The organism is Methylobacterium sp. FW102-HT35C08 (assembly GCF_058790235.1).
This window is the reverse complement of the sequence record NZ_JBYTCL010000002.1, coordinates 3,180,836-3,237,347: the sequence shown is the minus strand read 5'-3', so window position 1 is coordinate 3,237,347 and position 56,512 is coordinate 3,180,836. Positions and strand designations below refer to the sequence as shown.

Genomic DNA, 56,512 nt, shown 5'->3' with positions numbered 1-56,512 from the left:
TCGCGGAGCTGACCCGGATCTACGAGATCCTGGAATCGCATTACCGCGACATGCAGGACATGGAGTTCACCATTGAGAAGGGGAAGCTCTGGATGCTCCAGACCCGCAACGGCAAGCGCACGGCGAAGGCCGCCCTGCGCATCGCCGTGGATCTGGCGGGCGAGGGCCTGATCTCCCGTGACGAGGCGATCGGCCGGGTCGAGCCCGGCGCCCTCGACCAGCTCCTGCACCCCACCATCGACCCGAAGGCGGACCGCAAGGTCATCGCCTCGGGCCTGCCGGCCTCGCCCGGCGCGGCGACCGGCGAGATCGTCTTCAACTCGGAAGACGCGGAGGCGCACCGCAAGGCCGAGCGCAAGTGCATCCTGGTGCGCATCGAGACCTCGCCCGAGGACATCCACGGCATGCACGCCGCCGAGGGCATCCTCACCACCCGCGGCGGCATGACCAGCCACGCGGCCGTCGTCGCCCGCGGCATGGGCAAGCCCTGCGTCTCGGGCGTCGGATCGATCCGGATCGACTACAAGGCGCAGACGCTGACGGTCGGCGGCATCACGCTGAAGGCCGGCGACAAGATCACCATCGACGGGTCGACCGGGCAGGTGATTCAGGGCGAGGTGAAGATGCTGGAGCCCGAACTCTCGGGCGACTTCGCCACGCTGATGGAATGGGCCGACGCGATCCGGACCATGAAGGTGCGGGCGAACGCCGATACGCCGACTGATGCCCGGACCGCGCGCAATTTCGGCGCCGAGGGGATCGGTCTCTGCCGCACCGAGCACATGTTCTTCGAGGGTGACCGCATCATCGCGGTGCGCGAGATGATCCTGGCGGACGATGCCGAGGGCCGCCGCGCGGCGCTCGCCAAGATCTTGCCCTATCAACGCCAGGACTTCCTGGAGCTGTTCACGATCATGTCCGGCCTGCCGGTCACGATCCGCCTGCTCGATCCGCCGCTGCACGAGTTCCTGCCGCACACCGACGCCGAAGTCGCCGAGGTCGTGAAGGCGACCGGCGTCTCGGAGGAGAAGATCCGGCACCGAACGCGGGAGCTGTCCGAGCACAACCCGATGCTGGGCTTCCGCGGCTGCCGTCTGGCGATCGCCTTCCCGGAGATCGCCGAGATGCAGGCTCGGGCGATCTTCGAGGCCGCCGTCCAGGCTGCCGCCGACACCGGCAGCCCGGTCACGCCCGAGGTGATGGTGCCGCTGGTCTTCACCCGCGCCGAGTTCGACATCGTGAAGGCGCGCATCGACGCCATGGCGAAGGCGGTCGCCGAGGAGAAAGGTGCCACACTCGACTATCAGGTCGGCACCATGATCGAGCTGCCGCGGGCTGCCCTTAAGGCCGGCGAGATCGCCGAGACGGCCGAGTTCTTTTCCTTCGGCACCAACGACCTGACGCAGACGGCGCTGGGCATCTCCCGCGACGACGCGGCGACCTTCCTCGGTCCCTACACTCAGAAGGGCATCCTGCCGGCCGACCCGTTCATCACCATCGACCAGGAGGGTGTGGGCGAGTTGGTGCGCATCGGCGTCGAGCGCGGCCGCAAGACCCGCCCGGACATCAAGCTCGGCATCTGCGGCGAGCACGGCGGCGATCCGGCCTCGGTGGGATTTTGCCAGGAAGTCGGGCTCGATTACGTCTCCTGCTCGCCCTACCGCGTGCCGATCGCCCGGCTCGCGGCCGCCCAGGCCGCTCTCGGCAAGGTCTCGGGCAAGGAAGGCTGAATGTTAGCCGAGGGCGCCTGCGGGCGCCCTCATCGGGCTCGTCAACCAACCGGTCAAATACCGGTTGAAAATGTTTTCGTCAGTACGAACCCGCTCCAGAACGGCACGTTGACTGCTTGAGCCGACGGGTTGTGCGTGTTCGTAGTCGATCCGCCCCGGGGCCTGCGTCACCCGTCGGAATCATCGGCCATGATCCATCCTGATTCCAGCCCGATGTGCGTCGGCGAGACCCACGCTGTCGTAGCGGCCCCAAGCGCCGCCGTGCGTGCCTACCTGGCCTTGGTCGCGGGCCTGGGCGGCCTGACGACGGCCGTGATGCTGATGATGTCGGTTGCGGCCAACAGCGGCGGCGAGGCCGAACGGATCGCCGGAACCCAGGATGACGGCTACGCGGCGACGCTCGTGGCGGCCCTGGCGGTCAATCTCTCGAAGCCGCTGCGCTGAGTTCGTCCAGACACGGCGCCCACCGGTCTTTCCAGCAGACTGACTCGATCGGGATCGAACCGTCAGCCGCGTGCACGCGATGCTTGAACGAGCGATCGAGTCCGGATCTGCCGGACGGTAGACCGAATTTAGCGCGACCCTGAAACGGCGCGGGCCGCTGAGCCGGTGAACCGGGCCGCCGTCAGGTCATCGCCGGGGCTACGCGCGCTGAACCGCGTCGCGACGCGATCCGGCGCTGCCGCGACCACGGCGTCAGGTGCCGTATCGCGGACACGGGTGGCCGCGACGCGGACCGGCGCGTTACGGCTCGCCGGCGACGCCACGGCACCGGCTGACACTGCGTCGAACAGGGCACGCAACTGAATCTTGGCGTCGGCGTCTGGGGCAACCAGGGCGCTGGATTTGGCGGGCGTCGCGGCCGCGGCCCGGCTTTCGACCGGGGCCGGGAGGTTGGCCATACCGCCGTTCAGTGCGGCGAACTGGACCGGCCGCGGCGGCGGGAGCGGCATCGTGATGGCCGCCACGACGGCGGCAATATCCGAGGGCCGGCGCGGCGGCAGCGGCGCCACCACCGACAGCACCGCCTCCTCGGCTGCGGCGGCTGGCTGAGCCCCGGTCAGCAGCGACTTGGCGTCGGCAGGCTTGCCGTCAGGCGCCTTGGCCTGCTCGCGCGCCACCAGCGAGCTGCGCAGGGAATCGTCGGTAGCGGGCGCCGCGTAGGCGAGGGCGGTCCGCGTGCCGACCGGGTCCTGCGGGTCGGCGCTCGCCACGGCGACAACGGGTGCCAGGCGGGCCTTCGCCGCGACGGCGGGCGGCGGCGCCGGCACCGGGTCCGGAGCGGAGCGGCCGCCACCGAACAGGCTCGCGAGGAAGCCGAACAGGCCTGGCCCGTCTTCTTCCTCGCCGCTCGCCATCTGGGTGGTGAGGCCCGCCACGGTGCCGCCTCGGGCAAGGATCTCGGCCTTCGCCTCCTCGTAGCGCGGGAAGGGTCGGTTGTCGCTCGGCAGCAGCACGGTCTTGCCGTCGGGGAAGAGGCGGGCGAGCTGATCGTGCGTCATGCGCGGCCACATGCGCACGGAGCCGACATCGAGGTGCACGAACGGGGTACCGGCATGCGGGTACCAGCCGACGCCACCGCGCTGCATCTGGAGACCGACCTCGCGGATGCGATCGATCGAGACGTCCGGCAGGAAGAAGTCCATGGCCTTGCCGAGCATGTGCTGGCTGTACTCGGCCACCATCTTGGAGCGGCGGCGCAACATCGCGTTGGTGCCGGGCGAACGGTAGGCGGAGACGACGTGGATCGGCTGGCTGGCGCCGACCTGCCGGTAGGCCTCCCAGACCGTGTCGAACAGGCGCGGATCCATCTTGGTGGGCTCGTTGACGCGCCAGTCGCGCAGGAGCCAGTTCAGCTGCTCGAGGGCGGCGCGGTCGTAGCGGCCGTCGCGCTTGAACGTGATGGTCGCGCTCTCCTGCGTGTGCGTGTGATAAATCGTGAGCGCGCGCGTGTCGCCGTTCGCCACCGCGTCCTCGGTCTCGGCGGTGCCGGCGACCAGGCTCAGCGCGACGCCCGTCAGGGCCAGGGCGAAGGTGCGGAGAGGGCGCGGGAGACTCGGCACGATAGTCCTGATCCTCTGCCGGCGCTTGTGCCCGGCGGGTGTCAGGCCGGGTTCCCGGCTGAAACGGCTAAGGCTCGACCGTGGCGAAATCGTGCCCGGCTGTGCGGCCGCGCACGCGAAAGTTGCGGACTGCCAAAGACCTTCGGCTACCACCAGCTCCGCGGGGCCGGCTGCTGCGGGGCCGGCGTCCATAGTCCGGGCTCGCCGAATTCCGGAGCGCTGTCGGCCCGCACGGCGCGGCGCGACGCACGGCGGGGCACGGTCACCTCTTCGTAGCGATTGTCCGGCCACTCGTCGGCGACGTGACGGTGCGTCACCCGGCGCTGAACGGTGCGCGCCGGTGCAGGCGTCGGCGTACGCTCGGCCTTGCGCCGCGGCGCCTCGTCCGGCAGCCGGGCCATCGCCGGATTCCCGCCGCCGGGCAGCCCGAGGGCTGCACGCATTGGCGCGTCGTATCCGTAGAGGTCGGGCAGCGTGCGGTAGGTGCCGCCATCGTCGACATAGGCGGTGAAGTAGGCGAGGTGCACCGGCAGCTTCTCCGGCAGCCGGAGCGTGCGCTCGCCCTTGCCGATCAGCTTCTTCAGCCGCTCCTCGGACCAGTCCGGCAGGACCACGTCCGCGAGGCGGAACGGATCGTCCACGCGCACGCAACCGTGGCTGAAGTCGCGCTTGGACGCCGAGAACAGCGAGCGGTTCGGCGTATCATGCAGATAGACCGCATGCTGATTCGGGAACATGAACTTGATGAAGCCGAGCGCGTTGCGCTCGCCCGGCGGCTGGCGCAGCGAGATGTGGCCGCCATGGCGGACGACTTCGTAGCCGCCCCAGGTCTTGCCGCCGTAGCCGGCGAGCTTCGGCGCCATCGTCTTCAGGATGGACGGCGGCACGTACCAGGACGGGTTGACGACGGCGTATTCCATCAGTCCCGAGAACAGGGGCGTGCGCGACTCCGGCTTGCCGACGATGACGCGCGCCTCGTCGCGCAGGGTGCCGCCGCGATAGGCGCGCAGGCGGTATTCGGGAATGTTGACCAGGATGTAGTCGGACCCAAGATCGCCCGGCAGCCAGCGCCAGCGTTCCATGTTGACGATCAGCTCGGCCTCGCTGCCCGTCGGGCGCGCCGACCGGCCGGCATCGGCCAGAGCCAGCACGGTCTGGACGTTCAGGACGCCGTTACCGGGCAGCCCACGGCCGCGCTGGAACTTGGCGACTGCGTCGGCGACGACGGAATCGTAATCCTCCGGCTCGCCGGGGCCGCGGTCGAACGTGCCGGCGGGCCGGGTCTCAAGCCCGAAATGCGCGCGCAGAAGCGGAACGCGCTGATCGTGCATCCCGACGCGCAGGGCCGGGCCGGACGGCAGCCGCAGCGGCTTCACCGCCGCGGGCGCCGGCCCGCGCAGAGAAGCGAGCCGCGTCTTCAGGGCCAGAAAGCCCGGGGTGGCCGGGTTGTAGCTTTGAAGCGTATCGCCGGTCTTCGCGCCGGCATCGGCCAGCTTTGCCAGCACCTCGTTCCCGGCGGGCAGATCGAGCTTCGGAGTAATCAGCCGCGAGATCGACGCGAGATTGATCCGGCCGCCACGCGCGTCCCGGGCGTAGAGGACGGCCGCAGCGGACAAGTGCAGCTCGGCATCCGCCATGGCCTTCTCGTCCGGCTTCTCTGCCAGGTTGGGGACCGTATAGGCATGCGCGTCGAGCCCGTCCTCGCCGGCGGCCGCGAGCCGCGCCGCGACCGCCTTCGCCGCCTCGGTCCAGGCGCCATCGGCGATCCAGAGCGGCTTGTAGGCGCGGGCCTCGTAGAACGACCGGATTGCGTCGCGATCCTTGCCCGTGAGGCGCAGGAGCAGCGGCGCGTTGTCTCCGAAGCGGGCCAGCATTGCGGCACCGAGGGGATCAGCGGGCGCGACCGGCGCCGCGACCGTCGGGGCCGGCGCGGGCTCGGCGGCGGGCGCGTCCGGCTTGTAATCGGGAAGCGCCGTCGTGACAGGATCCGACGGCGCGGATTGCGCGGGCGACGACGACGGCGGCGTATCAGCGAGCGCCTTGTCGAGCGCGGCCGTTTCGGCACCGAAGGCGCCGGCCGAAGCCAGCGTGCCGGTCAAGAGGGCGGCCAGCGCCATGAGGCTGGAGCGCGGGACGCGCATCGTGATCTCCCGGGGTGCGGCGGCAGAGCCGCACGCTCAGATTGTGATTATCCGCGCAAGCGTGGCATTGGGCAACCGCAGTCTTCGTGAATAGAAGTTTGGTCCTGCGGCTGCCGTCGCGACTTCTAGTCTGCTCAGCTTTTGATCTGACTTATTATCGACCGAAAGCGGTCAGCAGCGTCCAGCTCTCGGAGCGGAAGGACCGCCCAGTACGGGTGGTGCGCTAGCGCACGTACCGCCCGCTCAAGCGGCGTCCTCGGTCTTTTCCCCGTCCTCAAGGCCGAGGTCCTTCAGCTTGCGATAGAGCGTCGACCGGCCGATGCCGAGGCGGCGCGACACCTCCGACATCCGCTGACGGTAAAATTGCAGGGCGTAGCGAATGATCTCCGCCTCGAGCACGTCCATCGGCTTCATCTCGCCGGTCTCCTCGGCGACGAGGGACATGGCGTGCGGATCGCGAACCTCGACGCGCACGATCTCGCGGACCGGCTCAGGAACGTAGGCCGGCATCTGCGCCTGAGTGGGGGCCGCCGGAATGCGCACGTCGAAGCCCTCGACCTGCGCGGCGATCTGCGGGAACTCGGCGACCGTCAACTCGTCCCCGTCGGCAAGCACGACGGCGCGGAACAGGGCGTTCTCCAGCTGTCGGACGTTGCCGGGCCAGGGATAGCGGGTGAGCAGTGCCATGGCCTCCGGGCTGATCGCCCGGACCCGCTTCCCCTCCTCGGCGGCGAAACGCGCGCAGAACGAGCGGACGAGATCGGGGATGTCTTCGCGGCGCGCCCGCAGCGGCGGCAGGGTCATCGGGAAGACGTTTAGGCGGTAATACAGGTCCTCGCGAAACTTCCCCTGCTTCACGAGGTCGAGCAGCGAACGGTTCGTGGCCGAGACGAGGCGGATGTCGACCCGCACCGAGCGCTTACCGCCGACCGGGTCGACCTCGCCCTCCTGCAGAGCGCGCAGCAATTTCACCTGGGCATCGAGCGGAAGCTCGCCGATCTCGTCGAGGAAGAGGGTGCCGCCCGAGGCCTCGACGAACTTGCCGGCATGCTTCTCGGTGGCGCCCGTGAACGCACCCTTCTCGTGGCCGAAGAGGGTCGATTCCACGAGGTTCTCGGGGATGGCCCCGCAATTAACGGTCACGAACGGTTTGCCGCGCCGGTCGCCGGACCCCTGGATCGCCCGCGCGAGCACTTCCTTGCCGACGCCGGACTCACCTTCGATGAGCACCGGGATGTTGGATTTGGCGGCCCGCTCGGCGAGGCGGATGACCCGCTCCATGTCGGGGCTCTTGGAGGTCAGGTCCTTGAAGGTCAGCGCGCCGGAGGCGCGGCGGCGCATGCGGCGCACCTCCTCCTCCAGGGTGTCGACCCGCAGGGCGTTCTTGATCGAGACCTGCAGCCGCTCGGCGCCGGCCGGCTTGACGACGAAGTCGACGGCGCCGGCCCGCATGGCGGTGACCACCGTATCGATCGAGCCGTTGGACGTCTGAACGATGACCGGCGTGGCGAGTCCGTTCTTGCGCATCTCCGCCAGCACGCCGAGGCCGTCGAGCTCCGGCATGACCAAGTCGAGGAGCACCACGTCCGCGCCCTCGGATTTCAGCAGCGTGAGGGCTTCCGCGCCCGTCTCGGCGACCCGCGCCTCGAAGCCGAACCGGCGCACCGCCGCCTCGGCGAGACGCCGCTGGACCGGATCGTCGTCCACGATGAGCACGGTTGTGGACATGGCGGCTCCTGAACGGCGCGCGGATCGAATGACGCGGCACAGGACTTGTCCCGGCCGCAGGCTCCGATTCGGCGACTGTTTCGTTTCGAGCCGTAAGGTGACGGAGAGACGTAAAGTGGCGCTTAACGACGTTTCCATCGGATCGTCAGGCGCCGTACCGGGCCACGCAAACCGGCCGCGTTGAACGCGTGGCGGCACACTCGATATCAAGGTACGGGGCCGAGCCCCTTTTCAGAGGAACGCGCGACATGATGCCGAGCCACACCGCATTGCCGGTGAACGTCCGACTGCCGGAAGGCGTGAGCGCCGCGCGCGCCGCCGCGAAGGCTGCCGACCTCGGCCATCTCCCAGAATGGGATCTTTCGGATCTCTATGCCGGCCTCGACGATCCAGAATTCGCCGCCGACATGAGCCGTGCCGAGGAGGAGTGCCGGCGCTTCTCCGAGTCCTATGCCGGACGCATCGCGGAGATCGCCTCCGGCGCCGACGCGTCCGCGCGCCTCGCCGAGGCGGTCCGCGCCTACGAGGGGATCGAGGATCTTCTCGGCAAGCTGATGTCCTTCGCCGGGCTGGTCTACTCCAGCGACACCACCGACGAGGCGCGGGCGAAGTTCTACGGCGACACGCGCGAGCGGCTGACGAACGCCTCGTCCGACCTGCTCTTCTTCGCCCTGGAGCTGAACCGGGTCGACGATTCGGCGGTGAATGCCGCGATGGCCGACGGTCCGCTCGCCCGCTACGCGCCCTGGATCGAGGATCTCCGCCGGGAGAAGCCGCACCAGCTCGACGACCGGACCGAGAAGCTGTTCCTCGAGAAATCGGTCACGTCGAACGCAGCCTGGGACCGGCTGTTCAACGAGACGATCGCCTCCCTGCGCTTCACCGTGCAGGGCGAGGAGATGCCGCTGGAGCCCACGCTCAACAAGCTCCAGGATTCCGACGGTGCCGTCCGCAAGGAGGCCGCCGGCGCGGTCAGCGACGTGCTGCGTGGCCATCTGCGCGTCTTCACGCTGATCACCAACACGCTGGCAAAGGACAAGGAGATCTCCGACCGCTGGCGCGGCTTCAAGGACGTCGCCGACGCGCGTCACCTCGCCAACCGGGTCGAGCCCGAGGTGGTGGAGGCCTTGGTCGATGCCGTGCGCGCTGCCTATCCGCGCCTGTCGCACCGCTATTACAAGTTGAAGGCCAAGTGGTTCGGGCAGGAGACGCTGCCCTATTGGGACCGCAACGCGCCGCTGCCGAAGGTGGAGCAGCGCACGATTCCGTGGTCCGAGGCGCGCGACACGGTGTTGTCGGCCTACGACGCGTTCTCGCCGAAGATGGCGGGCATCGCCCGGCGCTTCTTCGACGAGAGCTGGATCGACGCGCCGACTCGGCCCGGCAAGGCGCCGGGGGCCTTCGCGCACCCGACGGTGCCGTCCGTCCATCCGTACGTGCTCGTGAATTATCAGGGTAAGCCACGGGACGTGATGACCCTGGCCCACGAACTCGGCCACGGTGTCCATCAGGTGCTGGCCGGTCCGAACGGCGCCCTGATGGCGCCGACGCCCCTGACGCTGGCTGAGACCGCCAGCGTGTTCGGCGAGATGCTGACGTTCCGCAAGCTGCTCGGGGCCACCACCGACACGACCCAGCGCCGGGCGATGCTCGCCGCCAAGGTCGAGGACATGATCAACACGGTGGTGCGCCAGATCGCGTTCTACTCGTTCGAGCGGAAGGTCCATCTGGCCCGCGCCAAGGGTGAGCTGACCACCGATCAGATCAACGCCCTGTGGCTGTCGGTGCAGGCCGAGTCGCTGGGACCGGCGATCACTCTGGATGCTGGCTACGAGCCGTACTGGGCCTACATCCCGCACTTCATCCACTCGCCGTTCTACGTGTACGCCTACGCGTTCGGCGACTGCCTCGTGAACTCGCTCTACGGAGTCTATGCGCAGGCCGAGGAGGGCTTCGTCGAGCGTTACTTCGCGCTGCTCTCGGCGGGCGGCTCGAAGCCCTACGGCGAGCTCCTGGCGCCCTTCGGCCTGGACGCGAAGGATCCAGGGTTCTGGCAAATCGGCCTCGGAATGATCGAGGGGATGATCGCGGAGCTGGAAGGGATGGAAGGGCAAGGCTGACAACCGATCCGCCGGCCTCGCGCACGGGGCCGGTCATCGCGGGTCCCCGCGGCGCAGGGACCCACGCCCCTGGCGTCCGAGCGCCCGCGGCATATCTCCCGGTCAGCCGCAGACAAGCAGATCGAGAGATGGCCGAGACCGATCGCGAAGCCAACCGCTTCTCCGCCCGCGCCGGGCGCTACGCCAGCGTCGGCGCCAATGTCGGGGGCGTCGCCGCGCGGATGGCGATGTCCCGGTTGTTCGGCAAGGAGGGCACCACCAACGCCGCGGCCCTGGCCCAGGCGCTCGGCGGCCTCAAGGGGCCGATCATGAAGGTGGCTCAGTTGCTGGCCACCGTGCCGGACCTGCTGCCGCCCGAATACGCCGCCGAATTGCAGAAGCTCCAGGCCGACGCGCCGCCCATGGGCGCTGCCTTCGTCCGCCGCCGCATGCAATCCGAGCTCGGCGCCGGCTGGCAGGCGCGGTTCGGCAGCTTCGACCTGAAGCCGGCGGCCGCGGCCTCGCTCGGCCAAGTCCATCGCGCCACCACCAAGGATGGCGAGCGACTCGCCTGCAAGCTGCAGTACCCGGATATGCAATCGGCCGTGGAGGCCGACCTCAAGCAGCTGGAACTCGCCTTCGCGCTGCATCGGCGCATGAATTCGTGGCTGGACACGCGCGAGATCGCCAAGGAGATCGGGGCGCGTGTCCGTGAGGAGCTCGACTACGAGCGCGAGGCCAAGCATGCCGCCCTCTACGGCGCGGTCCTCAAGGACATCGCGGCGGTGCGCGTGCCGAAGGTCTATCCGGACCTGTCGACCAGGCGCCTCCTGACGCTCGGCTGGCTCGACGGGGACAAGATCCTCGGCTTCGCGGAGGAACCGGTCGAGATCCGCAACCGCATCGCGCAGGCGATGTTCAAGGCGTGGTGGCACCCGTTCAGCCGCGCCGCGGTGATCCACGGCGATCCGCATCTCGGGAACTACACGGTCTTCTCGGAGGGCAGTGAGGCCGCCGGAATCAATCTGCTGGATTACGGCTGTGTGCGTATCTTCCATCCCCGCTTTGTTGGCGGCGTCGTGGATCTCTACCGCGGCCTGCTGACCGGCGACGAGGCGCGAATCGTCCACGCCTACGAAGTCTGGGGCTTCAAGAACCTCGACCGGGAGAAGATCGAGATCCTGAACATCTGGGCGCGTTTCATCTACGGCCCCCTTCTGGAAGACCGGACCCGGACCGTCGCGGACGGCGTGAAGCCCGGCGAGTACGGCCGGCGTCAGGCCTTCGAGGTGCATCAGGCCCTGAAGGAGCGCGGCCCGGTGACCGTTCCGCAGGAATTTGTGTTCATGGATCGCGCAGCGGTGGGCCTCGGCGCGGTGTTTCTTCACCTACGGTCGGAGCTTAACTACCACCGGTTGTTCGAGGCCGAGATCGAGCACTTCTCGCTGGACACGCTGGCTGAGCGCCAGGGTCAGGCACTGGCCAACGCGGGGCTTCCGAACCCGGCCTGACACCCGGCGTAGACCCGCCGAGAGAGCGATCAACTTGCGTGCGTCCGATTGCGGCAGGTAAACGCTTGAGCTACATCCCACCGTGACCGCAAGAAGTCGCGTCTTAGGGAAACGAGCGCACGATGGCTGAGAGTGAGACGGTGGCCGGGCACACCTACAGCCCGGCGATGGACGCGCGGACGCACGAGCAGACCTATCGCGGCTTCGTCCGCTTCGTCGAGATCGGCACCGGGGTCGTGATCTGCTGGGTGCTGGCGCTGGCCGTCGGCGGGATTCGCGAAGCGTGGCTTCTGGCGATCGTCGGCGTGATTGTCTCCGGTGCGGCCGGCGCGGTCGGCGCCCTGGCCCCGGCCGTGGGCTGGCGTGGACCGCTGGTCGTCGCCATCCTGCTGTTGCTCTACCTCTTCTTCGCCTGAGGCTGCTGGAACGGTCCTCGGATCGTCCGCCATCCACCATTCGGCCCGCTCATGTGATCTCTGAGCGGGCGGCCGACGCGTGGTCGTTGATTCGATTGACCGCAAGTTACATTCGGCCAAGTTCCACCATTGCGCCGCAGGTCCGCATCTCGAAAAGCCGCGAGGGTTCGCGCATTCGAAGGGCCGAGCTTATCCAGGGGAATCCTCGCATGCGCATTGCTGTGCTGTCCGAGACGGACTCCGCGGAACCGCGCGTGGCCGCGGTCCCCGAGACCGTCAAGAAGTTCAAGTCTCTCGGTGCCGATGTCGTGGTGCAGTCGGGTGCGGGCCGAAAGGCCGGCATTCTGGACGGCGAGTACGAGGCGGCCGGCGCCGAGGTCGCGGGAAGCGCGGCCGACGCGGCGCGCGACGCTGACCTCGTCCTGAAGGTGCGGCGCCCGAGCGGCGAGGAGCTGCCTCAGCTCAAGCGCGGCGCCACCGTGATCGCGATCATGGATCCCTACGGTAACGAGGCTGCCCTGAAGGCGATGGCCGATGCCGGCGTCGCAGGCTTCGCCATGGAGCTGATGCCGCGCATCACCCGCGCACAGGTCATGGACGTTCTTTCTTCGCAGGCGAACCTCGCGGGTTACCGCGCGGTGGTGGACGGCGCCGCCGAGTACGGCCGGGCCATGCCGATGATGATGACCGCCGCCGGCACCGTGCCGGCCGCCCGCGTCTTCGTCATGGGTGTCGGCGTCGCCGGCCTGCAGGCCATCGCCACGGCGCGACGCCTCGGAGCGGTCGTGACCGCCACCGACGTGCGCCCCGCCACCAAGGAGCAGGTCGAATCGCTCGGCGCCAAGTTCGTCGCGGTCGAGGACGACGAGTTCAAACAGGCTGAGACCGCCGGCGGATACGCCAAGGAGATGTCGGCCGAGTACCAGAAGAAGCAGGCGGAGCTGGTCAAGGGCCACATCGCCAAGCAGGACATCGTGATCACCACCGCGTTGATCCCGGGCCGTGCCGCGCCGAAGCTGGTCTCCGAGGAGATGGTCGCGTCCATGAAGCCGGGCTCGGTCCTGGTGGATCTCGCGGTCGAGCGCGGCGGCAACGTCGCCGGAGCCAAGGCCGGCGAGGTCGTGACCACGGATCGCGGCGTGAAGATCGTCGGCCACGTTAACGTCCCCGGCCGTCTCGCCGCGACGGCGTCGAGCCTCTACGCGCGCAACCTCTACGCGTTCGCCGAGACCCTGATCGACAAGGAGTCGAAGGCGCTCGCCATCAACTGGGACGACGAGCTGGTGAAGGCTACGAACCTCACCCGCGACGGCTCCGTCGTCCACGCATCCTTCCAGCCCAAGACCGATGGGCCGGCCTCGGAGGCCGCGTCCGTGGGGCTCGCCAAGTCGGAGGCCAACAAGGCCTCCGGCGCGCAGTGAAGACCGGTCGAGAGGAGTAGCAGAATGGCAACCGTCATCGTCCCTCCCGATCAGGCAGCCGATCAGGCCCGTGTGCTGGCCGATGCCGCACGGGCCGCTGCCGCGGTCGCCCGCAACGCCGCCGATCAGGCCCAGGTCATCGCCGACGGCATGGGCCACGGGCTCAGCGCCGCGACGGGCGGCGCCGTCGATCCCACGGTCTTCCGGCTGGCGATCTTCGTGCTGGCGATCTTCGTCGGCTATTACGTGGTCTGGTCAGTGACCCCGGCGCTCCACACGCCGCTGATGTCGGTGACCAACGCGATCTCCTCGGTGATCATCGTCGGCGCGATCCTCGCGGTCGGCGTCCCGCTCATCGAGAAGGGCACCGGGCTTGCTCGGTTTTTCGGCTTCATCGGCATCGTGCTCGCCAGCGTGAACATCTTCGGGGGCTTCCTCGTCACGCAGCGCATGCTCGGCATGTACAAGAAGAAGGGCTGAGCCGGTGTCTGAGAACGTCTCCTCCCTTCTCTATATCGTCGCCGGCGTCCTGTTCATCATGGCGCTGCGGGGGCTCTCGCACCCCACTACCTCCCGGCAGGGCAACCTGTACGGCATGGTCGGCATGGGGCTGGCCATCCTGACCACGCTGGTCGGCCACCCGCCGGCCGGGATCGGTGCCTGGATCCTGGTGCTCCTCGGCCTCGGCATCGGCGGCGGCGCCGGCGCGGTGATCGCCAAGCGCGTGCCGATGACCGCCATGCCGCAGCTCGTTGCGGCCTTCCACTCGCTCGTCGGCCTCGCGGCGGTGTTCGTGGCAGCCGGTGCGCTCTACGCTCCGCAGGCCTTCGGCATCATCGAGAACGGCCACTTCCACAAGCAGTCGCTGTTCGAGATGGGGCTCGGCGTCGCCATCGGCGCGATCACGTTCACCGGTTCGGTAATCGCGTTCGCCAAGCTCGACGGGCGCATGTCCGGCAAGCCGATCATGCTGCCCCAGCGCCACCTCATCAACGCGCTGTTGGCCGCCAGTCTCGTCCTGCTGCTCGCGCTGTTCATCGGCACCGAGTCGAAGGCAATCTTCTGGCTGATCGTCATCGCCTCGCTGGTGCTCGGCGGCCTGATCATCATCCCGATCGGCGGCGCCGACATGCCGGTGGTCGTGTCGATGCTCAACTCCTACTCGGGCTGGGCCGCGGCCGGCATCGGCTTCACCCTCGGCAACCTCGCGCTGATCATCACCGGCTCGCTGGTCGGCTCGTCGGGCGCGATCCTGTCCTACATCATGTGCCACGCGATGAACCGGTCGTTCATCTCGGTCATTCTGGGCGGGTTCGGCGGCGATACCGCCGTGGTTGGATCGGGTCAGGTCGAGACGCGCCCGGTCAAGCAGGGCTCGGCCGACGATGCGGCCTACATCATGAAGAACGCCGAGCGCGTCATCATCGTCCCGGGCTACGGCATGGCCGTCGCCCAGGCGCAGCACTCGCTCCGCGAGATGGCCGACATGCTGAAGAAGGAGGGCGTCGACGTGAAGTACGCCATCCACCCGGTGGCGGGCCGCATGCCGGGTCACATGAACGTGCTGCTCGCCGAGGCGAACGTACCCTACGACGAGGTGTTCGAACTCGAGGACATCAACGGTGAGTTCCCGCAGGCGGACGTCGCCTTCGTGATCGGCGCCAACGACGTCACCAACCCGGCCGCCAAGACCGACAAGGCGTCGCCGATCTACGGCATGCCGATCCTGGACGTGGAGAAGGCCAAGACCGTGCTGTTCATCAAGCGCGGCATGGGCTCGGGCTACGCGGGTGTCGAGAACGAGGTGTTCTTCCGCGACAACACCATGATGCTGTTCGGCGACGCCAAGAAGGTCGTCGACAGTATCCTGAAATCCTTCTGATCATTCAACCCTCGGGTTTGCGGCAGGGGCGGGCAGAGATGCCCGCCCTTTGTCGTTTCGGCCCTCGCTTGGTTTGGCTGCGCTGTTGCGGCGACGCCCGCGCATCCGCGACCAACGCGGTGTAGGATGACGCCCGTGTCCTGCGCCCCGCTCCTCGCCGAACAGCCCGCCTTCCTGGGTGTGGCCGCCTCCGTGACCGGACGGCGGTGGCAGGAGCGCTGCGGCGGCGCGGCCACCCAGAACCACATCGCCAAGATGGTGCAGGCCCACGGGCTGCCCGAGCTGCTGGCCCGCGTCCTCGCCAGCCGCGGCGTGATGCCGGAGGAATCCGCCCGTCACCTCGCCCCGCGCCTCCGGGACCTGATGCCGGATCCCGACACGCTGCTCGACATGGATGCCGCGGTGCGTCGGCTCGTGCGCGCCGTGCGGCGGAATGAGACCGTGGCGATCTTCGGCGACTACGACGTTGACGGGGCTGCCAGCGCCGCCCTGCTGGCGGGTTATCTGCGCGGCCTCGGCCTGAAAGCACCCATCCACATCCCGGACCGCATCACCGAGGGTTACGGGCCCAACGTGGCGGCGATCACCGCTTTGGCAGCTGAGGGCGCGACCCTGCTCGTCTGCGTCGATTGCGGAACGAGCGGACACGGACCGCTGGAGGAAGCCGAGAAGTCGGGGCTCGACGTCATCGTCCTCGATCACCACGCCGCCTCGGAGGTCCTGCCGCCGGCGCGTGCGGTCGTGAATCCGAATCGGCTCGACGACCTCTCCGGCCTCGGCCACCTCTGCGCCGCCGGTATCGTCTTCCTGACGCTCGTCGCCCTCAATCGCGCCCTACGGCATGAGGGGTTTTTCGGGCCGAGCCGGCCCGAGCCCGCCCTTACCGATGCCCTCGACCTCGTGGCGCTGGCCACCGTCGCCGACGTGGTGCCGCTCACCGGCCTCAACCGCGCTTTCGTCACACAAGGTCTGACGGTGATGCGTCATCGCAGCCGGACGGGGCTGGCCGCGCTCCTCGACGCGGCCTCGTTGATCGAACCGCCGGAATCCTGGCATCTCGGTTTCGTATTGGGGCCTCGGATCAATGCCGGCGGGCGCATCGGCGATTCGGGCCTCGGCGCCCGGCTTCTGACCACGGCCGACCCGGGCGAGGCCGCTCGGATCGCCGCCGAACTCGACCGGCTGAACCGCGAGCGGCAAGCCATCGAGGCGCAGGCCGTCATGGAGGCCGAGGCCGAAATGGAGCGCGCGCTCAGCCTCGATCCGGCACGCGCCGTTCTGGTCACGGCGAGCGCCGAGTGGCACCCAGGCGTCGTCGGCCTGATCGCGTCGCGGCTGAAGGAGCGCTTCAATCGTCCGGCCTTCGCGTTCGCCATGCGCCCGGATGGCAGTGCCACGGGCTCGGGCCGGTCGATCCCCGGGGCGGATCTCGGCCTCGCGGTTCGGGCCTGCGCGGAGGCGGGGCTCGCCAGCAAGGGCGGCGGCCATGCCATGGCGGCCGGCGTCACGGTGCGCGCCGACGACATTCCGCGGTTCGAGACGCATCTGACCGCGCTGCTCGGGGCGAGCGTCGCCGTCGCGCGCGCGGCCGATGCCCTCCTGATCGATGGCGGCCTCAGCGCCGGCGGTGCGACTGCCGAGACTGTCCGGTTGATTCAGCGCGCAGGCCCGTTCGGCCAAGGTGCGCCGGAGCCCATCTTCGCGCTCGGACGGCATCGGCTGGTCGATGCCGGGGTCGTGGGATCAAGCCACGTCCGGGCACGCCTGCGCAGCCGCGATGGTCAGGCCGTCGGGGCGATTTGCTTCCGGGCCGCCGAGCGACCGCTCGGCCTCGCGCTGCTGAACGGGATCGGTCGCGAGATGCACGTCGCGGGAACCCTGTCGTGCGATCGCTGGCGCGGCGCCGAGCGGGCGCAGCTCCGGATCGTCGACCTTGCGCCGGCCGATCCGTAGCGCCCCCTCAAGCACCTGCCATCAGGAGGGCCCAGAACCTCTTGTAGCGGGTGCCCGGCGCGTTGACCCGCGCAATACCGATCCGGCGGATCTGCGGGAGCAGCATGTTCTTGTTGTGCTCGGGGCTGGCCTTCCACCGGGCGAGCACCTGATCCAGGGTCTCGGAGCCGGCGCTCAGGTTCTCGGCGGCCCAGGACTTCGCCAGGCCAGCCGATGCCATGCGCGAGGTGAAGCTGCCGCCGATCTCGTGGCTGAGCTGCCCATGGCGAGCATTGTTGCCGGCCTGGAACGCCGCAGCCTTCACCAGCGCGGGATCCACCACCACGGGGCTCAGCCCGTGCTGGAGGCGATAGGCCGAGATAGCCGCCGCAGCCGACACCTCGTCGAGGATCGCGGGCTGAGTCGCGTTCTCGGCAGTCGGCTCGGGCGCAAACGAGAGGCCGCCGCAGCCGGTCAGCGTCAACAGCAGGGTCAGGGCGAGGGCGGGGTTCAGGTTCGGCACGGTCGGGCTGGCGCGTTGGAGAGATCTGCGCGCCTCACTCCGGCCCGGTTGCGGCGAAAGCGCGGCAGCGGACGAGAGGAGGTTTCCCGGCGCACGGTCGTGGCCGCCGTGCCACGCCGGCAAGCCCTTAAGCGGCCAGCGCGGCGCTTCCCAGCATCGCGGGCGCGAAGGCGCGGAGCAGCGCCGTATCGAGGTGGCCGCTGCTATCGGTCATGATGGCCAGGGCCTCCGCGGCACTGGCAGGCTGCCGATAGGTTCGCCGTTCCGTCAGCGCTGAGTACACGTCGCAGATCGTCACGATGCGGACGAGGTCCGATATCGCGGGGCCGGACAGCCGATCCGGATAGCCCTTGCCGTCAAGGCGCTCGTGATGATGGCGGACCACGTCGATCACCGCATCCTCGAAGCCGCCCTGCGCCAGCAGCAGATCGGCGCCGATATCGGGATGTCGCTGCATCAGGCGCAGCTCTTCGGGATTGAGCGGGCCCGGCTTGTTCAGGATCTCGACCGGAATGCGCGACTTGCCGATATCGTGCAGGAGTGACGAAGTCACCAGCCGCGCGAGATCCGCGCGTCCGAGCCCGATCTGCGCGCCGAACGTTGCGGCGTGACCGGCGACACCGAGGGTGTGCTGGTAGACACCGATATCGTGGCGCCAGACTTCGGCAAGCCAGGCCGCGATGCCCACTTCCGATACGGCGGCCAGCACCAATTCCGTGCCGCGGTCGATGTCGGCCTGCTGGAACCGCGCGCCGAGGGCAGCGCTGTCGAACAGTTCGGCCACGAGTGCGGTCGCCTGGGAGACATGGTCGGCGAGCCGCCGCTCCCGTACTTGCCCCGAGCGCGTCGCCTCCTCGATCATCGCGAACGCGTTCGCCAGCACGACCTGACGGGCTGCGACCGCGGGCAGCTGGCGGATCTGCGGGGCTGCGGGCGCCGGCTCCCCGCGGACGAGCATCAGGCGCGGTATCCGCGGCCCGGGATAGCTGAGGGCGGGCTCAATCCGCGCGACTTGAGCGGGCGGCAGATCCAGAATAATCAAATGCGGCCGCTCGTGCGGGACAGCGGCGCCGGGCGAAATGGCCCGGCAATCCATCACCAATGCGATCGCCCGCTCCAGCCCCGCTCGCTCGGTCGGCCGGTCCGAGATCAGCAGGACGAAGGGGCTGGCAGAGAATCGCGGTAAGGGGCCGACGGCCAACACGGTCGCTCCCTCGCCCGCATGGTCAACGATGCGTTGACCTTAGCGGGAAGCTTTGAGGAAAGCGTTAACCCTACGCAGTCAGCAGCGCGACGGCGTCGGTTTAGATGCATTTCAGGCGAGCTTCGCCTTGCCGACTTCGCGCGCGGGACCAACGGCCGAACGATCAGCATCGGAAGCCGGGCTCAGGAAGTCCGCATACTTCACGGTCAGCAGAGCCTGGCAGGCTGCGAACGCGGCGAACAGAACGACGAAGCTGACGGTCATGACATTCTCCGGAACGACGCCATCGCGTCATATGCTGCAATGCGATAAGTGCCATCTCCGTCAGCTGTCTGGTATGCCAGATATCGAATACCGCGCATGCTCACCATGCATGCAGGTCAGATTGATGGCCGTTTCGGTGGATATTGAGCCCCACTCATGCGCTCGGAACGACCCGCTCGATGAAAGATATGGCCCGATCGCGCACAAGCGAATAATGCAGTGCAGTCGGTCGACGGCATCGGAAACACAGTGTCTTAGGGACTGAACACGACACCGGAGGCGCGTCGGAGGCAAACCTACGGGGATGGCACAGCACTGCCATCAGCAACGGCTTCGACACCGGCAAGAAGCACTTTCTCGACCGCCGGCAGACCCGATCTACCCAGCTAATTCGATTGCCTCGAGCCGCCACATCGCGTCGAGATTCATCCGTGGCCTCAGAGCTGAGGTCCGCGACGCGCCGGAGAGTGTGTGCTGCGCGACGGGTCGCGGCGGTCCGGTCCTAGTCGAGATAATCGCCGTAGGTGTCGACGTGATGCGCCAAGCCGAGGCCGTGCTCGCGCACGAGACGCTCGGCAAGGTCGGCATCCCGGGCTTCGAGCGCGGCGATGATGGCGACGTGTTCCCGGATCGACCGCTCCGCCCGGTCACCCTGCCGCAATGCCGTGCTGCGGATGCCGCGGACATGCATCAGAAGATTACTGGTGAGATCCGCGATGGCGTCGCAGTGGCCCAGGGCAATGATGCGCTGATGAAAGCGGATGTTGGCATCCGAATATTCGTCGATGTGCTCGGCCGGCTGCCCTTCGTAGAATTCCGGGAAGGATTCCCGCAGCGAGCGGAGCTGTGCGTCGGTCGCCCGCGCACAGGCGAGACGCGCCGCCATGCTCTCCAGCGCCGTCCACGCGTGGATCATGCTGACGATCTCGCGCTTGTTCTTCTTGATGACGAAGACGCCGCGCCGTGCCTCCGAGCGGACGAAGCCCTCCTGTTCGAGGACCGTCAGCGCCTCGCGCACCGGAGTCCGGCTGACGCCCAGATCCTGCGACAGCTTCCGCTCATCGAGCCGCACCTCGTCCGGACGCCCGTAGATGTCCATGTTGGTGATGGCACTCTTCAGCGCCTCATAGGCCAAGGTCCGGAGACTGGAGCTGGCGACGATCGGCTTCACGCTCAACGGTTCGGAGTTCGACATCCCTCGTCCAGTCAACTCACAGATATGATTTCCCGCACGCATTCTTTGTCGTGCGCTCTCATCGGACCTAACTCAAACCTTAGCCAGATCCTAGTCAATTGCGGCCTGGTCCCACAGACCTGTGACGAGAGCCGCCTTCCTCGATCGTGCGACAGCTCGGATCGGTGTGGCCGGACCGATTGCAAACGGCACGTTCGGCAAGCCGAACTTAATCCATCACTTCAATCCGGTATTTTTCTGCATGTTCGATTGACAGGCATGGATGATATCAGCACCATCTTTCTGGCATACCGTCGACCACACGGCTCCGAATGCTATCGTCGATGACGTGTGCTGGAGGCAATGCGAACAAATTTGCCCGCGGGCCAAGAATTTTTCCAAGAACGACGGACGGTTTGTTCTGCCATGACGCGCTGAGGCAGGGCATAAAACCGTAGAGCGCATAAGGCATAAAGAATACTGCCTAGGAGGGAAGCGTATGTCCGAGATCCACAAACCGGTGGGGCGCGGCCGATGGCTGCAACTCGCCTTCGGCGTCGTCTGCATGTGCATGATTGCCAACATGCAGTACGGCTGGACTTTCTTCGTGAACCCGATGCAGGAGCGGCACGGCTGGGATCGGGCCGCGATCCAGGTGGCCTTCACCCTGTTCGTCGTCACCGAGACCTGGCTGGTTCCGATCGAAGGCTGGTTCGTCGATAAGTACGGCCCGCGGATCGTCACTCTGTTCGGCGGCCTGCTCTGCGGCATCGCCTGGGTGATCAACTCCTACGCAGAATCGCTCACGGTGCTCTACATCGCGGCCGCGATCGGCGGCACGGGCGCTGGCGCCGTCTACGGCACCTGCGTGGGCAACTCCCTGAAGTGGTTCCCGGACCGCCGCGGTCTTGCCGCCGGTATCACCGCGATGGGCTTCGGCGCAGGCTCCGCGCTCACCGTTGTGCCGATCCAAGCGATGATCAAGTCGCAGGGTTACGAGGCCGCGTTCTTCTACTTCGGCATCGGGCAGGGCGTCATTGTGATGCTGATCGCCCTGTTCCTGCGCGCGCCGGCCAAGGGACAGGTCCCGGAGGTTGCTCGGGTCAGCCAGTCGAAGCGGGACTACAAGCCCGCCGAGATGGTCCGGACGCCGATCTTCTGGGTCATGTACGCCATGTTCGTCATGATGGCCGCCGGCGGTCTGATGGCGACCGCACAGCTCGGCCCCATCGCCAAGGACTTCAAGATCGCCGACGTCCCGGTCTCGCTCCTCGGCATCACGCTGCCGGCGCTGACCTTCGCGGCGACGCTGGACCGGGTGCTCAACGGCGTTACGCGCCCGTTCTTCGGCTGGGTGTCCGATCATATCGGCCGCGAGAACACGATGTTCCTGTCGTTCGCGATCGAGGGCCTCGGCATCTACGCGCTGAGCCAGTTCGGCCAGAACCCGATCGCCTTCGTGTTGCTGACCGGCCTCGTGTTCTTCGCCTGGGGTGAGATCTACTCGCTGTTCCCGGCGACCTGCGGCGACACCTTCGGGTCGAAATACGCGGCGACCAATGCCGGTCTGCTCTACACCGCCAAGGGGACCGCGGCCCTGATCGTGCCCTACACCAGCGTGCTGACGACCATGACCGGCAGTTGGCACACCGTGTTCCTGGTCGCGGCGGGGCTGAACATTCTGGCGGCCCTCCTCGCGCTGTTCGTCCTGAAGCCGATGCGCGCGGCCTACACCAAGAAGCCCGAGGCCGGCCTCGCGCCGGTCCTGGCTCAGTAGCCGCCACCCGCATCACCCGAAACAGCCCGGCGCCGTCTTTACGGCGCCGGGCTTCCTGCATACCCGGGACCGGGGAAACCGGAGACCGGGCATGGATACCGACGAGCGGAGCGCGCGGGACAGCGTCGTGGCAGCCGCGCGCGACCTCGACGTGCAGGGGCTGAACCGCGGGACGTCGGGAAACGTCTCGGTCCGCTTCCGTGACGGCCTGCTCATCACGCCGTCGGGCTTACCGACCGCCCGTATGCGTCCCGAAGATATCGTCCCAATGGGATTGGACGGTGCGCATCCGCCGGACCAGAAACCATCCTCGGAGTGGCGCTTCCACCGAGACATCCTGGCCCATCGGCCCGAGATCGGCGCCGTGGTCCACGCCCACCCCCTCTACTGCACGGCCTTCGCGATGTGCGGCCGGGAGATTCCGGCGGTGCACTACATGATCGCGGCCTTCGGGGGGTCCACTGTCCGCTGCGCGCCCTACGCGGCCTACGGCACGGCGGAACTGTCCGAGCTCGCCCTCGCGGCCCTGGTCGACCGCAACGTCTGCCTTCTGGCGAACCACGGCATGATCGCGGCCGGCGCGAGCCTGGAGAAGGCGCTCTGGCTCGCCGTCGAGCTGGAGACGCTCTGCCACCAATACGCTATCGCGCTCCAGGTCGGTGCACCGGCGATCCTGTCGGACCACGAGATCCACGAGACCGTGGAGCGCTTCCGCGGCTACGGGTTCAACGCGCCCGCGCGGGATTGACGTCCGGCTGAAGGCGCGCCCAGCCGGCCCGTTCTATCGGCCCAGCACCTGCCCCGCGGCGAGCCCGATCTCCCGAGCATAGTCGGCGGCCGACACCTTCTTGCCGCCCTCCGGCTTGACCTTGCGGATCTCGATCCGGCCGCCCTGCGCGCAGACGCTGAATCCGTTCTCGTCGATACCGATGACCTCGCCGGGCTTGCCCTTCACGTCGGAGAGGCGGCGGGTCGGGTGCAGGCAGGAATCGAAGATCTGAAGCTTTTTGCCGTCGAGGGTCGTCCAGGCGCCGGGCGCCGGGTTCGCGGCACGGATCAGGTTGTAGATCTGCTCGGCATGAGCGCTCCAGCGGATCTCGGCCTCGGCAGCGCGGAACCACCCCTCGTAGCTCGCCGCATCTTCGTCCTGGTCGACCTCGATGTGCTGCCCGGCGACGACCAGATCGGCCGCTTCGAGCATGGCGTCGACCCCCATCGGGAACAGGTTTTCGAAGTAGACGTCGCCCAAGGTCGCGTCGGGGCCGATCGGGCAGGTCTTCTGCAGGATCACCGGTCCTTCATCGAGGCCGTCGGTGGGACGGAAGATCGTGAGGCCCGTCTGCGAGTCACCGCGGGCGATCGGCCAGTTGATCGAGGACGGGCCGCGGTAACGCGGCAGCAGGCTCGGGTGGTACTGGATCGTGCCGTGCGTCGGGATGTTGACGAAGCTCTGTGGAGCGAACTGCAGCACGTAGGCCATGATGCCGATATCGGCGTTCAGGCCGCGCATAGCCGCCTCCGCCTCCGGGCTCTTCAGGCTCGGGAACTGGAAGACCTGGAGGCCCTTCTCCTGCGCTGCCGTCTTCAGCACGTCCGGCTTCGCTCCCGGCTTCTCCGGCGCGCAGAACACGCCCGCCACGTCATCGCCCCGCTTCAGGAACGCCTCGAGGACGGCTTTTCCGAAATCCTGCTGACCGATGAACGCGATGCGCATGCGATATCCTGGGCTTGATCCGGATCCCTCGCGGTCCGGAACGGATATTCTAGGGCGCAGATTAAGCCATCGCTTGCCCGCACCCGCTCACGTGATCGATGAATCAATACGCCCGGGACGGTTCGTCACCGTCCCGGGCTATATAGTTCCGGATACCGACCAGCTGTCGGGCGACGCTTACTCGGCGGCGATCTTCTGGATCGTGCCGATCGCGCCCGAATTGGCGATCTCGCCGACCTCGGCCTCCGTGTAACCGAGCACGCTACGCAGGATCTCGTCGGTGTGCTCGCCCAGCAGCGGCGAGCGCACCACTTCGCTCGGACTCGCCGACAGCTTGATGGGGTTGCCGACCGTCAGGTACTTGCCGCGGGTCGGGTGATCGACCTCGACGATTGTGCCGGTCTTCCGCAGGGCCTCATCCTCGGCGATCTCCTTCATCGAAAGGATCGGGCCGCACGGGATGTCGTACTTGTTGAGGGTATCCATCGCCTCGAACTTGGACATCTTCATCGTCCACGCCTCGATCCGCGTGAAGATCTCGTTGAGGTGGGGCAGACGGCCCTTCGGTGTGGCGTAGTTCGGGTCGGTCTTCCAGTCGGGCTCGCCGATGATGTCGCAGATCGGCTCCCAGACCGCCGCCTGGGTGATGACGTAGATGTAGGCGTTCGGATCCTGCTCCCAGCCCTTGCAGCGCAGGATGCGGCCCGGCTGGCCGCCGCCCGAATCGTTGCCCGCGCGCGGGGTCGCCTCGCCGAACGGGATGCCCTCGCCGAACTGGCTGTATTCGCGGAGCGGGCCGTGCGCGAGGCGCTGCTGGTCGCGCAGCTTCACCCGGCACAGGTTGAGCACGCCGTCCTGCATGGCACAGTCGACCTTCTGGCCGAGGCCGCTCTGCGTCCGGTGATAGAGGGCCGTGACGATGCCGAGCGCGAGGTGCAGGCCGGTGCCGGAATCGCCGATCTGGGCCCCGGTCACCATCGGGATGCCATCGCGGAAGCCGGTGGTGGAGGCCGAGCCGCCGGCACATTGCGCGACGTTCTCGTAGACCTTGCAATCCTCATAGCGGCCGGGCCCGAAGCCCTTCACCGACGCCAGGATCATGCGCGGGTTCGCCTCGTGGATCTTCTCCCAGGTCAGGCCCATGCGGGCGAGTGCGCCGGGCGCGAAGTTCTCGACCAGGACGTCGCATTCCTTGATGAGGCGCCAGAGCACCTCCTTGCCCTTCGGGTTCTTCGAATCCAGCGTGATCGAGCGCTTGTTGTGGTTCAGCATCGTGAAATAGAGGCTGTCCACATCCGGAATATCCTGGAGCTGCTGGCGCGTGGCGTCGCCGACGCCCGGCCGCTCGACCTTGATGACGTCGGCGCCGAACCAAGCCAGAAGCTGCGTGCAGGTCGGGCCGGATTGAACGTGCGTGAAGTCCAGGATGCGGACGCCTTCGAGGGCCTTGGTCATGATCGGTCTCGGAGTTGGAGGCGGTCTTCGGGATGTGGGGGAGGCGGCTCAAGCCGCTTGGGTGGCCGGTGCGATGCCCGTGCGAGTTCGCGACGTGGGGCGCGCAACGCCGGGTCCGGCGCCTTCCATCCTTCGATGGATCATATCTGCACTCCCTCCCACCACGCGGTTTCGTCGTATCGCGATACCGTCATTCGGACCCAGGGTGACGAGTCCGGCGATTTGTATACCACATGCCATTGTGTGGAGGCGAGTGCCCATTGTCAGCGCAGCGCGTCCGCGATCCCGGCGACCGTAAGCTGACAATCGGGATGGCTCAACACACGTCTCCGCGTCACCCCGCCTGCGGAGCAATGCGGATGAAAGGCCCTTGGCTTTCGTGCGGGGCCGGTCCATGATTTCGCCAAAATTGCCCGCCTGCGCGGCGAGCAGAACGATGCAACGCTGAACGAGGGACGTCCATGCTCGCCAGCACCAGCCTGATCAAGTCCTCCTGGATTGCCGTGGATGTCGGTCATGACCGGGCCGAACGTGTGCTGGTGGTCGAGACATACATCGCGGTAAGTCCGCTCGAGCCGAACTTCGACGCGGCACAGTACGAGCGTGTTCTCGCCTGCGTGCAGAACGTGTTGAAGACACACCCGGAGATCGATCGCGCCTCGATCCTGAGCATGCACCGCGGATCCGGCTGTACCGCTCTATTCCGGAACCCGCCCGCCTCGGCCAAGCAGCCGGCGGCGGCCTGAGCCGCGTCAGGCGGGATCGGCCTGCGGGTCGCTCTGCGATACGGGCGGCTCCAATGCGACGCGGGCCGCGTGGAACCACCAGAGCGGGATGTCGCGGTTCGCCTTGACGAGTTCCGACGCCCAGCCCTCTTTGGGCATCACCTCGGCTCGATCCGCAAAAAGACGCAACGCGCTCTCGGCGCGCTCCCTGCGGCATCGCTCATGGATCGCCGCCCGCTCGGCCGCGGCCCGCGCGTCGGTCTGCTCGATCAGTCGGCGGGTAGCGAGGTCGTCCGCGTCGAACGCGAAGCGCTGCCAGAACGCTTCCGCCTCCCGCGCCACATCGCGTTCGCGTCGTGCCAGGGCGAGCGCCTCCTCTGACGCAGCCCTGGCCGCCTCCGCCATCTCGGCACGGAGCAGCATCCGGTTGTTGGCCTCCAGCAGTTCCCGCTCACGATCCGGGGCCATCCGCTGGCGGCGGAGCACCCGCAGCTCCTCCTCGTTGGCCGATCTGCCGGCAGCCGTGGCGAGCAGATCCGCCAGGGGACCGGCGGCCAGGGCTTCAGCCCGCTGCAGATAGCGTGCGCGCAAGCCCGGATGCGCCTCGTCGAGCGCATCATCGTCCCAGGACGGGCGTTCGGCGCATTCGCTCCGATCAGAATCGTACAGAGCGCGCGCGAGGGAGATGCGCAGGGGGTCGGGCAGCGGTGTCGCGGCGTGTTCGTTCATGAACCTGCATTCGCGATGAGCGATCAACGAAGCCTACAACGCGCCGGCGCGATCGAAGAGACCGGCACGGCGCGAAAAACCTGTATTTTTTCTTCGTGCAGCCTCGCGTCCGCTTTCCCGACGGGATCGAGGCGCACGAACGAAACCGCGTTCCCGTCGGTTCAACCGTCCAGCCCCGCGAGAGGCCACCGGCAGCCCCACAGCAGGTCTATGGTGCTGCGATCAAGCTTGGTCTTGCTCTCGCCGGTCCCGTGCTGCCGCCTAGCCGGCTCGCGACGAGGGCGATCGGAAACCGGCTGCCACGCCCGCTCGCTATTCAGAAGATTTGGCTGTCTCTCAAAGACGATAGCGCCGTCCCGCGACACAGGATACATCGTGAAGCGCGGTCTTCGGATGCCGATCAATCCACATGGTCCACACCGGCTACAATCCGGCGCTCGTCGCTCTGTCGATCGGCCTCTCGATCTTCGCCTCCTACACCGCCCTGGATCTGGGTGCCCGCATCCGTGGACCGGTTCCGGGTGCACGGTGGCCGTGGGTCGCGGGGGCAGCCCTGGCCATGGGCGGCGGCATCTGGTCGATGCACTTTGTCGGGATGCTGGCCTTCGAGATGGGCCTGCCGGCCGCCTACGATCTCGGCCTGACACTTCTCTCCCTGCTCATCGCCATCGCGTTCACCGGCGCGGCGTTCCTATGGGTGGCCTACCAGGGGGAGGGGCTCGCGGGTCTGCTCATCGCCGGTCCGCTGATGGGGCTCGGTGTCGCCGCGATGCACTACACCGGCATGGCGGCGCTCCAGATTTCAGGACGTCTCGCCTACAGCGTGCCGGTGGTGGCGCTCTCGGTGGCGATAGCCGTCACCGCCGCGACGGCTGCGCTGTGGCTCGCGTTCCGCCAGCACGGAGTCTGGCAGAAGCTTGCTGCCGCCAGCATCATGGGCCTCGCCGTGGCCGGCATGCATTACACCGGCATGGCGGCGGCCACGATCACGGCGTCGGAGGCCAGCGCCCATGCAGCCCATGCCGGGCTGGTTCCCCAGCGGCAGGAGAATCTGGCCCTCTACGTGGCGGGCGCAACCTTCCTTATCCTGTTCCTGGCGATGCTGGCCTCGTCCATCGACCAGCAGCGCGTTCAGCGCGAGTTGCTGGCGAGCGAGGCGCGCTTCCGCGCCGCCGTCCAGGCCGTCCGCGGCGTGCTCTGGACCAACGATGCCACGGGCCGGATGCTCGGCGACCAGCCGGGCTGGAGCGCGATCACCGGTCAGGCCCGCGAGGCGTACCAGGGTTTCGGATGGGCGGATGCGGTCCATCCCGACGACCGGCAGGAATCCGTCGATCGCTGGAACGAGACGGTCCGCGCGCGGCGCACCTTCGATCACGAGCATCGGGTGCGCTGCCACGATGGCACGTGGCGGCATTTCGCGATCCGCGCTGTCCCGGTGCTCGACGACCGGGGCGAGGTTCGGGAATGGGTCGGCGTTCACACCGACATCACCGAGCAGCGCCAAGCCGAAGCCGACCTGCGGGAATCAAACGAGGAAATCCAGCGCTACGCCTACATCGTCAGCCACGATCTGCGGTCGCCGCTCGTCAACGTGATGGGCTTCACCAGCGAGTTGGAGGCAACGCGGGTCGAGATCCGGGCCGCACTCGACGGCCATCCGCAGGCCGAGCGGATCGACGCGGATTTCGGCGAGGCGCTGGGCTTCATCAAGGCGGCAGTGAACCGGATGGAAGGGCTCATCGCCGCGATCCTGAAGCTGTCGCGGGAGGGCCGGCGCCAATTCATGCCGGAACCGCTCGACATGACCGTCCTGCTTCGGAGCGTCGTGGACGCGCAGCGGCATCAGGTCGAGGCGGCCGGCGCGGCCGTGACGATCGCGGACGATCTGCCCTCGATCGTCGCCGACCGGCTCGCGGTGGAGCAGATCTTCGGCAATCTGCTCGACAACGCGATCAAGTACCTCGACCCCGCCCGCCCGGGACGGGTGACCGTCACGGCCCGGCTGGCTGGCGCACGCGGGGTCTGCTTCTCGGTTACCGACAATGGTCGGGGCATCGCCGAGCGCGACCACGGGCGTGTCTTCGAACTGTTCCGGCGATCGGGCGCCCAGGACCGTCCCGGGGAGGGAATCGGCCTCGCTCACGTCAAGGCGCTGATCCGCTCGTTCGGCGGCCGGATCGACATTACCTCGAAACTCGGGGAGGGCACGACGTTCAACGTGACCTTGCCGCACGGTGCGTCTACAGCGGTTCTCGAAGACCGTGAGCCGGCGCCCCTCGCCGCCGAATGAGCGTGGAGCGAGCCGTGCATCCCGTCAGCATCGTGATGATCGAAGACGACGAGGGTCACGCGCGCCTGATCGAGCGGAATATCCGGCGGGCGGGCGTCAACAACGAGATCGTGCCGTTTCCGAACGGCACGTCCGCCCTCGAATACCTGTTCGGGCCGGACGGGTCCGGACTGGCGAGCGCCCGGCGCCACCTCCTGATCCTGCTCGACCTCAACCTGCCGGACATGACCGGGCTCGACATCCTGGAGAAGGTTAAGGCGAACCCGCATACGCGACGCTCACCCGTGGTGGTGCTCACCACCACCGACGACAGCCAGGAGATCCAACGCTGCTACGACCTGGGGGCGAACGTCTACATCACCAAGCCGGTGAACTACGACGGATTCGCCAACGCGATCCGGCAGCTGGGCCTGTTCTTCTCGGTCATGGAGGTCCCCGCGAACCCATGAGCGCGGAGACGACCGGCGAGGATCGCCCCGCCGCGGCGGCGCGCATCCTCTACATCGACGACGATCCTGGCCTCGGCCGCCTGGTCAAGCGCTCCCTGGAGGCGCGCGGCTACGCGGTGGAACTCTGCGGGAGCGGAGCCGAGGGCCTGGCGCGCCTCGCCCGGGGTGGCGTCGATGCCGTGGCGCTCGACCATCACATGCCGGGTCAGACGGGGCTCGACCTCCTGCCCGAGATCCGCAGCCTGCCGCAGGCCCCGCCGGTCATCTACGTGACCGGCTCCGAGGACAGCCGCGTCGCGGTGGCCGCCCTGAAGGCGGGTGCCGTCGACTACGTCTGGAAGGACATTCAGGGCCAGTTCCGCGAACTCCTTGGCGAGGCCGTTGCGACGGCTTTGCGACAGGAGGCCTTGCGGCGGGACAAGGAGCGCGCGGAAGCCGAGATGCGCGAGGCCCGGGACCGGGCCGAGTTGCTGCTGCGCGAGGTCAACCATCGCGTGGCCAATTCCCTGGCGCTGGTGGCAGCTCTCGCGCACATGCAGCGCAATGCCGTGACCGATCCGGCCGCCAAGGCCGCGCTCGACGAGATGCAGGCGCGGATCTCGGCGATCGCCGGTATCCACCGCCGCCTCTACACATCGGAGGACGTGGAGTCGGTCGAGCTGGACGCCTATCTGGCGAGTCTTGTCGAGGAATTGCAGGCCGCAATGCGGGCGAGCGGGCGCGATCACGCAATCCGTCTGCGGGCGGCGCCGGTGCGGCTCTCGACCGACAAGGCCGTCTCGGTCGGCGTCGTCGTGACCGAACTCGTGACCAACGCCTACAAGTACGCCTATCCGGCAGGTATTTCGGGGGAGATCCGGGTCACGGTCGACCGGGATGCTGCCGACACCGTCTCACTCGCCGTGGAAGATGACGGCATCGGCTGGACGGGGGAGGGTGAGATCCAGGGTACCGGGCTCGGCTCGCGCATCGTGCGCGCCATGGCGACGAACCTGCGCTCGGCGCTGTCCTATGTTCCCGGATCGCCCGGCACCCGCGCCGTACTGGTCTTCCAAGCCTGACTGGCGGCCTTAGCGCTCCGGCCGCTTGGCCATGCGCTCCAGCGCATCAAGCATCGGCTGCAGCGCGTCGTCATCGAGCGCGTGGAAGCCTAGCGCCCGCCCCATGAACAGCCCCAGGATCGCGAAGAACAGGACGGCGCCTTCGCCCGGACAGGCGCCCTCGATCCGCTCCAGACGACCCAGCTGGTCCGCCACGAAAGCCCGGTAATCGGCAAGCGCCTCGGGCGACTCGATCGAAGCCAGCAGCAGCGCGCGGGACGATTCGTCGTCGTCGCAATAATGCCCGCGGACATGCGCGACCATGGCCTGCGAGAGTTGCGACGGGCCGGGCGGGATCTCCGCCTCGCAGGCGGCGATCTCCTCGCGCAGGTCCGACAGCTTTCGGGCCACGAGGGCCGAGATCAACGCGTCTTTCGAGGCGTAGTGATGCAGCACGCCGCCCTTGCTCAGACCGGCCTCGACCGCGACCGCGTCGATGGTCAGCCCCCGGGCTCCGCTTTTGCGGAGGACTGCTGCAGCGGCTTCGAGGATGATCTCGGGCCGCTCAGCCAGCCGCCTGCGCTTCGCTTCCATCACTCACCTGCACTAAAAACCGACTGGACGGTATGTAACTGATCGAGTAGGACCACGCCACGCACTCTGCACGAGCCCGGCCGAGAAGGTCGACCGCATGATCCGTTTCGCCGCTCTCTGTCCAACCGGCTTTCTGCTCGCATTGATCGCGCCGGTCGGCATGAACTTCGCCCAGGCCGAGCCTGTCGCGACGGTCGATCCGTCGCCCGCGCGGGTGCGGATCGTCGAGGCCCAGCGCACGCCGATGGCCCTAGACGTGGTGCTGACGGGCGACATCCAGGCCCAGGCGCAGGTCAACGTCTCATTCCGGACGAACGGAAAGGTCGCCGAGCGACGGGTGGAGATCGGTGACCATGTCGCGGCGGACCAAGTCCTCGCTGTGCTCGAGCCGCTGACCCAGCGGGCGAATCTCGACAACGCCAAAGCGGCCGTCACCTCGTCGGAGGCGCTGCTGACGCAGGCCAGGATGTCGTTCGAGCGGCAGAAGCAGCTTCTGGCCGGCGGCTTCACGACGCGGACCGCCTACGACAACGCCGAGCAGGAGCTGAGGACCACGCAGGCCGCGGTAGATTCCGCCAAGGCCGCACTCGGCACCGCGCAGGAGCAGTTCTCCTACACGGAGCTGCGCGCCGGTGTCGCCGGCATCGTGACCAGCCGCAGCTTCGAGGTCGGGCAGGTGGTGCAGTCCGGTCAAACTGTGCTGGTGCTCGCGCAGGACGGGCCGCGGGATGCGGTCTTCAACGTGTACGAGTCACTCACCGCCCAGCCGCCCGCCAGCGACACCGTGGCCGTCGCGCTGCAATCCGATCCGAACGTCACGGCGACCGGGACCGTGCGCGAGATCTCGCCCACGGTCGACGCGTCGAGCGGGACGGTCCGCGTCAAGATCGGTCTCCAGTCGACGCCGGGCGCGATGGGCCTCGGGGCTGTCGTGGTCGGGCGGGGACAGTTCGCGCCGCACGAGGCCGTGGTTCTGCCCTGGTCCGCCCTCTACCGCTACGACGGACGCCCCTCCGTGTGGATCTACGATCCGGCCCAGCGGACCGTGTCGGTGCGCGCTGTCGAGATCGATCGTTTCGGGCCGGACATCATCGCGCTGAAGCGCGGCGTCGAGCCGGGCGAGCGCGTGGTGGTGGCCGGCATCCAGTTCCTTCGGCCCGGCCAGACGGTCGCGGCCGCCGAGGTCGGAGCCCGTCCATGAGGCCGCATGCGATCCTCACCGTCACTCTGCTGGCCGCGGTGCTTGGCGGGTGCAACGGTCACGAGGACAAGGCGCAGGACTCTACCGCCGAGGCGGCGCCCGTGCGCCCCGTGCTGACGCAGGTCGCCGAACCGAGCGATACCATCACCTTCGGCCCGTTCGCGGGAACGATCGAGCCCCGATACCAGGCACAGCTCGGCTTCCAGATTCCCGGCCGGATGGTGGCGCGCGACGTGACGGTCGGCGACATCGTCAAGAAGGGGCAACGTCTGGCCGCCCTCGACATCATCGTCTCACGCTTCGACCTGACGCGCGCCGAGGCGGATCTCGCCGACGCGCGCGCGCAGGCCGAGAACGCCGAGTCCGCCGAGGCGCGGACGCGCCGTCTGATGACCGGCAACAGCGTCGCGCAAGCCACCCTCGACCAGGCCGTGGCGAAACGTGAGACCGCCCGGGCGCGCGTCGAGCAGGCGCAGGCCAGCCTTCAGAAGGCCCGCGATCAGATGGGCTACACCGAGCTGAAGGCTGAATTCGACGGCGTGATCACGCAGCGCCTGGCCGAGGTCGGTCAGGTCCTGAGCGCCGGACAGGGCGTCGTGACGGTGGCGCGGCCCGACGTCCGCGAGGCGGTGGTCGACATTCCGGAAGCCTATGTAGGCGCGTTGCCGGCCGACTGCATCTTCACGGTGGCGCTCCAGAGCGCCCCAGACCTGACCGCGCGCGGACGGGTACGCGAGATCGCACCGCTCGCAGAAGCGGGGACGCGCTCGCGCCGCATCCGCATTTCGCTCGAGGATCCGAACCCCGCGTTCCGGCTCGGTGCGACCATCAACGTGGCGCTCACCAGCAAGGTCGAGCGGCGCTTCCTGCTGCCCGCATCGGCCCTGCTCGATCAGGACGGCCGCCGCTCCGTCTGGGTGGTCTCCGCCGACGCCAAGTCGGTGGCGCGCCGTGACGTGACGGTGGCGCCGCAGCCCGGCCGGGGGGAGACGGGCCGGATCGCCATCACCGCCGGGTTGCAGCCCGGCGACCGGGTCGTCGTCGCCGGCGTCCACGCACTGAAGGAAGGCCAGGCCGTGCGCCTGACCGACGGCGCCGTTTGAGCCGGCCGCACGGGGTTTCTGCGTGAAGGACTTCAACCTTTCCGACTGGGCGCTCGGGCACCGCTCGTTCGTCTGGTTTCTGATGCTCGTCTCGCTCGTCGCCGGCGTGATGGCCTATTCGCGCCTGGGCCGCGAGGAGGATCCGCCGTTCACGATCAAGACCATGGTCGTGCAGACGACATGGCCGGGTGCGACCATCAAGGATACGATCGATCAGGTCACCGACCGGGTCGAGAAGGAGCTGCAGCAGCTCAACGGGCTCGACTACGTCCGGAGCTACACGACCCCGGGGTCCTCCACGGTCTTCGTGCAGTTCCGCGACACGCTGAAGAAGGGCGAGATCCAGCCGGCCTTCTACCAGGTGCGCAAGCGCCTCGGCGACATCAAGGGCCAGTTTCCGGACGGCGTGCAGGGCCCGTTCTTCAACGACGAGTTCGGCGACGTCTACGGCAACATCTACGCGTTCACGGCCGACGGGCTGACCTATCGGCAGCTGCGCGACTACGTGGAGGGCGTCCGCACCGAGGTGCTGCGGGTCCCCGATATCGGCAAGACCCAGCTGATCGGCACTCAGGCCGAGACGATCTTCCTCGACTTCTCGACCCGCAAGCTCGCCGGCTACGGCATTGACTTCCAGGCACTGATCAAGGCGCTGCAGGCGCAGAATGCGGTCTCGGCCTCCGGTGTGGTCCAGGCGGGTCCGGAACGGGTCTCGCTTCGGGTCAGCGGCTCGTTCGCCTCAGAGGCGGCGCTCCAGGACTTCAACCTGCGGGTGAATGATCGCTTCTTCCGCCTCGCCGACATCGCCGAGATCAGCCGCGGCTACGAGGACCCGCCTGCACCGATGTTCCGGTTCGAGGGCAAGCCCGCCATCGGCCTCGCCATCGCCATGCGGCCGGGCGCCAACCTGCTGCATTTCGGCGAAGCCCTGAAGGAGCGCATGCGGCTGATCGAGGCCAAGCTGCCGGTGGGCGTCGGCGTCCATCTCGTGTCGGACCAGCCCAAGCAGGTGGAGCACGCGGTCGGCGGCTTCACCGAGGCCCTGGTCGAGGCGGTGATCATCGTGCTCGCCGTCAGCTTCGTGAGCCTCGGTGTCCGCGCCGGGCTGGTGGTGTCCGTGTCGATCCCGCTGGTTCTGGCGATCGTGTTCGTGGTCATGCAGATCATGGATGTGACGCTGCAGCGTATCTCGCTCGGCGCCCTGATCATCGCCCTCGGCCTCCTGGTCGACGACGCCATGATCACCGTGGAGATGATGGTCGCCCGCCTTGAGCGCGGCGACACGCTGCGGAAGGCCGCGACCTTCGCCTACACCTCTACGGCGTTCCCGATGCTGACCGGCACGCTCGTCACGGTAGCCGGATTCCTGCCCATCGGGTTCAACGGGTCGGGCGCGGGCGAGTACACCTACTCGCTGTTCGTGGTCATCGCCGCCGCGCTGCTGGTGTCGTGGGTCGTGGCGGTGCTGTTCGCCCCGCTGATCGGCGTCACGCTCCTGCCGAAAACCATGAAGCACCACACGGAGAAGCGGGGTCTCTTCACCCGCCTATTCCTGGCCGCGCTCCGTGTCGCCATGCGGTGGCGCTGGACCACGGTGGTCCTGTCCCTCGCGCTGATGATCAGCGCGATCGTCGGGATGGGACACGTGCAGCAGCAATTCTTTCCGTCCTCGGATCGGTCCGAGCTGCTGGTCGACCTGACGCTGCCGCAGAACGCCACGATCGCCGAGACCAAAGCCCAGATGGATCGGTTCGAGGCGAAGCTGAAGGACGATCCGGACGTGACGAGCTGGTCGTCCTATGTCGGGCAGGGCGCCGTGCGCTTCTACCTGCCCCTCGACCAGCAGCTCGCGAACGCGTTCTACGGTCAGATCGTGATCGTCACGAAATCCCTGGAGCTGCGCGACCGGGTCATGGCGCGACTTCAGGATATCGCCCAGCGCGACTTCGTCGGCACCGACGTGCTGGTGCAGCCGCTGAGCCTCGGGCCGCCTGTCGGCCGGCCGGTCCAGTATCGTCTCAGCGGGCCCAATATGGAGACCGCGCGCCACCTCGCCCTCGACCTCGCGAACGTGGTGGCCTCGGACAAGCGCCTCGACGTCCCGACCTTCGACTGGAACGAGCCCGGCAAGGTGCTGCGGGTCGAGATCCTGCAGGACAAGGCGCGCCAGCTCGGCGTGACCAGCCAGGATGTGGCCGGCATTCTCAACGGGATCGAGGGTGGCCAGGCGATCACCCAGGTGCGCGATTCGATCTACCTGGTGAATGTCGTCGGCCGGGCCCGGGCGGCGGAGCGGTCGTCGCTGGACACCCTCCAGTCGCTTCAGGTTGGTCTCGCCAACGGAACGGTGGTGCCGCTCCTCGCCTTCGCGCGGATCGGCTACGACCTCGAACAGCCGATCGTCTGGCGTCGGGACCGGCTGCCGACGGTGACGGTGCGCGCGACGATCCACGATGCCACGCAGCCCGCCACCATCGTGGCCGCCCTGCAACCCGGGATCGACGCCTTCATCAAGACGCTGCCGGAGGGTTACACGCTCCAGACCGGCGGCGCAGTCGAGGAATCGGCCAAAGGCCAGGGCCCGATCGCGGCCGTCGTCCCGGTCATGCTGCTCGCCATGGCCCTGCTGCTGATGATGCAGCTCCAGAGCTTCGGGCGGATGCTGCTCGTGTTCACGGTCGCGCCGCTCGGCCTGATCGGCGTGGTTCCGGCGCTCCTGCTGTTCGACAAGCCCATGGGCTTCGTCGCCATCCTGGGCATCCTGGCGCTGATCGGCATCATCATCCGCAACGCGGTGATCCTGGTGAGCCAGATCGAGGAGTTCCGGGCCGAGGGGATGGCCCCGTGGGACGCCGTGTTCGAGGCGACCCACCACCGCATGCGGCCGATCCTGCTGACGGCCGCGGCGGCGAGCCTGGGCCTGATTCCGATCGCCCGCGAGGTGTTCTGGGGCCCGATGGCCTTCGCGATGATCGGCGGCATCCTGGCAGCGACGTTCCTGACGCTGCTGTTCCTGCCCGCCCTGTATGTCGGCTGCTACCGCATCCGGCCCACTGCCGGCGCCACGGCGACGCACGCCGCCTGAACGGCGGCGGCAAGAGATCGCGGCGCCCTGTGTTGGCGCTGCGAGAAACGGTCGGCCCGCCTTTTCGCCCCCTCAGGCGGGCCGACCGTGACGATCCTTTCGGAGGATCGCGCTCTCCGTCATCACGAGCGCAGCGAAGCGACCCAGGGCAGCGCGACATCGGCCGGTGTCGCGCTGACTGGATTGTTTCGCTCCGCTCGCAAAGACAGCAGGGCGGAAGTCTTCATCCGAACGGGCATCAGGACCCGCCCGTCCGGATCGCCAGGTGGTCGGAGCGCTCCCATCCGTCCGCCCGCACGGGGCGGGATCACCGGCGCCATCCATCACGAGATGGTGGGACATGACGACGGGCGCAACTTTCGCGCCGGCCGGCGCGTAGGGTGGAGCCGTAACGGGGACACCACCTGCATGAACGCCTTCATCGCCGTCGTCCTGGTCTGCGCCAACGGCCTCGCCCAGGACGCCTGCACCGACCAACAGGCGCTGGAAGTGCGCAAGGTCCGGGTCGCCAACGAGCTCGGCTGCGCCACCGGGTGGCAGGAGATCATCGCCCGCACCGAGCGGCGCGACGAGATCGGCAAGAGCGCCTACCTCAAGACCGAGTGCCGCCGGGTGAAGGACCCGCAGTGACGCTCGGCCCGCCGCTACTTGTCGTACTTGATGTAGGCGAAGCGGGCATCGGTCGGCGTGCCTTCGAGGCCCTGGCCTTCCTGGCCCGGCTGCCACGCGACCACTTCCTCGATCTTCCGCGCGAGGGCGAAATCCTTGTCGGTGATGCCCTTCGCGGCGTGGTTCATGAGCCGGACCTCGACCCAGGCGTAAGACGCCGTGATGTCGGGATGGTGCCACGCGGCCTCGGCGAGGTGGCCCACGGTGTTGATGACCATCAGCGTGCTCTTCCAGCCTGCGGTCTTGTAGGTGCGGCGGATCCACCCATCCTCCAACCGCCACGCCGGCAATTCAGCTTTCAGCCGCGCCTCTACGGTCGCGGTGTCCAGAGCGCCTTCGCGTCGCTCGGTCATGGCCCAATCCTCCCGTTTTGCATGAACCCGGTGAAGGTGCCGCCGCGGCCGGTCACGCGCAAGCGCATCGTGCGCGGTGGACGCAGGCTCATGCGAGCCCTATGACCATTTTCCAATGGCGCCCGGACCACTCGGCACCTCAGTCTGCGGCTGCTGAAAACTGCGCAATACGATGGGAGAAGGCGTGATGCTGTCACGGCGCGCGATGCTCGCCGGAAGCCTGCTCGGCGGCCTCGGCCTGCGGGCGGCACGCGCCGACGCGCCGGTCATCCGCCTGGGCAGCCTGCCCTTCGGCACCTCGACCTGGGAGGCGGCCGTCATCAAGGCGCGCGGCCTCGATACCGCGAACGGCTTCCAGCTCGACGCGGTCAAGCTTGCCGGGAACGATGCCGCGCGGATCAGCTTCATCGGCGGTCAGGTCGACACGATCATCGGCGACCTGCTCTGGGCAGCCCGCCTCGGCAACGACGGACAGGCCGTCCGTTTCATTCCGTATTCGACTTCGGAAGGCGCCGTGATGGTGCCGGCCGACAGCGCGATCAAGTCCTTGAAGGACCTCGACGGCAAACGTCTCGGCGTGGCCGGCGGCCCCCTCGACAAGAACTGGCTGCTCTTGAAGGCCCAGGCCAAGGACGCTGCCGGCATCGACCTCGAGCACGCAGCCGAGATCGCCTACGGTGCGCCGCCGCTGATCACGCTGAAGCTGGAGCAGGGCGCTCTCGACGCGGCGCTGACTTACTGGACCTACTGCGCGCGGCTTGAGGCCAAGAAGTACCGCCGGCTCGTCGGGGCCGAGGACGTCATGCACGCCCTGGGCGTGTCGGGCGATGTCGCGCTGATCGGCTACCTGTTCCAGGACACGACCGTGAAGGAGAAGCCGGACGCGGTGGCCGGCTTCGCCCGGGCGTCGCGGGCCGCCAAGGACATGCTGGCCCAGGATCCGAGCACCTGGCAGATCGTGCGCCCGCTGATGGCTGCCGAGGATGACGCCACCTTCGAGGCCCTGAAGCGCGATTTCCTGGCCGGCATCCCGCGCAGGCCGGTGGCCGAGGAGCGCGCCGATGCCGAGAAGCTCTACGCCGTGATGGCGCGGCTCGGCGGCACCCGCCTGGTCGGCAAGGGCAACGCTCTCCCGCCTGACCTCTACTACGATTCCGGCCGGAATGGCTGAGGCACCCCTCCGCTCGGCTGCCGTGACGGTCTTCCGGAACGCCGGGACCGCATGGGCGCACTGACCCGCATCGCGTCGCTCATCGTACTCGTCGCCGCGTGGCAGGCTGCCGCGCTGGAGGCCGGGTCGCGTCTGCTGCCAGCGCCCCTCACGGTGCTGCGCTTCATCGTGCAAGAGGCCGAACGCGGCGACCTCGTCCACAATGTCGGTGTGACGCTGCTCCGGGTCGCGATCTCGTTCACGGTGGCGATGGCGCTCGGGGTCGCGCTGGGCGTCGCCCTCGGGCGGTCGAAGGCCGCCGACCTGACCCTCGACACGCCGCTCCTCGTCCTGCTCAACACGCCGGCTCTGGTCATCACGGTGCTGGCCTATGTCTGGGTCGGGCTGACCGAGACGGCGGCGATCCTCGCGGTGGTGCTCAACAAGCTCCCGAACGTAGCGGTGATCGTGCGCGAGGGCGCGCGGAACCTCGATCCAGGCCTCGACGAGATGGCGAGGGCCTACCGCCTCGACCGCCGCGCCTGGATCCGCGACGTGCTGATCCCGCAGCTGCAGCCCTACATGGTCACCGCAGCTCGCTCGGGCCTCTCGCTCGCCTGGAAAATCGTCCTGGTGGTCGAGCTGCTCGGACGCCCGGACGGGGTCGGATTCGCGATCAACTACTACTTCGTCCAGAGCACCGACGTGGCCGCGATCATCGGCTACAGCCTCGTCTTCATGGCCGTGATGATCGGCATCGATGTCCTCCTGCTGCAGCGGCTCGAAACCCATGTCCGCCGCTGGCGCTGAGCCCGTCCTCCAGGTCGCGATCGACGCGAAATGGTACCGGCCCCCTGGCGCTGAGCCGGTCGAGGCGGTCCGCGGCCTCGCGTTCGGCGTCGGCGCCGGCGAGATCGTCTGCCTGATCGGTCCCTCGGGCGCGGGAAAGACCACGACCCTGCGGATCCTGCTCGGCCTCGATCCGGATTTCGAGGGACGCGTCTCAGGGGCGGACAAGGCCGGGATCGTCTTCCAGGAGCCCCGGCTGCTGCCTTGGCGAAGTATTGAGCACAATGTCCGCCTCGGGCTGCCCCGGGCACGCCGTGACCAGAACCTCGACGAGCTGTTCGCGCAGCTCGGGCTGACGGCTTGGCGCGGGAGCTATCCCAAGGCGCTCTCTCTCGGGATGCAGCGCCGGGTCGCGCTCGCCCGGGCCCTCGCCGCCGGACCGCGGATCCTCGTGCTCGACGAGCCGTTCGTCTCCCTGGACGATGCCGCCGCCGCCGAGCTGCGCGGGCTCGTGGTGGACACGGTGGACAGAGCCGGCATGAGCGTCCTGATGGTGACCCACAACGTCGCCGAGGCCATCGGCATCGCGGATCGGCTTCTGCTCGTGTCGCGGCGTCCGGCAAGCCTCATCGGCGATGTACCCCTCGACCGTCCGCGACGCGCCCGCGACCGCGCCTGGGCCGAGGCGACGCGGGCGTCGCTCGCGGCTCGCCACCCCGACATCATCGCTGTCTAGGCCGCCCGACGCGCCGGTGGTGCGCAGCGCCCCCCGGCGCGCTCAGTTCGCCTTCGCCTCGACTTCCAGCCGGTCGAGCACCGCGGCCGGCGAGCGCGCGGCGCCGAGATCGATGAAGCCGATCCCCGCCGGCTCCTTGGCCTTGGCGTGCACGACCAGCTTCCCGGGCTTCATCACGAACTGGCCCATGGCGGCGCCGATCCCTTTCGCGGCGGCGCTGTTGCCGAGGATGATCGGCACACCGAGCAGGCTGGCGGTGACGTATTCCTTGCGCAGCTCATCCGGCTTGAGGCTCATGTCCTTCGACTGCGCTGTGAGGAAGCGCTCGAACAGGCCGGCATTCTCCACCGTCAGGTCGAGGGTCTTGGCGCTCCCGGAGAACATCAGCATCGTCGCCGCCGGCAGGGACCCGGAGAACAGCTCCGGCCCGATGCCGCCCAGCGTCCCCGACAACCGGACCGTCCCGATGTCGCGCCCGGTGACCGTGATCTCGCGCAGCGACAGATCGCGCGCCTTCTCGTCCAGGCTCGCATCGGCCACGGCATCGAGGTCGAGGTCCCGGTAGCCGTAGACCGGCAGCATGCCGAGGATCGGCGCGCCGGCCAGCAGATCCGCCGGCAAGCTCAGGCCATTCAGGCTGAGGCGGCTGGTGCTCGGCACGCCGTCGCTGGGCGGCCCGAAGGCCAGGACCGCATTGCGCAGGCCGATCTGGCGCGCGGGGCGGGGCGACACCGTTACGGCGAGGGGATCGGCCGCCTTCAGGTCCGCAACCTTGGGATCTGCCGCTTTGCCGATGCCCGGCCGGCTCGCGTCGGGACCGGCGCCGCGCGCGGGGGCCCGGGCGTCGCGCGGGGGCGCCGGGTCTGGCGCGACCTCGGACGGAAGATCGATCGACAGATCGTTCAGGGTCAGGTTGCCGAGCGTCGGCGCCAGACGGCGCATCTCAACATCCGACAGGCTGGCGTCTGCCCCGGGTTCGGCGGCGATACCGCGCAGCGCCGCCACCGTGGGTGACAGCGAGGTTCCGGCGAGGGCGAGGCGGCCGATATGCGCGCGCAGGCTCCCGCGCGAAAACGCGAGATCCTGCAGAACCGTCCCGGCATCCGATCCCGCGGATGCGTAGCCGACACGGCCGATCTTGAACAGCACCGGCCCCCGCGGGTCGGAATCGCTGACGCTCAGGCCCTGCATCTCCAGGCTTCCCACGGCGGTCGCCTCGATCAGGTCGGCGGCCGCGCCGGCGAAGGCACGCCGGTCATTCGCCCCCTGGAAGCCCGCGGCCACGATTTCGAAGGCCCCGTTCCAACCGTCGGGCACCTGACGACCGCCGAGATCGCGCCCGCTCAGGCGCGCGATCTTCACGGTTGTCCCGCGTGCGTCTGAGTAGGTCACGTCGGAGACCTGAACGGTGCCGTAGACGCGCTGGACCGGTCCCTTCCCGTCCCCCGGGAGGGTGTAGAGGCGATTGAGTGCTGCGAGATCGAGATCCGTCGCCCGCACCTGGCCGTAGGTGCCGGAACTGCGGTTCGGCCCCGCGACGACGCTGATCGTTGCACCTGCGGCGATCAGCTCGCCGACGCGGCCGCCCCGGACATCGCGCGCGACGACGTCGCGGTACGTGACGATCTGGCGGTTTTCGCCGGGCCCGACATTCTCCGACGTCAGAACCGGAACCGTGAGGCTCCCGGCATCGAGCTGGGCGAGCCGCGTTTCCCAGGGCACAGACGAGTCCGGCCGGAGGATCCCGGCAAGGTCCTCTTTAGAGAGGCGCGTGCCACTCGCAGTCAGCTTTGGCGCCTTGAGCAGCGTCCCGCCAAGCGGCAGCACCACGTCGGTGACGGTGATGTCCTGAACGGCGGCGGCGCCCTCCTGTGCGGCGACGGGCGCCAAGGGAACGCCGAGGCCGAGCAGGACCATCGCACCGGCCGCCGCCAAGGCCGACCGGAGGCGGAAGCTGGCCTTCGGATGGATCATGACCGTCTCGGGACCGGGGCTTTTGCAGGATCCCGTAGGGGTGCCGCGTTTTGCCGGACCTGGCAATCGCGCGGCCCGGGTCAAGCGTCCGAGCCGGGCCGGGTGTCGTAAGAGCGCAACGGCCAGCCGGCTGGCCGCCTAGAGCGAGAAGGACGTGCCACAGCCGCAGGAGGCGGTCGCAAGCGGGTTTTCGATCTTGAAGGACTGGCCGATCAGATCGTTCACGAAGTCGATGGTCGAGCCGCTCATGTATTCCAGCGAGACCGGATCGACGATCACGGTGGCGCCGTCGCGCTCGATCGCGATGTCCTGAGCCTCGCGATCCCGGGCGATGTCGAAGGCGTAGGAGAAGCCCGAGCAACCTCCGCCGTTGACGCTGATCCGCAACGACGAGCCGGATGGCTCGGAGCCCATGATCTCGTTGATGCGCTTGGCCGCGCGGGCGGTCAGGGTGATATCAGCCATCGGTCTCTGGCCACGCATTCGTTCGGTGGACGGCGGCGCGCGTGTGTTGCCGCGGACGCCTCGACCCACAAGATATGAGCCATGGGCCCGCGCTGCAACGCGCCGGACGGGGAGGGGTCATGACCAGGTTGCGGGCGAAGGCGAGCGGGCATCGTGCGAGCGAACGGTGAGCGCTGGCGCGCGCCCTACGCCACGGATCCGGCCCGGACCCGTGGCCGGCTCATCCCCGAAGCCGGCTCGCCCACGCGCAGCGATTTTCAGCGCGACCGGGACCGGATCATCCACTCGACGGCCTTCCGGCGCCTCAAGCACAAGACGCAGGTCTTCGTGCATCATGAGGGCGATCATTATCGCACGCGGCTGACCCACACTCTCGAGGTCAGCCAGATCGGCCGTGCGCTCGCCCGGGCCCTGGGCCTCGACGAGGACCTCGCGGAAGCGCTGGCGCTGAGCCACGACCTCGGCCACACCTGCTTCGGCCATACAGGTGAGGACGCCCTCGACGCCTGCTTGGCCCCCCATGGGGGTTTCGACCACAATGCCCAGGCCTTGCGGATCGTCACGCGCCTGGAGCGGCGCTACGCCGGTTTCGACGGGCTCAACCTCGCCTGGGAGACTCTCGAAGGCCTGGTCAAGCACAACGGGCCGCTGCTCAGCGCCGACGGTCGGCCGACCCCGCGCTACGTCGAGCGCGGAGTCCCGGCCGCGATCCTCGAATATGATGCTCTGAATCCCCTGGACCTGTGGAGCCAGGCCGGCCCGGAGGCGCAGGCCGCCTCGCTAGCCGACGATATCGCCTACGCGGCCCACGACCTAGACGACGGGCTGCGTGCCGGCTTGTTCGAGATCCCGGACCTGCGCGCGGTCCCGTTCCTGGCCGACCTCCTCGACGAGATCGACCGGCTTCATCCGGGTCTCGAACCGTCGCGGAAGATCCACGAACTGGCGCGGCGCGTGATCACGCGCTTCGTCGAGGACGTGATCCGCGAAGGCGGCCGCCGCATCGCGGCTTTGGACCCGCGCAGCGTCGAGGATATCCGCCGGGCCGACGCCCCGGTCATCGCGTTCTCACCGGAGATCGCGGCAGCCGACGCCGACATCATGCGCTTCCTGTGGGGGCGGATGTACCGGCATCCGGGCGTCGTGGCGGTGCGCACAAAGGCCGACGCCATCGTCCGCGACCTGTTCACCGCCTTCACCGCGAATCCGTCGCGCATGCCCGAGGAGTGGAGCACCGGCCTCGACGGCGCCGGCGAGGCACGCATCGCGCGCAGGGTCGCGGACTACATCGCCGGCATGACCGACACCTACGCGGTGCTGGCCCACCGTAAGCTGTACGATTCGACGCCGGACCTGCACTGGGAATTGCCGAGCCGGGGATTGCCCCTCGCCGAGCCGTGAGGCCGGGCGAGGGGCATAGCGGTCAGCAGCCGCAGCCGTACCCGTAACCATAACCGCCGTAATAGCCGGCCGGATAGCTGTAGCTGTAGCCGCCATAGGCGGCCGGATAGCCGTAGCCATAACCGTAGCCGCCATACCCGCCATAGCCATAGGACCCGTAAAGGCTGCCCGCGGCGAGGCCGAGACCCAGCCCGATGCCGGCGCCGGCAAGTCCATAGCCGAAGCCGCGGCCATACCCGTAGCCGCGGCCGTAGAAGCCGCGCCCCGCGAATCCCCGATAGCCATAGCCGCCGCCATGGAAACCGCCGCCGTAGAAGCCGCCGTACCGGAAGCCGCGGGCTTCCGCGTTCGGGGCAGCCAGGATCACGGCGCCGAGCGCCGTTGCCGCGATCATCAAGGTTTTCATCAGTCTCTCCGTGATCGAGGATCTTACGATCACCTGTCAGGACACCGCCTGATTTCCGTCAAGACAAGGCACGCCCGCAGGGATCAGTATTTATCGCACGGGATAACGTGCCGCCGCGCGCCGCTCGGTTCAGGAGGCCTTCGGTTCGCGTATCGGACGCGGCTGCCCGATGCCGTGACACCCCACCGCCCCCTTGCTAGAGCACCCGGGCGGGCGCAGGCCGGGTAGGCCAGCCGACGAGATCCCCGCGCGAGCGAGACCGAGACCGATGAACATCTTCGCCCTGTTCGAGGCGCGTGTGCGCGAGGCCGTGGAAGCGCTGACGCGCGCCGGCCAACTGCCGGACGGTCTCGACCTCGGCCGCGTGGTCGTCGAGCCGCCCCGTGATCCGTCGCACGGCGACCTTGCGACCAACGCGGCCCTGGTGCTCGCCAAGGAGGCCCGGACGAATCCCAAGGCCCTCGGCGAAGCGCTGGCGGCGGAGCTGCGGGCGGATCCGCGGATCGCCGAGATCAGCGTCGCCGGCCCCGGCTTCATCAACCTGCGCCTTGTGCCGGAGATCTTCCAGGCGGTCCTGCGCAGCGCGCTGACGGAGCCCGAAAGGTTCGGCCGCGCGCAGCTGTCCGGCGGACCGATCAATGTCGAGTACGTGTCGGCCAACCCGACCGGGCCGATGCATGTCGGCCACGGCCGCGGGGCGGTCTTCGGCGATGCGCTCTGCAACCTTCTGGTCGCCGCCGGCCGGCAGGTGACGCGGGAGTATTACATCAACGATGCCGGCGCCCAGGTCGACGTGCTCGCCCGTTCGGCCTTCCAGCGCTACCGCGAAGCGCTCGGCGAGCCCTTCGTCATCGCCGAGGGGCTCTATCCCGGCGACTACCTCAAGCCGGTGGGTGCCAAGCTCGCGGAGCTTCACGGCCGCGCCCTGCTGGACCAGCCGGAGGCGGAATGGCTGCCTGTGGTGCGCGAGATCGCGCTCGGCATGATGATGGACATGATCCGGGCCGATCTCGAGGCGATCGGGATCCGGCACGACGTGTTCTTCTCCGAGCGGACGCTGCAGCAGAGCGGCGCCGTGAAGGCGCTGCTGCAGGAGCTTCGCGAGAAAGGCCTCGTCTACGAGGGCCGTCTTCCGCCGCCCAAGGGGCAGCTGCCGGAGGATTGGGAGGATCGCGAGCAGACGCTGTTCCGCACCCGGGAATTCGGCGACGACAGCGACCGGCCGCTGCTGAAGTCGGACGGCTCCTACACCTATTTCGCCTCGGACATCGCCTATCACCGGGCGAAGTACCTCGCAGGGGCCACCGAGCTGATCGACGTCCTCGGCGCCGACCACGGCGGCTACGTGAAGCGCATGCAGGCGGCCGTGAAGGCGGTCAGCGACGGCAAGGCGACGCTGGACATCAAGCTATGCCAGCTGGTGCGGCTGTTACGCGCAGGCGAGCCCGTGAAGATGTCGAAGCGCGCCGGCGAATTCGTGACCCTGCGCGACGTCATCGACGAGGTCGGCCGCGACGCGATCCGTTTCATGATGCTCTACCGGAAGAACGACGCGACCCTGGATTTCGATCTCGCCAAGGTGGTCGAGCAATCCAAGGACAACCCGGTCTTCTACGTTCAGTACGCTCATGCCCGCGCCCGATCGGTCCAGCGGCAGGCCCGAGAGGCGTTTCCCGACGCGGATCTCTCGGCCGGCGCCCTGGTGCAGGATGCGGATCTCGGCGTCCTGACCGATTCCGGCGAGATCGAGATGATGCGCCTGATCGCCCAGTACCCGCGGGTCCTCGAATCCGCCGCCGTGGCGCACGAGCCGCACAGAATCGCGTTCCACCTCTATGAACTTGCCTCCGCGCTTCATAGTTTCTGGAACAAGGGCAAAGACTTGCCGCAATTACGGTTTGTTAATGCAACCGACCGAAAGTCGACCTGGGCCCGGCTGGCGCTCGTCGAAGCTCTCAGGAGCACGCTAGCCACAGGCCTTGCGGTTCTCGGTGTGACCGCGCCGGACGAGATGCGATAGGCCCGGGAGCATCGGGCCGGTCACCGGCGCTGATGTGAGGATGCTGCCATGACGAACGCTTCGCGCGCTCAGGTCGATCTCGACGCCCTCGCGCGCGATCTGCGTCAGGACGGCGCCCGCGCGCCGCAGGCCGCGGGCAAGGCGGACCCGCTGGCCGAGCTCGCCCGCATCGTCGGCCAAGATGACCCGTTCCGCGCGCTTCTCGCCGCCCGTGAAGAGATGCGGACGGAGCCCAATGCCCAGGTGCAACCCGGCTGGAACGGCCGAGTCGAGCCCAGCTTCACACCCGAGACCCCTAAGGCGACGCCGGCCGACGCGTTCGACCAGTATCTCGCCTCGGTCGACCAGGACACGCACCAGGAGGCCGGCCCCTACGCGCAGGGCGGCCAGGAGCCGCAGGACGGGATCGACGGCGCCTACGAAGATGGCCGGGCGCTGCGCCGCGTGAATCCCCGCCGTCGTCTGGTTTCGGTCGGCGCCGGCATTGCCGTCGTCGCAGTCGCGGTCACGGGTGCGCTCACCTACAAGGGTCTGAGCAGCTCCGGGCACGGCGGCGTCCCCGTCGTTCAGGCCGACACGACGCCGCTCAAGGTGGCTCCGAAGGTCACCGACGGTGTCGAGATCCCCGATCAGAACCGCCAGATCTACGATCCCAAGGGCAAGAAGGACGGCCAGATCAAGATCGTGAACCGCGAGGAGCAGCCGCTGGACGTCGGCGAGGCCGCGCGGGCCGCTCAGGGTCCATCCCTCGCCGGCAACAGCCAGGGCGGCACGACGCCGGGCAACGGCCCCTTCGAGGCGTTCGGCGAGCCGCGTCGGGTCCGGACCGTCGCGGTCAAGCCGGAAGCCCCGCCCGCCCAACCGGCCCGCGAAGCGGCTCAGGCCGACGCGGGTCCGGCCCCGATCCCCACCATGGTGCTGCCCGGCGACGAACCCGCTCCGCCCAAGGCCAAGCCGGTCCGGCAGGCCGCGGCCAGCCTGCCGCCGGCCATCCCAGCGCCGGTCGAGGCGGCGCCGGCTCCCGCGCCCGTCGATGCGCAGGCGCCGAAGCCCGTCGCGGTGAAGCCGCCGCCGAAGGCTGCCCAGCGGGTGGCTGCCGTGGCTCCGGCTGCCCCGGACACGACCGCCAGCACGACCCAGTCCGACGACACCGCCATCAGCAACGGCCCCGTCAGCGGCTTCTCGGTGCAGCTCGGCGTGCGCAATTCCGCCGCGGACGCGAAGGTGGCGTTCCGGCAGATGCAGGCCAAGTACACCCAGCTCGCCGGCAAGCCCGAGCTGATCCGGCAGGCGGAGGTCAACGGCAAGACCATCTACCGCGTCCGCGTCGGGCCGCTGGACAAGACCGAGGCGGCCAGCCTCTGCAGCGCCCTTCAGGGCCAGGGCGGTCAGTGCTTCGTCGCCAAGAACTAACGGGCAGCCGATCCTAGGCCTTGGTGTCACCCGCCTGATCCTCGTTTCAATCGATCCGGCGGGATCGACCGGGCGTAGCGCGCGACGGACCGGGCAGGGCGCAGATCCCCGGCGGCAACACCGGACTGCCATGCTGCCGATCCGACGTTCTGAGCCGCGGTTTGGTCTTGCGGGCTCCCTGATCCCGCCCGACTCTGCCGGCACCGATCCGGACCGCCTAAAGTGCGCGACTCGTCTGTCACGCAGCCACCAAGAAGTCCCCGAGACGTCCCGATGACCTCCCGTGCCCTGATCCTCGGCTGCGCCGGCAAGTCGCTCTCCGCCGAAGAGGCCGCTTTCTTCCGCGACGTGCGGCCCTGGGGCTTCATCCTGTTCAAGCGCAACATCGGAACGCCCGAGGAAGTCCGCGCCCTGACGGACGCGCTCCGCGGCTGCATCGGCTCAGACACGGCGCCCATCCTGATCGACCAGGAGGGCGGCCGGGTTCAGCGGATGGGGCCGCCGCACTGGCCGGCCTATCCGGCGGGCGGCCGATACGGACGCCTCAACGGGAGCGCCGCGACCATCGCCCGGCTCGGCGCCCGGCTCATCGCGCACGATCTTGCCGAGGTCGGCATCAACGTCGATTGCGCGCCCGTGCTCGATGTTCCCGCGCCTGGCTCGCACGACATCATCGGCGACCGGGCGTACGGGACGGACCCCGACGCCGTCGCCGAGATTGGGCGCGCGGTCGCCGAGGGCCTGATGGCGGGCGGCGTGCTTCCGGTGGTGAAACATATGCCGGGCCACGGCCGCGCGGCCTGCGACAGCCACCACGACCTTCCGATCGTCGATGCGAGCCTGGACTCCCTCGTCGCGCAGGATTTCCGACCCTTCCGGGCGCTGGCCGACATGCCGATGGCCATGAGCGCGCACGTGGTCTTCACCGCCATCGATCCCGAGCGTCCCGCGACGCAGTCGCGGGAGGTCATCCGCACTGTGATCCGGGGCGCGATCGGGTTCGACGGTCTGCTGATGACCGACGATCTATCGATGCACGCGCTCACGGGGACGTTCCGCGACCGCACGCAAGCCGCCTTCGATGCGGGGATCGACGTCGGTCTGCATTGCAACGGCGTCATGGATGAGATGCGCGCCGTTGCCGAGGCGGCGCCGCTGCTGGCGGGCCGGGCGGCCGAGCGGGCCGGAGCGGCCCTCGCGCGCCTCGACCCTTTGGGCGACGGCCTCGATGTTCCCGAAGCGCGGGCGCAGTTCGCCGCCGCGCTCGCCGCGGCCTGATCCACAGCCGTCGCTGCGGCATTCCACCGGCCGTGGCATCGCCTCTGCTTGTGTTCGGGCAGCGCGATCCCTAGGTTCGCCCGGAAATCCTCACCCGGACGTGGCGTCACGCTCTCGCAGCTGGGGGCGCACGCAGGAGGTTGCCATGGGCAGCATGAGTATCTGGCACTGGGTCATCGTCGCGGTCATCGTGATGCTGCTCTTCGGCCGCGGTAAGGTCTCCGACCTGATGGGCGACGTCGCCAAGGGCATCAAGGCGTTCAAGAAGGGCATGGCCGAGGACGAGACGCCTCCGGCGAGCCAGAACGTGGCGCCGCCGAGCGAGCCGGTCCGGACGATCCCGCACACCGCCGAGACCAGCCCCGGGACCGCGATCCCGGCGAGCCACCTGCCCGGCGGCGAACGCAAGCCGGTCTGACGGCAAGATGGTCTCGGGGACTGTCAGAGCGCGCGCGCTCGTGTAGAGCCTGACGGGATCCGGACGCAGGTGCGGATCTCAGGGCAGCAGGACCGTCGACGACATGCTGGACATGAGCTGGGGCGAGGTGATGCTGATCGGCGGCGTCGCCCTCATCGTCATCGGGCCGAAGGATCTGCCGAAGGCGCTCCGCACCGTCGGGCAGGTCACGTCGAAGCTGCGCCGCATGGCCGGCGAGTTCCAGATGCAGTTCAACGAGGCGATCCGCGAGGCCGAACTCGACGACGTCCGGCGGGAGGTCGACGGAATCCGCAACACCGTCCGGACGGCAAGCTCGACCTTCAACCCTGTGCAGACGATCCGGGACGAGCTGAAGGGCGCGGTCGAGGGCCGCGCCAAGGTCGGGCCCGAGAAGCTGGGCCCCGAGGCGCCCGCGGCGGACACCCGCTCGCTCGCCGACGCGACCGCACAGCTCAAGGCTGAGCAGGACGCCGTCTCGCCGGCCCCGGTGCCCGAGCCGCCGGTCACCCCGCATTCGGCCGCCGGGTCCTCGCAGGATCCCGCACCGCAGGCGGCGGCCGATATCCCGCTCCCAATTCCAGGATCGGTGGACGATCCGTTCGGCTCGCCCGAGCCACCTGCCTCCCATCACGAGTCCGCGGACTCGAAGAACGGCACGGCGGCCCGATGATCAGCGAGGCGGACGAGGCCGAAATCGAGGCGTCACGGGCGCCTCTGCTCGAGCATCTGATCGAATTGCGGTCACGATTGATCAAGTCGTTGATCGCGTTCGTGTTGATGTTCTTCGCCTGCTTCTTTTTCTCGCGCGATATCTACAACATCCTCGTCTATCCTTATGTCTCGATCGTCGGCGCCCAGAACGCCGAGCTGATCGCGACGCACTTCCTCGAGCAGGTCTTCACCAACATCAAGCTCAGCGTCTTCGGCGCGGCCTTCCTGGCTTTCCCGGTGATCGCGACCCAGATCTACGCGTTCGTGGCGCCCGGCCTTTACCGGAACGAGCGCAAGGCGTTCCTGCCCTACCTCGTGGCCACGCCGATCTTCTTCATCCTCGGCGCGCTGGTGGTGTTCTTCCTGGCGATGCCGCTGCTGATCAAGTTCTCGGTGTCGCTCCAGCAGGTGGGCGTGGCCGGAGAGCCGACGATCAAGCTGCTACCGAAGGTCGACGAGTATCTCTCGCTGATCATGACGCTGATCTTCGCGTTCGGGATCGCGTTCCAGCTGCCGGTCATCCTGACCCTGCTCGGCCAGATCGGCATTATCGACGCCGCCTTCCTGCGTGAGAAGCGGCGCTACGCCATCGTCCTGGTCTTCGTGGCCGCTGCCGTGCTGACGCCGCCGGACGTGATCTCGCAGCTGTCGCTGGCGATCCCGATGCTGCTTCTCTACGAGGCGTCCGTCTTCTCGGTGGCTCGTGTCGAAAAGCTGCGCGCCGCACGGCGGGTCGAGGAAGGCCTGGACCCGTAATCCGGAGCCGCCGAGGGATCGGCGGCTCGTCGTCCTTGGGAAGCCCGCCGCCTGACCCGCTCGGCTGCGGGACAGGCGGCGTCGCTTAGCACGAGCTCATTCCGCCCGCAGCAGCACGTGCCTCTTCTTCCCGAACGACAGCTTGATCACCCCGTCGCCGTTGAGATCCCCCCGTCCGAGCAGGGCCTTCTCGTCGGTGACCGGCACGTCGTTGACCCGCAGGCCGCCGCCCTTGATCTGGCGCCGGGCCTCGCTGGTCGACGGAACCAGCTTGGCGACGTCCGGGCCGAAGGCGGTGAGGACACCGAGACCGGCCTCCAGGGTCGCGGCCGGCACGGTGACGCTCGGGAGATCCGTGGCCAGCGTGCCTTCCACGAACGTCTTGCGCGCGGTCTCGGCGGCGGCCTCCGCGGCCTCGCGACCATGCATCAGGGCCGTGGCCTCGGTCGCCAGCACCGTCTTGGCCGCGTTGATCTCGGAGCCGGCCAGAGCCGCCAGACGGGCGATCTCCGTCATCGGCAGCAGCGTGAACAGCTTGAGGAAGCGGGCGACGTCGGCATCCTCGGTGTTCCGCCAGAACTGCCAATAATCGTAGGGTTTCAGCATGTCCGGGTTCAGCCAGACCGCGCCGGCCGCGGTCTTGCCCATCTTGGCGCCCGACGCGGTGGTGAGCAGCGGGCAGGTCAGGGCGTAGAGCTGCGGCGTGCCCATGCGGCGGCCGAGATCGATGCCGTTGACGATGTTGCCCCACTGATCCGATCCGCCCATCTGCATCACGCAGCCGAAGCGGCGGTTCAGCTCCACGAAATCGTACGACTGCAGGATCATGTAGTTGAACTCCAGGAACGAGAGTTCCTGGTCACGCTCCAGCCGCAGGCGGACGCTGTCCATCGACAGCATGCGGTTCACCGAGAAATGCCGGCCGACGTCGCGCAGCATCTCGATGTAGTTGAGCTTCGTCAGCCACTCGGCGTTATCGACCATCACGGCGTCGTCGGTGCCCGTGCCGAAGCGCAGGAACTGGTCGAAGGTCTTGCGGATCTCGGCCTTGTTGGCGTCGATCTGCTCGACGGTCAGGATCTTGCGGGTCTCGTCGCGCCCCGACGGGTCGCCGACCCGGGTCGTGCCGCCGCCCATCAGGGCGATGGGCTTGCCCCCGGTGGCCTGCAGCCAGTGCAGCATCATGATCGACAACAGGTGGCCGACATGCAGCGAGGGCGCCGTGCAGTCGTAGCCGACATAGGTGGTCAGCCGCCCCTCCAGAGCCGCCGCGTCGATGCCGGCGAGGTCCGAGGTCTGGTGGATATAGCCGCGCTCGGTCAGGATCCGCAGGAAGTCGGATTTCGGCGCGAAGCTCTCGGCGGTCATGGATGTCATCTCGGGTCGCGGGCGTCGCGCGACAGGCCGAGGCTCGGCGTGCTAGCTCGCGCTTGGTTCAGGATACGGCGCGCTCTTAGCAGGGCGTTGGCCGAAAGGCACGGGGCAGGGCGGCATGGCGATGATGCGCGCGATCGGGCTGATGAGCGGCACCTCGCTGGACGGCGTGGATATCGCCCTGATCGAGACCGACGGCGACCAGGTTCACGTGGTCAAGGGCCACAACAACTTCCTAGAGCCGCTGGGGCCGACCGGCTACCGCGGCTATTCGGACGACGAGAAGGCGCTGCTGCGTGCGGCCACGAAGGACGCCGAATCGGTCCTCCATCCCGGCGACCGGCCGGGCCGTCTGCCCGAGGCGGAGGCGTTCGTCACGCAGGCCCACGCTGAGGCAGTCGAGCGCTTTCTGGAGGAGCACGGGCTGCGCGCGTCCGAGATCGATGTCATCGGCTTTCACGGCCAGACGGTGATCCACCGGCCGGATCAGCGCATCTCGATCCAGATCGGCGACGGTCAGGCCCTCGCGACGCGGCTCGGTATCCCGGTGGTCTCCGATCTCCGCCGGGCCGACATCGAGGCGGGCGGGCAGGGGGCGCCGCTGGTGCCGGTGTTCCACAAGGCCCTGGCCGAGGCCTCGGGCTTCGACGGGCCCTTCGGCATCCTCAACATCGGCGGCGTCGCCAACGCCACCCTGATCGATTCGAAAGGCGGCGTCATTGCGTTCGATACCGGTCCCGGCAACGCCCTGATCGACGAGTGGATGCAGGAGCGCGAGGGCAAGAATCTCGACGATGGCGGCCGCACCGCCGCCCGCGGACGGCCCGACGAGCAGCTGCTCGCCTGGCTTCTGACCCACCCGTTCTTCTTCCGGAAGCCGCCGAAATCGCTCGACCGGAACTGGTTCTCGCACAAGCTCGCCGGGCAGCTCTCCACTGAGGACGGCGCCGCGACGCTCACGGCCTTCACGGCGCGGGCCGTGGCGCGCGCCCTCGACCACGCCCCCGAGATCCCGACCCGCTGGATCGTGGCCGGCGGCGGCGCGCGCAACGGCGAGCTGGTACGGCTGCTGAACTACCACCTGCGGGCCGAGATCACGACGGCGGACGCCATCGGCTGGTCCTCGGCCTATCTGGAGGCCCAGGCCTTTGCGTACCTGGCGGTGCGCTCGCTTCAGGGCCTGCCGATCACCTTTCCGTCGACCACCGGAGTGCGGGACGACATGACCGGCGGGGTGTTGGCCCGCCCGTGAGCCTCGGCTACGCGCTGCGGCGGGTCGTCGAGGACTATCCGCTCGCCCGCTTGGATCCGCCGGCCGGGCATCCTCTGGCCGCGATCATCCGCAAGGGCGTACCCGACGAGCTGCGCGGCGCCCTCGAACCGATCGACGGCCCGTTCCTGGTCAAGGGCAGCCCGGGACGCGGCAGCAGATGGGCGGCCGTTCCGTGGGTGGCGATCTTCGATCCGGCCATCACCACCAGCGCGACCCGCGGCTACTATCTCGTCTACCTGTTTCCGGCGCACCGCCAGGCGGTTCACCTGTCTCTGGCTCAGGGGACGGTCGCGGCGATCCGTCAGCATGGGCCGGGCGCCGGAGCCTATCTGCGCGCGAGCGGCGATGCGCTGCGGGCGCGCCTCTCGGATTTCGCCCGGACACTGCCGAATGCCACGATCACCCTGGGCAGCGCCGGCGAGCTGCCGGAGGGCTACGAGGCCGCACACATCCTCGGGCTCAGCTACACGCTGGCTGATCTCGGCGACGAGCGCCGGCTGCGCCGGGATCTCGCAACGGCGGTTGCAGCGTATCGGGCCTTGAAGGCGCGGGGCGGGCTCGATCTGCCCGGTTCGGGTCCGGGCGCCTGATGCCGCAGATTGCTCCTCAAACCGTCCTCGCGGGCGCAGCGAAGCCATCCAGCAGCGCCACGCCGATCCCTGTCCGGCGGCCCAGGTCTGCTTTGCTCCGCTCGGAAGGACGGCGCGGTCACGCGGCCCGGTCGCGTCCGCCGCTCCGCTCTGCACCGGCCGCGTTTGTGCGCCCGGCGCTCCCGCGCTAAGGCAGCGGCGCCATGTCCCACAACAGCTTCGGCCACCTGTTCCGCGTCACGACCTTCGGCGAGAGCCACGGGGTCGCGCTCGGCTGCGTCGTCGACGGCTGCCCGCCGGGCCTGCCCCTCGAGGCCGAGGAGATCCAGGCGGAGCTCGACCGGCGCAAGCCCGGCCAGTCGCGCTTTACCACGCAGCGCCGGGAGCCCGATCAGGTCCGGATCCTGTCCGGCGTCTTCGCCGACGACCGGACCGGCGGGCGGCAGCTCACCACCGGCACGCCGATCGCGCTGATGATCGAGAACACGGATCAGCGCTCGAAGGATTATTCGGAGATCCGCGACAGCTACCGCCCCGGACACGCCGACTACACCTACGACGCCAAGTACGGCATCCGCGACTATCGCGGCGGCGGACGCTCCTCCGCCCGCGAGACCGCGGCGCGCGTCGCCGCCGGCGCCGTGGCGCGCAAGGTGATCCCGGGCGTCACGATCCGGGCGGCCCTCGTCCAGATGGGCCCGCATGCCATCGATCGCACGCGCTGGGACTGGGCCGAGATCGGCAACAACCCGTTCTTCTGCCCCGATGCCGAGACAGCTTCGTTCTACGAGACCTATCTCGACGAGATCCGCAAGGACGGCTCTTCGGTGGGCGCCGTGATCGAGGTCGTGGCCGAAGGCGTCCCGCCGGGCCTCGGCGCACCGGTCTACGGCAAGCTCGACGCGGATCTGGCCGCCGCGATGATGTCGATCAATGCCGTCAAGGGCGTCGAGATCGGCGACGGCTTCGCGGCAGCGGCGCTGCGCGGCGAGGACAACGCCGACGAGATGCGCGCCGGCAATGGCGGCCGCCCGCGATTCCTCGCCAACCATGCGGGCGGCATCCTGGGCGGGATCTCGAACGGCGAGCCGGTCGTGGTGCGCTTCGCGGTGAAGCCGACCTCCTCGATCCTCACCCCGCGTCGTTCGGTGACCCGCGACGGCACCGAGGTGGACCTCGTCACCAAGGGCCGCCACGACCCCTGCGTCGGCATCCGCGCCGTGCCTGTGGCGGAAGCCATGATGGCTTGCGTGCTGGCGGATCACTATCTGCGCCATCGCGGGCAGGTCGGGCATCAGCCCTGATCCCGGCCCCGGCTCCAACATCTCGAGAATGCCCGTGCCCCACTGCACCGTCACCGAGGCCATCGCAGCCTTCGCCAAGGGTGAGATCGTCGTCGTCACGGATGACGACGACCGCGAGAACGAGGGCGACCTCGTCGTCGCCGCCTCGCTCTGCACGCCGGAGAAAATGGCGTTCATCATCCGCAACACCTGCGGCATCGTCTGCGCGCCGCTGACCTTGAGCGAGGCGCGGCGCCTGCATCTCGACCCGATGGTGGCGTCCAACGACGCCCCCTTGGGCACCGCCTTCACGGTGACCGTGGACGTCAAGCACGGCCTGACCACCGGCATCTCCGCGGAGCAGCGCTGCAACACGGTCCGGGCGCTCGCCAACGGCAACATGGGCGCGGGCGATTTCGTCCGACCGGGCCACGTCTTCCCGCTAATCGCCCGGGATGGCGGGGTGCTCATGCGCTCGGGCCATACCGAGGCCGCGGTGGATCTCTGCCGCCTCGCAGAGCTACCGCCGGTGGGGGTGATCTGCGAACTCGCCAACGACGACGGCACCGTCATGAAGGGGCCGCAGATCGACGCGTTCGCCGAGACGCACAATCTGAAGCGGGTCTCGGTGGCCGACCTGATCGCCTATCGGCAGGCTCGCGACCGGCTTGTGGAACGGGTCGGGCACTTCCCCGTCCAAACGAAGCACGGCGACGTCACGGCCTACGTGTTCTCGACGCCATTCGAGGCGATCCAGCAATTCGCCTTCGTCGTCGGCGACATCGGCGACGGCCGGGACGTGCTCGTGCGCCTCCACCGCTCCAATGTCGTCGCCGACGTGATCGGCGGCGGCAAGCAGATCGATGCCGTCCTCTCGCGGTTCGCCGCGGCCGGGCGCGGGGTGCTGGTCTATCTCCGGGACGGTACGGCCGGCGTGCCGATGAAGAGCGTGACCGAGGAGGGCACCGAGGCGCAGCGCGCCCGTCAGTGGCGCGAGATCGGGCTGGGCGCCCAGATCCTGCGCGACCTCGGCGTGGTGTCGTTCCGCAATCTGGCCACCTCGTCGCGGGCCTATGTTGGGCTGTCGGGCTTCGGCATCGAGCACCTGGGCGACGAGCCGTTGGAGGGGTGAGGCATCGTCTCACCGGCCCATTAGGGCATCCACGTGCGCGGCCACCG

The 56,512-nt window shown here is 68.4% G+C and carries 50 protein-coding genes (2 of these 50 cut by a window edge); 33 read left to right on the top strand and 17 right to left on the bottom strand.

Annotation, left to right across the window (positions count from 1 at the left end; all coding sequences use genetic code 11):
• Both ppdK and AC3WSN_RS15445 read left to right on the top strand, forming a co-directional pair.
• Positions 1-1,730 carry the 3' portion of a pyruvate, phosphate dikinase gene (gene ppdK, locus AC3WSN_RS15450; RefSeq protein ID WP_492539069.1) on the top strand. 961 nt of this gene lie to the left of the window's left edge, so the window shows 1,730 of its 2,691 coding nt (coding positions 962-2,691); the start codon falls outside the window, past its left edge; the stop codon is at positions 1,728-1,730.
• Between the two features lie 189 nt (positions 1,731-1,919).
• Positions 1,920-2,174: a hypothetical protein gene (locus tag AC3WSN_RS15445; protein ID WP_492539067.1), complete on the top strand. Its 255-nt coding sequence runs from the start codon at positions 1,920-1,922 to the stop codon at positions 2,172-2,174.
• 128 nt (positions 2,175-2,302) lie between these two features.
• On the opposite strand, the gene AC3WSN_RS15440 is transcribed toward AC3WSN_RS15445, so the two are convergent.
• From AC3WSN_RS15440 to AC3WSN_RS15430, 3 genes are all read right to left on the bottom strand, one after another.
• On the bottom strand, positions 2,303-3,793 hold the full coding sequence (locus AC3WSN_RS15440) for a peptidoglycan L,D-endopeptidase MepK (RefSeq protein ID WP_492539065.1): 1,491 nt from the start codon (positions 3,791-3,793) through the stop codon (positions 2,303-2,305).
• Positions 3,794-3,939: 146 nt separating this feature from the next.
• Entirely contained in the window at positions 3,940-5,934 is a 1,995-nt protein-coding gene (locus AC3WSN_RS15435) for a L,D-transpeptidase family protein (protein WP_492539063.1), read from the bottom strand.
• Between the two features lie 243 nt (positions 5,935-6,177).
• A complete protein-coding gene (locus AC3WSN_RS15430) occupies positions 6,178-7,662 on the bottom strand; it encodes a sigma-54-dependent transcriptional regulator (RefSeq protein ID WP_238195168.1) in 1,485 nt (494 codons plus the stop codon).
• A gap of 248 nt (positions 7,663-7,910) precedes the next feature.
• Between AC3WSN_RS15430 and AC3WSN_RS15425 the strand changes: the two genes are divergently transcribed.
• From AC3WSN_RS15425 to recJ, 7 genes are all read left to right on the top strand, one after another.
• Positions 7,911-9,782, top strand: coding sequence for a M3 family oligoendopeptidase (locus AC3WSN_RS15425; protein ID WP_492539061.1), 1,872 nt, complete (start codon positions 7,911-7,913; stop codon positions 9,780-9,782).
• A 128-nt stretch (positions 9,783-9,910) separates the two neighbouring features.
• Positions 9,911-11,272, top strand: a complete 1,362-nt coding sequence (locus tag AC3WSN_RS15420) for an ABC1 kinase family protein (protein WP_492539059.1) — start codon at positions 9,911-9,913, stop codon at positions 11,270-11,272.
• 122 nt (positions 11,273-11,394) lie between these two features.
• Complete coding sequence (locus tag AC3WSN_RS15415; protein ID WP_492539057.1) at positions 11,395-11,688, top strand: aa3-type cytochrome c oxidase subunit IV; 294 nt, start codon at positions 11,395-11,397, stop codon at positions 11,686-11,688.
• A gap of 209 nt (positions 11,689-11,897) precedes the next feature.
• Positions 11,898-13,109 (top strand): Re/Si-specific NAD(P)(+) transhydrogenase subunit alpha, encoded by a 1,212-nt coding sequence (locus AC3WSN_RS15410; protein WP_192707680.1) that lies wholly within the window; start codon positions 11,898-11,900, stop codon positions 13,107-13,109.
• A 24-nt stretch (positions 13,110-13,133) separates the two neighbouring features.
• Positions 13,134-13,589 (top strand): proton-translocating transhydrogenase family protein, encoded by a 456-nt coding sequence (locus AC3WSN_RS15405; RefSeq protein WP_192707681.1) that lies wholly within the window; start codon positions 13,134-13,136, stop codon positions 13,587-13,589.
• 4 nt (positions 13,590-13,593) lie between these two features.
• Positions 13,594-14,991 carry an NAD(P)(+) transhydrogenase (Re/Si-specific) subunit beta gene (locus tag AC3WSN_RS15400; RefSeq protein ID WP_492539055.1) on the top strand — a complete coding sequence of 466 codons (1,398 nt, stop codon included), beginning with the start codon at positions 13,594-13,596 and terminating at the stop codon, positions 14,989-14,991.
• 126 nt (positions 14,992-15,117) lie between these two features.
• Complete coding sequence (gene recJ, locus AC3WSN_RS15395; protein ID WP_492539053.1) at positions 15,118-16,944, top strand: single-stranded-DNA-specific exonuclease RecJ; 1,827 nt, start codon at positions 15,118-15,120, stop codon at positions 16,942-16,944.
• A gap of 7 nt (positions 16,945-16,951) precedes the next feature.
• Here recJ and AC3WSN_RS15390 read toward each other — a convergent pair whose 3' ends face one another.
• The 4 genes from AC3WSN_RS15390 to AC3WSN_RS15375 all read right to left on the bottom strand — a co-directional run bounded on the left by AC3WSN_RS15390 (position 16,952) and on the right by AC3WSN_RS15375 (position 20,109).
• Positions 16,952-17,446, bottom strand: a complete 495-nt coding sequence (locus AC3WSN_RS15390) for a CAP domain-containing protein (RefSeq protein WP_492539051.1) — start codon at positions 17,444-17,446, stop codon at positions 16,952-16,954.
• Positions 17,447-17,573: 127 nt separating this feature from the next.
• The gene (locus AC3WSN_RS15385) at positions 17,574-18,650 is read right to left on the bottom strand and encodes an HD-GYP domain-containing protein (RefSeq protein WP_492539049.1); all 1,077 of its coding nucleotides are present in this window, start codon (positions 18,648-18,650) and stop codon (positions 17,574-17,576) included.
• Positions 18,651-18,761: 111 nt separating this feature from the next.
• Entirely contained in the window at positions 18,762-18,914 is a 153-nt protein-coding gene (locus tag AC3WSN_RS15380) for a hypothetical protein (RefSeq protein WP_492539047.1), read from the bottom strand.
• A gap of 502 nt (positions 18,915-19,416) precedes the next feature.
• Positions 19,417-20,109, bottom strand: coding sequence for a GntR family transcriptional regulator (locus AC3WSN_RS15375; protein WP_192707687.1), 693 nt, complete (start codon positions 20,107-20,109; stop codon positions 19,417-19,419).
• Positions 20,110-20,587: 478 nt separating this feature from the next.
• Between AC3WSN_RS15375 and oxlT the strand changes: the two genes are divergently transcribed.
• Together oxlT and AC3WSN_RS15365 are read left to right on the top strand one after the other, a co-directional pair.
• Positions 20,588-21,865 (top strand): oxalate/formate MFS antiporter, encoded by a 1,278-nt coding sequence (gene oxlT / locus AC3WSN_RS15370; RefSeq protein ID WP_192707688.1) that lies wholly within the window; start codon positions 20,588-20,590, stop codon positions 21,863-21,865.
• A gap of 91 nt (positions 21,866-21,956) precedes the next feature.
• Positions 21,957-22,613 (top strand): class II aldolase/adducin family protein, encoded by a 657-nt coding sequence (locus AC3WSN_RS15365; RefSeq protein WP_492539045.1) that lies wholly within the window; start codon positions 21,957-21,959, stop codon positions 22,611-22,613.
• A 33-nt stretch (positions 22,614-22,646) separates the two neighbouring features.
• Here AC3WSN_RS15365 and AC3WSN_RS15360 read toward each other — a convergent pair whose 3' ends face one another.
• On the bottom strand, positions 22,647-23,579 hold the full coding sequence (locus tag AC3WSN_RS15360) for a methionyl-tRNA formyltransferase (protein WP_492539043.1): 933 nt from the start codon (positions 23,577-23,579) through the stop codon (positions 22,647-22,649).
• Positions 23,580-23,756: 177 nt separating this feature from the next.
• Entirely contained in the window at positions 23,757-25,034 is a 1,278-nt protein-coding gene (gene frc, locus AC3WSN_RS15355) for a formyl-CoA transferase (protein WP_192707691.1), read from the bottom strand.
• A gap of 461 nt (positions 25,035-25,495) precedes the next feature.
• Here frc and AC3WSN_RS15350 point away from each other — a divergent pair, with 461 nt between their 5' ends.
• Entirely contained in the window at positions 25,496-25,780 is a 285-nt protein-coding gene (locus AC3WSN_RS15350) for a hypothetical protein (protein WP_192707692.1), read from the top strand.
• Positions 25,781-25,786: 6 nt separating this feature from the next.
• Here AC3WSN_RS15350 and AC3WSN_RS15345 read toward each other — a convergent pair whose 3' ends face one another.
• Entirely contained in the window at positions 25,787-26,488 is a 702-nt protein-coding gene (locus tag AC3WSN_RS15345) for a hypothetical protein (RefSeq protein WP_492539041.1), read from the bottom strand.
• Positions 26,489-26,897: 409 nt separating this feature from the next.
• Here AC3WSN_RS15345 and AC3WSN_RS15340 point away from each other — a divergent pair, with 409 nt between their 5' ends.
• Genes AC3WSN_RS15340 through AC3WSN_RS15330 form a run of 3 tightly spaced genes read left to right on the top strand, consistent with a single transcriptional unit; the run spans position 26,898 to position 30,291 of the window.
• Complete coding sequence (locus tag AC3WSN_RS15340; RefSeq protein WP_492539040.1) at positions 26,898-28,781, top strand: MHYT domain-containing protein; 1,884 nt, start codon at positions 26,898-26,900, stop codon at positions 28,779-28,781.
• Positions 28,778-29,230, top strand: a complete 453-nt coding sequence (locus AC3WSN_RS15335; protein WP_492539038.1) for a response regulator — start codon at positions 28,778-28,780, stop codon at positions 29,228-29,230. The genes AC3WSN_RS15340 and AC3WSN_RS15335 overlap by 4 nt, the downstream gene beginning before the upstream one ends.
• Entirely contained in the window at positions 29,227-30,291 is a 1,065-nt protein-coding gene (locus tag AC3WSN_RS15330; RefSeq protein WP_492539036.1) for a response regulator, read from the top strand. The genes AC3WSN_RS15335 and AC3WSN_RS15330 overlap by 4 nt, the downstream gene beginning before the upstream one ends.
• A 9-nt stretch (positions 30,292-30,300) precedes the next feature.
• Here the strand turns inward: AC3WSN_RS15330 and AC3WSN_RS15325 are convergent, their stop codons facing one another.
• Positions 30,301-30,864 carry a TetR/AcrR family transcriptional regulator gene (locus AC3WSN_RS15325; protein ID WP_492539034.1) on the bottom strand — a complete coding sequence of 188 codons (564 nt, stop codon included), beginning with the start codon at positions 30,862-30,864 and terminating at the stop codon, positions 30,301-30,303.
• 97 nt (positions 30,865-30,961) lie between these two features.
• Here AC3WSN_RS15325 and AC3WSN_RS15320 point away from each other — a divergent pair, with 97 nt between their 5' ends.
• The 4 genes from AC3WSN_RS15320 (at position 30,962) to AC3WSN_RS15305 (ending at position 36,883) form a co-directional block, all read left to right on the top strand.
• Positions 30,962-32,065: an efflux RND transporter periplasmic adaptor subunit gene (locus AC3WSN_RS15320; RefSeq protein ID WP_492539032.1), complete on the top strand. Its 1,104-nt coding sequence runs from the start codon at positions 30,962-30,964 to the stop codon at positions 32,063-32,065.
• Positions 32,062-33,168 carry an efflux RND transporter periplasmic adaptor subunit gene (locus AC3WSN_RS15315; protein WP_492539030.1) on the top strand — a complete coding sequence of 369 codons (1,107 nt, stop codon included), beginning with the start codon at positions 32,062-32,064 and terminating at the stop codon, positions 33,166-33,168. Before AC3WSN_RS15320 ends, AC3WSN_RS15315 begins: the two co-directional genes overlap by 4 nt.
• Before the next feature lie 22 nt (positions 33,169-33,190).
• Complete coding sequence (locus AC3WSN_RS15310) at positions 33,191-36,253, top strand: efflux RND transporter permease subunit (RefSeq protein ID WP_492539028.1); 3,063 nt, start codon at positions 33,191-33,193, stop codon at positions 36,251-36,253.
• A gap of 408 nt (positions 36,254-36,661) precedes the next feature.
• Positions 36,662-36,883: a hypothetical protein gene (locus AC3WSN_RS15305; protein ID WP_192707701.1), complete on the top strand. Its 222-nt coding sequence runs from the start codon at positions 36,662-36,664 to the stop codon at positions 36,881-36,883.
• Positions 36,884-36,897: 14 nt separating this feature from the next.
• Here AC3WSN_RS15305 and AC3WSN_RS15300 read toward each other — a convergent pair whose 3' ends face one another.
• The gene (locus AC3WSN_RS15300; RefSeq protein WP_492539026.1) at positions 36,898-37,275 is read right to left on the bottom strand and encodes a 4a-hydroxytetrahydrobiopterin dehydratase; all 378 of its coding nucleotides are present in this window, start codon (positions 37,273-37,275) and stop codon (positions 36,898-36,900) included.
• A gap of 187 nt (positions 37,276-37,462) precedes the next feature.
• On the opposite strand from AC3WSN_RS15300, the gene AC3WSN_RS15295 reads away from it, so the two are divergent.
• The 3 genes from AC3WSN_RS15295 to AC3WSN_RS15285 are packed head-to-tail and all read left to right on the top strand — an operon-like array spanning position 37,463 to position 39,950.
• Positions 37,463-38,446: an ABC transporter substrate-binding protein gene (locus tag AC3WSN_RS15295; protein ID WP_192707703.1), complete on the top strand. Its 984-nt coding sequence runs from the start codon at positions 37,463-37,465 to the stop codon at positions 38,444-38,446.
• 51 nt (positions 38,447-38,497) lie between these two features.
• On the top strand, positions 38,498-39,235 hold the full coding sequence (locus AC3WSN_RS15290; protein WP_192707704.1) for an ABC transporter permease: 738 nt from the start codon (positions 38,498-38,500) through the stop codon (positions 39,233-39,235).
• Positions 39,216-39,950: an ABC transporter ATP-binding protein gene (locus tag AC3WSN_RS15285; protein ID WP_192707705.1), complete on the top strand. Its 735-nt coding sequence runs from the start codon at positions 39,216-39,218 to the stop codon at positions 39,948-39,950. Before AC3WSN_RS15290 ends, AC3WSN_RS15285 begins: the two co-directional genes overlap by 20 nt.
• Before the next feature lie 42 nt (positions 39,951-39,992).
• Here the strand turns inward: AC3WSN_RS15285 and AC3WSN_RS15280 are convergent, their stop codons facing one another.
• Both AC3WSN_RS15280 and AC3WSN_RS15275 read right to left on the bottom strand, forming a co-directional pair.
• Positions 39,993-41,924 carry an aq_1923 C-terminal domain gene (locus tag AC3WSN_RS15280; RefSeq protein ID WP_492539023.1) on the bottom strand — a complete coding sequence of 644 codons (1,932 nt, stop codon included), beginning with the start codon at positions 41,922-41,924 and terminating at the stop codon, positions 39,993-39,995.
• A 138-nt stretch (positions 41,925-42,062) separates the two neighbouring features.
• Positions 42,063-42,389 (bottom strand): HesB/IscA family protein, encoded by a 327-nt coding sequence (locus AC3WSN_RS15275; RefSeq protein WP_192707707.1) that lies wholly within the window; start codon positions 42,387-42,389, stop codon positions 42,063-42,065.
• A 153-nt stretch (positions 42,390-42,542) separates the two neighbouring features.
• On the opposite strand from AC3WSN_RS15275, the gene AC3WSN_RS15270 reads away from it, so the two are divergent.
• Positions 42,543-43,790, top strand: coding sequence for a deoxyguanosinetriphosphate triphosphohydrolase (locus AC3WSN_RS15270; protein WP_492539021.1), 1,248 nt, complete (start codon positions 42,543-42,545; stop codon positions 43,788-43,790).
• A gap of 22 nt (positions 43,791-43,812) precedes the next feature.
• On the opposite strand, the gene AC3WSN_RS15265 is transcribed toward AC3WSN_RS15270, so the two are convergent.
• On the bottom strand, positions 43,813-44,196 hold the full coding sequence (locus tag AC3WSN_RS15265; protein WP_492539019.1) for a hypothetical protein: 384 nt from the start codon (positions 44,194-44,196) through the stop codon (positions 43,813-43,815).
• Between the two features lie 268 nt (positions 44,197-44,464).
• Here AC3WSN_RS15265 and argS point away from each other — a divergent pair, with 268 nt between their 5' ends.
• The 6 genes from argS to tatC all read left to right on the top strand — a co-directional run bounded on the left by argS (position 44,465) and on the right by tatC (position 50,813).
• The gene (argS, locus tag AC3WSN_RS15260) at positions 44,465-46,216 is read left to right on the top strand and encodes an arginine--tRNA ligase (protein ID WP_192707710.1); all 1,752 of its coding nucleotides are present in this window, start codon (positions 44,465-44,467) and stop codon (positions 46,214-46,216) included.
• Between the two features lie 48 nt (positions 46,217-46,264).
• The gene (locus tag AC3WSN_RS15255) at positions 46,265-47,629 is read left to right on the top strand and encodes an SPOR domain-containing protein (RefSeq protein ID WP_492539017.1); all 1,365 of its coding nucleotides are present in this window, start codon (positions 46,265-46,267) and stop codon (positions 47,627-47,629) included.
• Between the two features lie 273 nt (positions 47,630-47,902).
• Positions 47,903-48,907, top strand: coding sequence for a beta-N-acetylhexosaminidase (gene nagZ, locus AC3WSN_RS15250; protein WP_492539015.1), 1,005 nt, complete (start codon positions 47,903-47,905; stop codon positions 48,905-48,907).
• 145 nt (positions 48,908-49,052) lie between these two features.
• Positions 49,053-49,325, top strand: coding sequence for a twin-arginine translocase TatA/TatE family subunit (locus tag AC3WSN_RS15245; RefSeq protein ID WP_192707713.1), 273 nt, complete (start codon positions 49,053-49,055; stop codon positions 49,323-49,325).
• A gap of 103 nt (positions 49,326-49,428) precedes the next feature.
• A complete protein-coding gene (gene tatB, locus AC3WSN_RS15240; protein WP_492539013.1) occupies positions 49,429-50,016 on the top strand; it encodes a Sec-independent protein translocase protein TatB in 588 nt (195 codons plus the stop codon).
• Positions 50,013-50,813, top strand: coding sequence for a twin-arginine translocase subunit TatC (gene tatC, locus AC3WSN_RS15235; protein WP_192707715.1), 801 nt, complete (start codon positions 50,013-50,015; stop codon positions 50,811-50,813). Before tatB ends, tatC begins: the two co-directional genes overlap by 4 nt.
• A 96-nt stretch (positions 50,814-50,909) precedes the next feature.
• Here the strand turns inward: tatC and tyrS are convergent, their stop codons facing one another.
• A complete protein-coding gene (tyrS, locus tag AC3WSN_RS15230) occupies positions 50,910-52,181 on the bottom strand; it encodes a tyrosine--tRNA ligase (protein ID WP_492539011.1) in 1,272 nt (423 codons plus the stop codon).
• Between the two features lie 124 nt (positions 52,182-52,305).
• Between tyrS and AC3WSN_RS15225 the strand changes: the two genes are divergently transcribed.
• The 4 genes from AC3WSN_RS15225 to ribB all read left to right on the top strand — a co-directional run bounded on the left by AC3WSN_RS15225 (position 52,306) and on the right by ribB (position 56,465).
• Positions 52,306-53,439, top strand: coding sequence for an anhydro-N-acetylmuramic acid kinase (locus tag AC3WSN_RS15225; protein ID WP_492539009.1), 1,134 nt, complete (start codon positions 52,306-52,308; stop codon positions 53,437-53,439).
• Positions 53,436-54,050 (top strand): DUF3578 domain-containing protein, encoded by a 615-nt coding sequence (locus AC3WSN_RS15220; protein ID WP_492539008.1) that lies wholly within the window; start codon positions 53,436-53,438, stop codon positions 54,048-54,050. The genes AC3WSN_RS15225 and AC3WSN_RS15220 overlap by 4 nt, the downstream gene beginning before the upstream one ends.
• Positions 54,051-54,253: 203 nt before the next feature.
• Positions 54,254-55,354, top strand: coding sequence for a chorismate synthase (aroC, locus tag AC3WSN_RS15215; protein ID WP_492539006.1), 1,101 nt, complete (start codon positions 54,254-54,256; stop codon positions 55,352-55,354).
• A 34-nt stretch (positions 55,355-55,388) separates the two neighbouring features.
• The gene (gene ribB, locus AC3WSN_RS15210) at positions 55,389-56,465 is read left to right on the top strand and encodes a 3,4-dihydroxy-2-butanone-4-phosphate synthase (protein ID WP_492539004.1); all 1,077 of its coding nucleotides are present in this window, start codon (positions 55,389-55,391) and stop codon (positions 56,463-56,465) included.
• A 9-nt stretch (positions 56,466-56,474) separates the two neighbouring features.
• Here ribB and AC3WSN_RS15205 read toward each other — a convergent pair whose 3' ends face one another.
• Positions 56,475-56,512 carry the final stretch of a histone deacetylase family protein gene (locus AC3WSN_RS15205; protein ID WP_492539002.1) on the bottom strand. 892 nt of this gene lie beyond the right edge of the window, so 38 of the gene's 930 nt are visible here — the last part of the coding sequence; the start codon falls outside the window, past its right edge; the stop codon is at positions 56,475-56,477.

Excerpts from the sequence above, each read along its gene's own strand:
- AC3WSN_RS15445 (WP_492539067.1), top strand. The coding sequence starts at position 1,920 with ATGATCCATCCTGATTCCAGCCCGATGTGCGTCGGCGAGACCCACGCT.
- AC3WSN_RS15435 (WP_492539063.1), bottom strand. The coding sequence starts at position 5,934 with ATGCGCGTCCCGCGCTCCAGCCTCATGGCGCTGGCCGCCCTCTTGACC.
- AC3WSN_RS15430 (WP_238195168.1), bottom strand. The coding sequence starts at position 7,662 with ATGTCCACAACCGTGCTCATCGTGGACGACGATCCGGTCCAGCGGCGT.
- AC3WSN_RS15425 (WP_492539061.1), top strand. The coding sequence starts at position 7,911 with ATGATGCCGAGCCACACCGCATTGCCGGTGAACGTCCGACTGCCGGAA.
- AC3WSN_RS15420 (WP_492539059.1), top strand. The coding sequence starts at position 9,911 with ATGGCCGAGACCGATCGCGAAGCCAACCGCTTCTCCGCCCGCGCCGGG.
- AC3WSN_RS15415 (WP_492539057.1), top strand. The coding sequence starts at position 11,395 with ATGGCTGAGAGTGAGACGGTGGCCGGGCACACCTACAGCCCGGCGATG.
- AC3WSN_RS15410 (WP_192707680.1), top strand. The coding sequence starts at position 11,898 with ATGCGCATTGCTGTGCTGTCCGAGACGGACTCCGCGGAACCGCGCGTG.
- AC3WSN_RS15405 (WP_192707681.1), top strand. The coding sequence starts at position 13,134 with ATGGCAACCGTCATCGTCCCTCCCGATCAGGCAGCCGATCAGGCCCGT.
- recJ (WP_492539053.1), top strand. The coding sequence starts at position 15,118 with ATGACGCCCGTGTCCTGCGCCCCGCTCCTCGCCGAACAGCCCGCCTTC.
- AC3WSN_RS15380 (WP_492539047.1), bottom strand. The coding sequence starts at position 18,914 with ATGACCGTCAGCTTCGTCGTTCTGTTCGCCGCGTTCGCAGCCTGCCAG.
- AC3WSN_RS15375 (WP_192707687.1), bottom strand. The coding sequence starts at position 20,109 with ATGTCGAACTCCGAACCGTTGAGCGTGAAGCCGATCGTCGCCAGCTCC.
- oxlT (WP_192707688.1), top strand. The coding sequence starts at position 20,588 with ATGTCCGAGATCCACAAACCGGTGGGGCGCGGCCGATGGCTGCAACTC.
- AC3WSN_RS15365 (WP_492539045.1), top strand. The coding sequence starts at position 21,957 with ATGGATACCGACGAGCGGAGCGCGCGGGACAGCGTCGTGGCAGCCGCG.
- AC3WSN_RS15360 (WP_492539043.1), bottom strand. The coding sequence starts at position 23,579 with ATGCGCATCGCGTTCATCGGTCAGCAGGATTTCGGAAAAGCCGTCCTC.
- frc (WP_192707691.1), bottom strand. The coding sequence starts at position 25,034 with ATGACCAAGGCCCTCGAAGGCGTCCGCATCCTGGACTTCACGCACGTT.
- AC3WSN_RS15350 (WP_192707692.1), top strand. The coding sequence starts at position 25,496 with ATGCTCGCCAGCACCAGCCTGATCAAGTCCTCCTGGATTGCCGTGGAT.
- AC3WSN_RS15345 (WP_492539041.1), bottom strand. The coding sequence starts at position 26,488 with ATGAACGAACACGCCGCGACACCGCTGCCCGACCCCCTGCGCATCTCC.
- AC3WSN_RS15340 (WP_492539040.1), top strand. The coding sequence starts at position 26,898 with ATGGTCCACACCGGCTACAATCCGGCGCTCGTCGCTCTGTCGATCGGC.
- AC3WSN_RS15335 (WP_492539038.1), top strand. The coding sequence starts at position 28,778 with ATGAGCGTGGAGCGAGCCGTGCATCCCGTCAGCATCGTGATGATCGAA.
- AC3WSN_RS15330 (WP_492539036.1), top strand. The coding sequence starts at position 29,227 with ATGAGCGCGGAGACGACCGGCGAGGATCGCCCCGCCGCGGCGGCGCGC.
- AC3WSN_RS15325 (WP_492539034.1), bottom strand. The coding sequence starts at position 30,864 with ATGGAAGCGAAGCGCAGGCGGCTGGCTGAGCGGCCCGAGATCATCCTC.
- AC3WSN_RS15320 (WP_492539032.1), top strand. The coding sequence starts at position 30,962 with ATGATCCGTTTCGCCGCTCTCTGTCCAACCGGCTTTCTGCTCGCATTG.
- AC3WSN_RS15315 (WP_492539030.1), top strand. The coding sequence starts at position 32,062 with ATGAGGCCGCATGCGATCCTCACCGTCACTCTGCTGGCCGCGGTGCTT.
- AC3WSN_RS15305 (WP_192707701.1), top strand. The coding sequence starts at position 36,662 with ATGAACGCCTTCATCGCCGTCGTCCTGGTCTGCGCCAACGGCCTCGCC.
- AC3WSN_RS15300 (WP_492539026.1), bottom strand. The coding sequence starts at position 37,275 with ATGACCGAGCGACGCGAAGGCGCTCTGGACACCGCGACCGTAGAGGCG.
- AC3WSN_RS15295 (WP_192707703.1), top strand. The coding sequence starts at position 37,463 with ATGCTGTCACGGCGCGCGATGCTCGCCGGAAGCCTGCTCGGCGGCCTC.
- AC3WSN_RS15290 (WP_192707704.1), top strand. The coding sequence starts at position 38,498 with ATGGGCGCACTGACCCGCATCGCGTCGCTCATCGTACTCGTCGCCGCG.
- AC3WSN_RS15285 (WP_192707705.1), top strand. The coding sequence starts at position 39,216 with ATGTCCGCCGCTGGCGCTGAGCCCGTCCTCCAGGTCGCGATCGACGCG.
- AC3WSN_RS15280 (WP_492539023.1), bottom strand. The coding sequence starts at position 41,924 with ATGATCCATCCGAAGGCCAGCTTCCGCCTCCGGTCGGCCTTGGCGGCG.
- AC3WSN_RS15275 (WP_192707707.1), bottom strand. The coding sequence starts at position 42,389 with ATGGCTGATATCACCCTGACCGCCCGCGCGGCCAAGCGCATCAACGAG.
- AC3WSN_RS15265 (WP_492539019.1), bottom strand. The coding sequence starts at position 44,196 with ATGAAAACCTTGATGATCGCGGCAACGGCGCTCGGCGCCGTGATCCTG.
- argS (WP_192707710.1), top strand. The coding sequence starts at position 44,465 with ATGAACATCTTCGCCCTGTTCGAGGCGCGTGTGCGCGAGGCCGTGGAA.
- AC3WSN_RS15255 (WP_492539017.1), top strand. The coding sequence starts at position 46,265 with ATGACGAACGCTTCGCGCGCTCAGGTCGATCTCGACGCCCTCGCGCGC.
- nagZ (WP_492539015.1), top strand. The coding sequence starts at position 47,903 with ATGACCTCCCGTGCCCTGATCCTCGGCTGCGCCGGCAAGTCGCTCTCC.
- AC3WSN_RS15245 (WP_192707713.1), top strand. The coding sequence starts at position 49,053 with ATGGGCAGCATGAGTATCTGGCACTGGGTCATCGTCGCGGTCATCGTG.
- tatB (WP_492539013.1), top strand. The coding sequence starts at position 49,429 with ATGCTGGACATGAGCTGGGGCGAGGTGATGCTGATCGGCGGCGTCGCC.
- tatC (WP_192707715.1), top strand. The coding sequence starts at position 50,013 with ATGATCAGCGAGGCGGACGAGGCCGAAATCGAGGCGTCACGGGCGCCT.
- tyrS (WP_492539011.1), bottom strand. The coding sequence starts at position 52,181 with ATGACCGCCGAGAGCTTCGCGCCGAAATCCGACTTCCTGCGGATCCTG.
- AC3WSN_RS15225 (WP_492539009.1), top strand. The coding sequence starts at position 52,306 with ATGGCGATGATGCGCGCGATCGGGCTGATGAGCGGCACCTCGCTGGAC.
- aroC (WP_492539006.1), top strand. The coding sequence starts at position 54,254 with ATGTCCCACAACAGCTTCGGCCACCTGTTCCGCGTCACGACCTTCGGC.